This is a genomic window from Aestuariivirga sp., assembly GCF_020252395.1.
Lineage (GTDB): Bacteria > Pseudomonadota > Alphaproteobacteria > Rhizobiales > Aestuariivirgaceae > Aestuariivirga.
In genome coordinates, this window is the sequence record NZ_JADCDB010000015.1 from 1 (window position 1) to 56641 (window position 56641).

46 protein-coding genes, 1 tRNA gene and 1 pseudogene are annotated in these 56641 nt (G+C 64.7%); 23 read left to right on the forward strand and 25 right to left on the reverse strand.

The features are described 5' to 3' along the window. The 5 genes and pseudogenes from IOC82_RS08360 to IOC82_RS08380 form a co-directional block, all read right to left on the reverse strand. Positions 1–147: pseudogene (locus IOC82_RS08360) on the reverse strand (IS5/IS1182 family transposase); the annotation flags it as partial. Next, positions 83–706, reverse strand: coding sequence for a transposase (locus IOC82_RS08365; RefSeq protein WP_290545723.1), 624 nt, complete (start codon positions 704–706; stop codon positions 83–85). The gene IOC82_RS08365 and the pseudogene IOC82_RS08360, both read right to left, overlap by 65 nt. Before the next feature lie 99 nt (positions 707–805). Next, positions 806–1937, reverse strand: a protein-coding gene (gene prfB / locus IOC82_RS08370) for a peptide chain release factor 2 (protein WP_290545724.1) whose coding sequence is annotated in 2 segments (ribosomal slippage) — positions 806–1867 and positions 1869–1937 — 1131 coding nt in all. Because the reading frame shifts where the segments join, the coding sequence is not laid out codon by codon here. Positions 1938–1972: 35 nt separating this feature from the next. Continuing rightward, positions 1973–4474, reverse strand: a complete 2502-nt coding sequence (locus IOC82_RS08375; RefSeq protein WP_290545725.1) for a penicillin-binding protein 1A — start codon at positions 4472–4474, stop codon at positions 1973–1975. A gap of 296 nt (positions 4475–4770) precedes the next feature. Next, entirely contained in the window at positions 4771–6033 is a 1263-nt protein-coding gene (locus IOC82_RS08380; RefSeq protein WP_290545726.1) for an N-acetylmuramoyl-L-alanine amidase, read from the reverse strand. Positions 6034–6550: 517 nt separating this feature from the next. Here IOC82_RS08380 and IOC82_RS08385 point away from each other — a divergent pair. The 7 genes from IOC82_RS08385 (at position 6551) to aat (ending at position 14762) form a co-directional block, all read left to right on the forward strand. Then, positions 6551–9418 carry an Rne/Rng family ribonuclease gene (locus tag IOC82_RS08385; RefSeq protein WP_366935661.1) on the forward strand — a complete coding sequence of 956 codons (2868 nt, stop codon included), beginning with the start codon at positions 6551–6553 and terminating at the stop codon, positions 9416–9418. Positions 9419–9522: 104 nt separating this feature from the next. Further along, entirely contained in the window at positions 9523–10905 is a 1383-nt protein-coding gene (locus tag IOC82_RS08390) for a M48 family metalloprotease (protein WP_290545727.1), read from the forward strand. A 62-nt stretch (positions 10906–10967) separates the two neighbouring features. Further along, positions 10968–11723, forward strand: coding sequence for a DsbA family protein (locus tag IOC82_RS08395; RefSeq protein ID WP_290545728.1), 756 nt, complete (start codon positions 10968–10970; stop codon positions 11721–11723). A gap of 80 nt (positions 11724–11803) precedes the next feature. After that, positions 11804–12253 carry a type II 3-dehydroquinate dehydratase gene (gene aroQ / locus IOC82_RS08400; RefSeq protein ID WP_290545729.1) on the forward strand — a complete coding sequence of 150 codons (450 nt, stop codon included), beginning with the start codon at positions 11804–11806 and terminating at the stop codon, positions 12251–12253. Between the two features lie 3 nt (positions 12254–12256). Next, the gene (gene accB, locus IOC82_RS08405; RefSeq protein WP_290545730.1) at positions 12257–12754 is read left to right on the forward strand and encodes an acetyl-CoA carboxylase biotin carboxyl carrier protein; all 498 of its coding nucleotides are present in this window, start codon (positions 12257–12259) and stop codon (positions 12752–12754) included. A 5-nt stretch (positions 12755–12759) separates the two neighbouring features. After that, entirely contained in the window at positions 12760–14103 is a 1344-nt protein-coding gene (gene accC / locus IOC82_RS08410; RefSeq protein ID WP_290545731.1) for an acetyl-CoA carboxylase biotin carboxylase subunit, read from the forward strand. Beyond that, the gene (gene aat / locus IOC82_RS08415) at positions 14103–14762 is read left to right on the forward strand and encodes a leucyl/phenylalanyl-tRNA--protein transferase (RefSeq protein ID WP_290545732.1); all 660 of its coding nucleotides are present in this window, start codon (positions 14103–14105) and stop codon (positions 14760–14762) included. The genes accC and aat overlap by 1 nt, the downstream gene beginning before the upstream one ends. Here aat and IOC82_RS08420 read toward each other — a convergent pair. From IOC82_RS08420 to IOC82_RS08440, 5 genes are all read right to left on the reverse strand, one after another. After that, positions 14747–15211, reverse strand: a complete 465-nt coding sequence (locus IOC82_RS08420) for a DUF2155 domain-containing protein (protein ID WP_290545733.1) — start codon at positions 15209–15211, stop codon at positions 14747–14749. The genes aat and IOC82_RS08420 overlap by 16 nt on opposite strands. Continuing rightward, positions 15208–15462: a hypothetical protein gene (locus tag IOC82_RS08425; RefSeq protein WP_290545734.1), complete on the reverse strand. Its 255-nt coding sequence runs from the start codon at positions 15460–15462 to the stop codon at positions 15208–15210. Before IOC82_RS08425 ends, IOC82_RS08420 begins: the two co-directional genes overlap by 4 nt. Next, positions 15462–15977 carry an outer membrane lipid asymmetry maintenance protein MlaD gene (gene mlaD / locus IOC82_RS08430; RefSeq protein WP_290545735.1) on the reverse strand — a complete coding sequence of 172 codons (516 nt, stop codon included), beginning with the start codon at positions 15975–15977 and terminating at the stop codon, positions 15462–15464. The genes IOC82_RS08425 and mlaD overlap by 1 nt, the downstream gene beginning before the upstream one ends. A gap of 63 nt (positions 15978–16040) precedes the next feature. Next, complete coding sequence (locus IOC82_RS08435; protein ID WP_290545736.1) at positions 16041–16439, reverse strand: NADH:ubiquinone oxidoreductase subunit NDUFA12; 399 nt, start codon at positions 16437–16439, stop codon at positions 16041–16043. Between the two features lie 131 nt (positions 16440–16570). Continuing rightward, positions 16571–18589 carry a bifunctional DedA family/phosphatase PAP2 family protein gene (locus tag IOC82_RS08440; protein WP_290545737.1) on the reverse strand — a complete coding sequence of 673 codons (2019 nt, stop codon included), beginning with the start codon at positions 18587–18589 and terminating at the stop codon, positions 16571–16573. 421 nt (positions 18590–19010) lie between these two features. On the opposite strand from IOC82_RS08440, the gene IOC82_RS08445 reads away from it, so the two are divergent. Both IOC82_RS08445 and IOC82_RS08450 read left to right on the forward strand, forming a co-directional pair. Further along, positions 19011–20567: a DHA2 family efflux MFS transporter permease subunit gene (locus IOC82_RS08445; RefSeq protein WP_290545738.1), complete on the forward strand. Its 1557-nt coding sequence runs from the start codon at positions 19011–19013 to the stop codon at positions 20565–20567. A 486-nt stretch (positions 20568–21053) separates the two neighbouring features. Then, positions 21054–24698 carry a vitamin B12-dependent ribonucleotide reductase gene (locus IOC82_RS08450; protein WP_290545739.1) on the forward strand — a complete coding sequence of 1215 codons (3645 nt, stop codon included), beginning with the start codon at positions 21054–21056 and terminating at the stop codon, positions 24696–24698. A gap of 155 nt (positions 24699–24853) precedes the next feature. On the opposite strand, the gene IOC82_RS08455 is transcribed toward IOC82_RS08450, so the two are convergent. Then, positions 24854–25120: a hypothetical protein gene (locus IOC82_RS08455; protein WP_290545740.1), complete on the reverse strand. Its 267-nt coding sequence runs from the start codon at positions 25118–25120 to the stop codon at positions 24854–24856. Between the two features lie 374 nt (positions 25121–25494). Next, positions 25495–26313, reverse strand: coding sequence for a L,D-transpeptidase (locus IOC82_RS08460; protein ID WP_290545741.1), 819 nt, complete (start codon positions 26311–26313; stop codon positions 25495–25497). 136 nt (positions 26314–26449) lie between these two features. Here IOC82_RS08460 and IOC82_RS08465 point away from each other — a divergent pair, with 136 nt between their 5' ends. Continuing rightward, a complete protein-coding gene (locus tag IOC82_RS08465; RefSeq protein ID WP_290545742.1) occupies positions 26450–27655 on the forward strand; it encodes a hypothetical protein in 1206 nt (401 codons plus the stop codon). Positions 27656–27729: 74 nt separating this feature from the next. Here IOC82_RS08465 and aspS read toward each other — a convergent pair whose 3' ends face one another. From aspS to IOC82_RS08480, 3 genes are all read right to left on the reverse strand, one after another. Then, entirely contained in the window at positions 27730–29508 is a 1779-nt protein-coding gene (aspS, locus tag IOC82_RS08470; protein WP_290545743.1) for an aspartate--tRNA ligase, read from the reverse strand. Positions 29509–29630: 122 nt separating this feature from the next. Then, on the reverse strand, positions 29631–30062 hold the full coding sequence (locus tag IOC82_RS08475) for a L,D-transpeptidase (RefSeq protein WP_290545765.1): 432 nt from the start codon (positions 30060–30062) through the stop codon (positions 29631–29633). Next, positions 30059–30259: a hypothetical protein gene (locus IOC82_RS08480; protein ID WP_290545767.1), complete on the reverse strand. Its 201-nt coding sequence runs from the start codon at positions 30257–30259 to the stop codon at positions 30059–30061. Before IOC82_RS08480 ends, IOC82_RS08475 begins: the two co-directional genes overlap by 4 nt. A gap of 133 nt (positions 30260–30392) precedes the next feature. On the opposite strand from IOC82_RS08480, the gene rimO reads away from it, so the two are divergent. Next, positions 30393–31718 carry a 30S ribosomal protein S12 methylthiotransferase RimO gene (gene rimO, locus IOC82_RS08485; protein WP_290545744.1) on the forward strand — a complete coding sequence of 442 codons (1326 nt, stop codon included), beginning with the start codon at positions 30393–30395 and terminating at the stop codon, positions 31716–31718. 301 nt (positions 31719–32019) lie between these two features. Here rimO and ilvN read toward each other — a convergent pair whose 3' ends face one another. Beyond that, entirely contained in the window at positions 32020–32580 is a 561-nt protein-coding gene (gene ilvN / locus IOC82_RS08490) for an acetolactate synthase small subunit (RefSeq protein WP_290545745.1), read from the reverse strand. 17 nt (positions 32581–32597) lie between these two features. Further along, a complete protein-coding gene (locus IOC82_RS08495; RefSeq protein WP_290545746.1) occupies positions 32598–34367 on the reverse strand; it encodes an acetolactate synthase 3 large subunit in 1770 nt (589 codons plus the stop codon). 846 nt (positions 34368–35213) lie between these two features. Between IOC82_RS08495 and IOC82_RS08500 the strand changes: the two genes are divergently transcribed. From IOC82_RS08500 to IOC82_RS08520, 5 genes are all read left to right on the forward strand, one after another. Continuing rightward, positions 35214–36110 (forward strand): DMT family transporter, encoded by an 897-nt coding sequence (locus IOC82_RS08500; protein ID WP_290545747.1) that lies wholly within the window; start codon positions 35214–35216, stop codon positions 36108–36110. A 6-nt stretch (positions 36111–36116) separates the two neighbouring features. Beyond that, positions 36117–37943 (forward strand): DMT family transporter, encoded by a 1827-nt coding sequence (locus tag IOC82_RS08505; protein ID WP_290545748.1) that lies wholly within the window; start codon positions 36117–36119, stop codon positions 37941–37943. Beyond that, positions 37940–39178 carry an MFS transporter gene (locus IOC82_RS08510; RefSeq protein ID WP_290545749.1) on the forward strand — a complete coding sequence of 413 codons (1239 nt, stop codon included), beginning with the start codon at positions 37940–37942 and terminating at the stop codon, positions 39176–39178. Before IOC82_RS08505 ends, IOC82_RS08510 begins: the two co-directional genes overlap by 4 nt. Next, complete coding sequence (locus IOC82_RS08515) at positions 39178–39546, forward strand: hypothetical protein (protein WP_290545750.1); 369 nt, start codon at positions 39178–39180, stop codon at positions 39544–39546. The genes IOC82_RS08510 and IOC82_RS08515 overlap by 1 nt, the downstream gene beginning before the upstream one ends. A gap of 128 nt (positions 39547–39674) precedes the next feature. Further along, positions 39675–39944 carry a protein usg gene (locus IOC82_RS08520; RefSeq protein ID WP_290545751.1) on the forward strand — a complete coding sequence of 90 codons (270 nt, stop codon included), beginning with the start codon at positions 39675–39677 and terminating at the stop codon, positions 39942–39944. Positions 39945–39959: 15 nt separating this feature from the next. On the opposite strand, the gene IOC82_RS08525 is transcribed toward IOC82_RS08520, so the two are convergent. The 3 genes from IOC82_RS08525 to rpsD all read right to left on the reverse strand — a co-directional run bounded on the left by IOC82_RS08525 (position 39960) and on the right by rpsD (position 42196). Next, complete coding sequence (locus IOC82_RS08525; protein ID WP_290545752.1) at positions 39960–40706, reverse strand: CDP-alcohol phosphatidyltransferase family protein; 747 nt, start codon at positions 40704–40706, stop codon at positions 39960–39962. A gap of 134 nt (positions 40707–40840) precedes the next feature. Further along, a complete protein-coding gene (locus tag IOC82_RS08530; RefSeq protein WP_290545753.1) occupies positions 40841–41380 on the reverse strand; it encodes a hypothetical protein in 540 nt (179 codons plus the stop codon). Positions 41381–41578: 198 nt separating this feature from the next. Continuing rightward, positions 41579–42196, reverse strand: coding sequence for a 30S ribosomal protein S4 (gene rpsD, locus IOC82_RS08535; RefSeq protein ID WP_290545754.1), 618 nt, complete (start codon positions 42194–42196; stop codon positions 41579–41581). A gap of 357 nt (positions 42197–42553) precedes the next feature. Between rpsD and IOC82_RS08540 the strand changes: the two genes are divergently transcribed. After that, the gene (locus tag IOC82_RS08540) at positions 42554–43387 is read left to right on the forward strand and encodes a carbohydrate ABC transporter permease (RefSeq protein ID WP_290545755.1); all 834 of its coding nucleotides are present in this window, start codon (positions 42554–42556) and stop codon (positions 43385–43387) included. 143 nt (positions 43388–43530) lie between these two features. Here IOC82_RS08540 and murI read toward each other — a convergent pair whose 3' ends face one another. Together murI and IOC82_RS08550 are read right to left on the reverse strand one after the other, a co-directional pair. Beyond that, entirely contained in the window at positions 43531–44352 is an 822-nt protein-coding gene (gene murI, locus IOC82_RS08545; protein ID WP_290545756.1) for a glutamate racemase, read from the reverse strand. Further along, positions 44349–45182: an RNA methyltransferase gene (locus IOC82_RS08550; protein ID WP_290545757.1), complete on the reverse strand. Its 834-nt coding sequence runs from the start codon at positions 45180–45182 to the stop codon at positions 44349–44351. The genes murI and IOC82_RS08550 overlap by 4 nt, the downstream gene beginning before the upstream one ends. A gap of 326 nt (positions 45183–45508) precedes the next feature. Between IOC82_RS08550 and IOC82_RS08555 the strand changes: the two genes are divergently transcribed. Further along, complete coding sequence (locus IOC82_RS08555) at positions 45509–47053, forward strand: DHA2 family efflux MFS transporter permease subunit (protein ID WP_366935662.1); 1545 nt, start codon at positions 45509–45511, stop codon at positions 47051–47053. On the opposite strand, the gene IOC82_RS08560 is transcribed toward IOC82_RS08555, so the two are convergent. Continuing rightward, complete coding sequence (locus IOC82_RS08560) at positions 47050–47772, reverse strand: glycosyltransferase family A protein (protein WP_290545758.1); 723 nt, start codon at positions 47770–47772, stop codon at positions 47050–47052. The genes IOC82_RS08555 and IOC82_RS08560 overlap by 4 nt on opposite strands. Before the next feature lie 303 nt (positions 47773–48075). Between IOC82_RS08560 and IOC82_RS08565 the strand changes: the two genes are divergently transcribed. Then, positions 48076–49287, forward strand: a complete 1212-nt coding sequence (locus IOC82_RS08565) for an NADP-dependent isocitrate dehydrogenase (protein ID WP_290545759.1) — start codon at positions 48076–48078, stop codon at positions 49285–49287. A 556-nt stretch (positions 49288–49843) separates the two neighbouring features. Here IOC82_RS08565 and IOC82_RS08570 read toward each other — a convergent pair. Further along, positions 49844–52303: a heavy metal translocating P-type ATPase gene (locus IOC82_RS08570; RefSeq protein ID WP_290545760.1), complete on the reverse strand. Its 2460-nt coding sequence runs from the start codon at positions 52301–52303 to the stop codon at positions 49844–49846. A gap of 481 nt (positions 52304–52784) precedes the next feature. Here IOC82_RS08570 and IOC82_RS08575 point away from each other — a divergent pair, with 481 nt between their 5' ends. The 4 genes from IOC82_RS08575 (at position 52785) to IOC82_RS08590 (ending at position 55997) form a co-directional block, all read left to right on the forward strand. Continuing rightward, entirely contained in the window at positions 52785–53699 is a 915-nt protein-coding gene (locus tag IOC82_RS08575) for a PhzF family phenazine biosynthesis protein (RefSeq protein WP_290545761.1), read from the forward strand. A 48-nt stretch (positions 53700–53747) separates the two neighbouring features. Continuing rightward, positions 53748–54170 carry a hypothetical protein gene (locus tag IOC82_RS08580; protein ID WP_290545762.1) on the forward strand — a complete coding sequence of 141 codons (423 nt, stop codon included), beginning with the start codon at positions 53748–53750 and terminating at the stop codon, positions 54168–54170. 275 nt (positions 54171–54445) lie between these two features. Further along, a tRNA-Arg gene (locus tag IOC82_RS08585) sits at positions 54446–54519 on the forward strand. A 338-nt stretch (positions 54520–54857) separates the two neighbouring features. Beyond that, on the forward strand, positions 54858–55997 hold the full coding sequence (locus IOC82_RS08590) for a slipin family protein (protein ID WP_290545763.1): 1140 nt from the start codon (positions 54858–54860) through the stop codon (positions 55995–55997). Between the two features lie 47 nt (positions 55998–56044). Here the strand turns inward: IOC82_RS08590 and IOC82_RS08595 are convergent, their stop codons facing one another. Then, a complete protein-coding gene (locus IOC82_RS08595; protein WP_290545764.1) occupies positions 56045–56284 on the reverse strand; it encodes a hypothetical protein in 240 nt (79 codons plus the stop codon). Between the last annotated feature and the right edge of the window lie 357 nt (positions 56285–56641).

A 56641-nucleotide genomic window follows, 5' to 3' on the forward strand; every position in this document is an offset into this window, starting at 1 on the left:
GCGGCGGGTCCGCTTGTGATAAGCCTTACCGGCATAGACCGCCTTCTCGCCGCCCATGATGAGATCGCCGGTCACTTCGCTCTCATAGGTCTTGGCGCCCGTCAGCCGGCGCGCCCGGATCAGGCCCGATCCCTGATCGACCGCGATGTGTGCCTTGTAACCGAAGAACAGCCGCCGTTTGGCGCCTTGCCGTGTCCAGTTTGGCATCAGGGCCGTGGGACGAGCGGCTCCCGGCCGTGCGCGGTGTTGATCCCGGCGCGGGCGTCCGCCCTGAGCTCTGCACCAGCCTGGCATCGATCAGAGTCCCCGTCTTCAGGACATATCCAGCCGCTTCGAGCTGCCGGAGAACCTCCTGAAACAGAACCTCTCCCAGGCCAGCCTGACAAAGCGCGTTGCGGAACCGGCACAGCGCCGTCTCGTCGGGCGTCTCGGCATCCAGCGCGAAGCCGCAGAAGCGCCGGAACGACACCCGGTCCAGCAAGGCCTCCTCGAGACCGGGGCCGGAAAAGCCGTACCACTGCTGCAGAAGCAAGGCCTTGAACATCGCCAGCGCCACGTAGGGCGGACGGCCCGTCTCGCCCGGCCGCACCTTGCGGACCAGGACGGCAAGGCGGTCCCAATCGATCAAACCGGTCATCCGCTCCAGCCGCTCGATGCGCCCGAACCCCGCCGGCAGCAAAGCCTCGATGAAACTGTCCTGCGTCATGCTGATTCACCTCCGCATGAACAGAAGTGAACCGCATCCGAAGCAAGCAGTCACGTTTCGCAGAGGTCCCGCTTGCAGGAGAGGACGTTGGAGAAACGCCTACTCGATATCCTCGATCACCTGGCCGCCGCCGCCCTTCACCTTGTGGGCGAGGGAGGCCTGGATGAAGTCCTCGACTTCGCCGTCGAGCACGTCGCCGGGCGCGGTGGAGGTGTGGCCGGTGCGCAGGTCCTTCACCAGCTGGTAGGGCTGGAGCACGTAGGAGCGGATCTGGTGGCCCCAGCCGATATCGGTCTTCTTGGCATTGGCGGCATCGACTTTTTCCTGCTGCTTCTGCAGCTCCATCTCGTAAAGCCTCGCCTTCAGCATCTTGAGGGCGGTGGCGCGGTTCTTGTGCTGCGAGCGCTCGGCCTGGCAAGCGACGATGATGCCGGTGGGCACGTGGGTGATGCGCACGGCGGAGTCGGTGGTGTTCACGTGCTGGCCACCGGCGCCCGAGGCGCGGTAGGTGTCGACCTTGAGGTCTGACTCGACCACGACGATGTCGATGTTGTCATCGACCACCGGATAGACCCAGACGGAGGAGAAGGAGGTGTGGCGGCGCGCATTCGAGTCATAGGGCGAAATGCGCACAAGGCGATGCACGCCCGACTCGGTCTTGAGCTTGCCATAGGCATTGTGGCCTTTGATCTGGATGGTGCAGGACTTGATGCCCGCCTCTTCGCCCGCATGCTCGTCCAGCACCTCGGCCTTGAAGCCATATTTATTGGCGTAGCGGAGATACATGCGCATCAGCATCGAGGCCCAGTCCTGGCTCTCGGTGCCGCCGGCGCCTGCATTGATCTGGAGGTAGGCGTCATTGGCGTCGGCCTCGCCCGAGAGCAACGTTTCGATCTCGGTCTCGGCCACCCTGGGCTTCAAGGCCTGCAGCGCCTTCTCGGCCTCGCCGACGATGGAGGCATCGCCCTCCATCTCGCCCATCTCGATCAATTCGGTGTTGTCGGCAATCGCCTGCTCCAGATCGCGGATCATGCCGATGCGCTTGTCGAGGTCCTGACGCTCGCGCATCAGCTTCTGCGCCTTCTGGGGATCGTTCCAGATGGACGGGTCTTCGGATTTGGCGTTCAGCTCGGCGAGACGGCGGAGGGCATTGTCCCAGTCAAAGATGCCTCCTCAGCAGCCCGATTGACTGCTTCATGCCGTCGACGAGCGACGAGATTTCAGCGCGCATGATTTCCGTTCATTTTGAAAACAACGTTATGGGCCTCAATAGAGGCCGCTGCCCGGCCCCGTCAATCCGCCAGTGGCGGGAGGCTGTTGGGGCGCGGGCTCGGCGGACAAGGAGCCGCCCGGTTCTCCCTGACCGGGCGGAACCAGCATGACGCCGCCATTGGTGGCGGTTCCTGCGGCCGCAATGGCGTCTTCGCCGATAATCTTGGTCGAATCCGGCGGCTCGTCACCCGGCTTGAAGGCCTCGAGGATCACGCCCGGCTGGCCGAAGATGCCGCGCTTGCCGCTCTTGGCGTCGATGGGGATCAGCTCGATGGCGCGCGGCACGCGGAACGGCGTCGCCGGCTTGTCCTTCAGGGCGAGCTTCATGAAGTCGGCGACGATGGGGGCAACCAGCTCGCCGCCGGTACGGCCCTTGCCCATGGGCTTCGGATTGTCGAAGCCGACATAGCAGCCCACCACCAAGTCTGGCGTGAAGCCGATGAACCACGCATCGCGCTCATCGTTGGAGGTGCCAGTCTTACCGGCCACGGGCTTGCCCACTGCCAGGATCTTCTTGCCGGTGCCGCGCTGCACCACGCCTTCCATCATCGAGGTGATCTGGTAGGCGGTGTAGGGATTCATCACCTGCTCGCTGACGTCCACCAGCTCCGGCTCCGGCAGGTCCGGCGTCCAGGCGGGGGCCTCGCAGTTGGCGCAGTCGCGCTTGTCATGGCGGAAGATGGTCTTGCCGTAGCGGTCCTGGATGCGGTCGATCAGCGTGGGATCGACGCGCCTGCCGCTGTTGTCGATGATGGCATAGGCGGCGACCATTTTCATAAGCGTGGTCTCGCCTGCGCCCAGCGCCATAGCGAGCTGGGCGGGCAGCTTATCATAGACGCCAAGGCGGGTCGCGAGGTCGATGATCTTAGCCATGCCGAGCTCGCTGGCGAGCCTGACCGTCATCACATTGCGCGACTGTTCGATGCCGCGGCGCAGCGTCGAGGGGCCGAAGAACTTGTTCTGGTAGTTCTTGGGCTTCCACATCGAGCCATCCGGCATCTTGAACTCGATGGGCGCATCCATGATGACGGAAGCCGGCGAATAGCCATTGTCGAGGGCCGCGGCATAGACGATGGGTTTGAAGGATGAGCCCGGCTGGCGCAGCGCCTGGACGGCGCGGTTGAACTGGCTCCGACCATAGGAGAAGCCGCCGACGAGGGCTAGCACGCGGCCGGTGTGCGGGTCCATGGCGATCATGGCGCCGTCAACCTCCGGCACCTGCATAAGGTGATACTGGCCGGTGTCCTTGTTGGAAGCAACATAGACGATGTCGCCCGGCTTCAGCACGTCCGATGCCTTCTTGACCTGAGGCCCGAGCGCCGTACCATCGACATAGGCGCGTGCCCAGCTCATGAGCTCCAACGGTATCTTGCCGGTCTCGCGCTCCGGCGCCAGCGTGCCGTCCGGCCGGGCATTGGGCTGCAGCCCGATCGTGGCTTCGCCGTCATTGACATCGAGTACCACGGCGATGCGCCAGGGCGCCATGTCTTCCGGCACCTTCCTGTCCTTGATGAGCAGCGCCCAGTCCGGCGCGACGCCCAGTTCGGCGGCGGCGATGGGGCCGCGGTAGCCGCGCTTGCGGTCGAAGGCGATGAGGCCGCGGGCCAGTGACTGGCGGGCGTAGAGCTGCAACTTGGGATCGAGCGTGGTGCGGACCGAGAGGCCGCCCTTTTCCATCTTGTCCTTGCCGTAGAGATCGATCAGCTCGCGGCGCACTTCCTCGGCGAAGCTTTCAGCGTTGAACAGCTGCGCGCCGAAGGGGCGAGGCGTCACGACCAGGGGTTTGGCCTGCGCCTCTTTCATCTGCTCTTCGGTGATGTAGCCGTTCTCGTGCATCTGCAGCAGCACCCAGTTGCGGCGCTCGATGGCACGTTCCTTCTGGCGGAAGGGATGGTAGTTGTTGGGGCCCTTGGGAAGGGCCGCCAGATAGGCCATCTCCTCCAGCGACAGCTGGTCGAGCGACTTGCCGAAATAATTGAGCGAGGCGGCGGCGACGCCATAGGAATTCATGCCGAGGAAAATCTCGTTCAGGTAGAGTTCGAGGATCTGGTCCTTGGTGAAGGTCTGCTCGATGCGGCGAACGAGGATCGCCTCCTTCATCTTGCGTTCGAGCGAGCGTTCGTTGGTGAGGAGGAAGTTCTTGGCCACCTGCTGGGTGATGGTGGAGGCACCGACGACGGTGCCCTTGCCGGTGAGCTTGAATTGCGCGTAGCGCAAGGCGGCGCTGGCGATTCCCATCCAGTCGAGCCCGCCGTGGGTGAAGAAGGTCTTGTCCTCGGCCGAGGTGAAGGCGTCGATCAAGGGCTTCGGCATCTGGCTGACGGGCACGAAGAGGCGGCGCTCCTCGGCATATTCGGCAAGCATCGAGCCGTCGGCGGCATAGATGCGGGTCATCACCGGCGGGGCATAATTCGCGAGCTGGGTATAGTCCGGCAGGTCCTTCGAGTTGCTCCACAGCACATAGCCCACGCCCGCCGCTCCGGCGATGAAGAGCATGAAACCGACCGCAAATAACCACCCGAGGAAACGAAGCATTCTACGAAACGACACCTGCCTGTTGCAGTCCGCCGGATAACACAGCCGGATGACCCATTTATAATTAATTCGCTAGGAGCCGATTGTGGCCCTTGGGTGGCAGGAACCGGGTCTCTGCGCCGCTCCGCGCGAGACAGGCGAATGCTTCGCCGTGCCGGCGCACACAGTCCGGAACGAGGCGATGACCTTGGGCGTGCAACGCAAGGGGCGTGAGACAGGCAAACCAGCTGCCTATTCGTTGAATCTGATCCTGGCTTTCAGGGCGTCTTGGCGGCGAGCTGGGTGGCGAAATATTTTTCGACGGCCCTGCCCATGGCGGCAGCGACCTTCTGCTGCCACTCGGGCGAGGTGAGCTGGCTTTCATCCTGCTTGCTCGACAGGAAGCCGAGCTCGATGAGCACCGAGGGCACATCCGCCGCCTTCAGCACCATGAAGCCCGCCGAGCGCATCGGCTTGCCGGTGAAGACCGTGACAGGCGCCATCTCCGCCACCGCCTTCTTGGCGAAGACCAGCGAGTGGGTTTTCGATTCGCGCTGGGCAAGGTCGATGAGAATGTCGGTCACTTCCTGGTTCTCGGCTTCGAGGTCGACGCCGGCGATGATGCCGGCGCGGTTTTCCTTGTGTGCCAGGGCCTCCGCCTCGGCGTCGGAGGCCTTTTCGGAAAGGGTGTAAATTGTGGCACCGCGGGCATCCTGGCCGCGGACCGTGTCGGCATGTATGGCGATGAACAGGTCCGCCTCTTTCTCGCGCGCGATCTTTACGCGGTCACGCAGCGTCAGGAATGTGTCGTCGGAGCGGGTCATCACCACATCGATTGCGCCAGTCGCTTCAAGCACCTTCTTCAGCTTAAGGCCGAAGGCCAGGACGACATCCTTCTCGCGCGTCTTGCTGAGGCCGATGGCGCCGGGGTCGATGCCGCCGTGGCCGGGGTCAATGACGACGAGCTTGCGCTCGCGCGGGACGGCGCTGCCAGCGGCGGGCGGTATTTCCCCGGCGGGGGCGGCTTCAGCCGTGGCGCGGGCCGCATCGGCTGCCAGCTGAGCGTCGAAGGCCTGTTTGGTGGTTCTGACGATATCGACGACGATGCGTGCCGGCTGGCCGTCCTCCGGCTTGAGCAGGAAGGCCTTGTCGATGAGTACCGGGCCGTCGGTATCAAGAACGATGCGGGAATGCGCATCGTCCACCGGGCCATAGCGATATTGGGTCACCAGGCCCCGGGTGCTGTCGCCCGCCCCTTCTGGGAGAGAAAACGACACCTGCGGCAGGTCGATCATCACCCGGTAGGGATTGGCCATCACGTAAACGGTGTATCCCACGGGCGCCGTAAGATCCGCCACGAAGCGGGTGCGGGTCCCGTCGCCGGCCACCCGCGCCGCCGTGGCGACGGCAATGGTGGACGTATCGGCGGCATCCGCCTCAGGCAGGCGGTAGCCGGCGGCCATAAACAGTAAGGCCAGAATCAGCCCGGGCAGCAGGCGGGCTGCGGCCCAGCGGCGAAGACTGGCTGTTTCAAGTGTCATGGGTCGGCGGCACTGCGGGTTGGAGACCGTTTCCGCACAAGCTAGGCTGTCCAGGGTTAATCAATGGTTGCCGGGTGGCCCGCCAGGCGCTGCGCAGAGGAAAGCTTGCATTTTGGCAACCTGCCTCATAAGAAGTAAAGCACTCCCGAGGTCAGGGCCGCGACTCTGCAGCAGAATCGATTTCGGGTTGAGAATTTCGCGAAAAGCGGGGGTCCGGAGGCAGTTGCTGCCAGCCCCGCTCGACGCGGCCGAAGAGCGAGATCCTGTGCCGGATCCGCCATTTAGAACCGTTCCGTGATCCGGAACATAAGGAAATCTTGGGCATGTCCCACGCCACGACGAGCGCGCTGAACGAGGACCGGGCAAGACCGGCTCGCGTCGCCTGTTTGCCCGTGTCCGCTGGCTGGACCCACATGCCCCATTCGCGCTGCAGCACCCGCATCTCCAACAGGCGTCTCCTCACCGGAGCGGAGAACCTATGGGCACATTTGCCGGGCTGGCGCAGAGGACGAGACTCATGGGCAGCAAGATGCTCATCGATGCCAGCCACCCCGAAGAAACCCGCGTTGTGGTGCTCAAGGGAAACCGCATCGAGGAATTCGATTTCGAAAGCGCCGCACGCCGGCAGCTGAAGGGCAATATCTACCTCGCCAAGGTGACGCGCGTTGAGCCGTCGCTCCAGGCGGCCTTCGTGGAATACGGCGGCAACCGCCATGGCTTCCTCGCCTTCTCGGAAATCCACCCGGACTACTACCAGATCCCGCTCGCCGACCGCATGGCGCTGCTCGCCGCCGAGGAGGAAGAGCATGCCCGCGAGGCCGCGGACGAAGACGACGAAGGCGAAGGTAATGGCCGCCGGCGCCGTGGCCGCGACCGCGGCCGTGACCGGGGCAGACGCCGCGGAGAAGAGAACACCGAGGGCGGCGTGGAGGAAATCTCCGAGCCGGAATATGCCGAGGACACCGAGGCGGCGGGAGACGACTCTTTCGCCGAGGACCATGGCCCCGAGACCAACGAAGAGGAGAGCCCCGACTCCCGTGTGCTCGACATGTCTGCGTCCAAGGCGATCGAGGGCGAGGCCGTCGAATACCACAACGAGGCGGATGACGACGGCGATGACACGCCGCCGCGCGCTGAGCCAATGTCGGCGAACCACGAGGACCCGTCGGTCTCCGAGCCGGTCGAAAATGGCGGGGAGACCACCGAGGCGGAAGAGACCATCGAGGCCCGCCTGGCCGGACCGTACCCGGACGCCCCGGGCGACGCCGAGGTGGAGGCCGCGGCCCCTGCCCCCTCCATGCAGCACGGCATGCCGGGCGAACTCGGCAATGGCGTCGAGGAAGTGGGCGAGGACCCGGACGCCGTCCGTGTCGAGGAGATCGGCGCCGAGGACGCACTCGAGGAAGTGCCGCAGCGCCGCCGCAAAGTGCAGCGCAAACAGTACAAGATCCAGGAAGTGATCAAGCGCCGCCAGGTGATCCTGGTGCAGGTCGTGAAGGAAGAGCGCGGCAACAAGGGTGCCGCTCTCACCACCTATCTCTCGCTCGCCGGCCGCTATTGCGTGCTGATGCCCAACACCGCGAGGGGCGGCGGCATTTCCCGCAAGATCACCGACTCGGGCGACCGCCGGCGGCTGAAGGAGATGGTGAAGGAGATCGAGGTGCCGCAGGGTATGGGCCTCATCGTCCGCACCGCGGGCGCCCAGCGCACCAAGACCGAGATCAAGCGCGACTATGACTACCTTCTGCGCCTTTGGGAAAGCGTGCGTGACCTGACGCTGAAGAGCCAGGCCCCGGCGCTCGTCTACGAGGAAGGGAGCCTGGTGAAACGTGCGATCCGCGATCTTTACACCAAGGACGTCGACGAGGTGATCGTCGAGGGCGAAGAGGCCTATCGTGAAGTCAAGGACTTCATGAAGATGCTGATGCCGAGCCACGCCAAGAACGTCAAGCCCTACAAGGATTCGCGCCCGCTGTTCTCGCGCTACCAGGCGGAGAGCCAGCTCGACGGGCTCTATTCGCCCACTGTCACGCTGCCTTCGGGCGGCTACATGGTGATCAACCAAACGGAGGCGCTCGTCTCGATCGACATAAACTCCGGAAAGGCGACGCGCGAGCACAACATCGAGGACACAGCCTACAAGACCAACCTTGAAGCCTCCGATGAAATCGCCCGCCAGCTGCGCCTGCGCGACCTGGCCGGCCTTGTCGTCATCGACTTCATCGACATGGAGGAGAAGCGCAACAACCGCAATGTCGAGCGCCGCCTGAAGGACGCGCTGAAGAACGACCGGGCGCGCATCCAGGTCGGCCACATCAGCCATTTCGGCCTGCTCGAAATGTCGCGCCAGCGGCTGCGTCCCGGCCTGCTGGAAGGTTCCTCGCGCACCTGCCCGCATTGCGAGGGCCGCGGCGTGGTGCGTTCGATCTCGTCCTGCGGCCTCTCGGTGCTGCGGGCGGTCGAGGAGCACCTGATTGCGCGCAAGCCCGAGAACATCACCGTCAAATGCACGCGCGAGATCGCCTTCTACATCCTCAACGAGAAGCGCGACAACCTGCTCGCCATCGAGACCACCTACGGCATCTCGGTGTTCATCACGCCGAGCGAGGACCTCAAGGGCTCGCAGGCGCTGATCGAGCGGGCGCCGGAGCGCAACATTCCGCCGCGCCGGGTGATGACGGCTCCGGTGCGTATCGACTCCGCCTTCGATGAGGAAGACGGGGACGCCGAGACCGAGGAGATCGCGGCCGAGGACGAGAATGGCGCCGGGGAGGCCGGCGATGCGTCCGGCGAAGAGCGCCAGTCCGGCAATGACAATGGCGAGCGCGAGGGGGGTGACCGCGAAGGTGGCCGCCGCCGCCGCCGCCGCCGTGGCCGGCGCGGCGGGCGCGGACGCGACGAACAGCAGGCACAGAATGGTGAGGGCGATGACGTGCCCGGTCGTGGCGAACAGCCTGACTTCGGCTCCGAAGACGACCGTGACGCCGAGGAGAGCCAGACCGAGGCTGGCGACGAGAGCGCCGTGGCGGAGGCCGGAGGCGAGGAGCGTTCAGAAGAAGTCGAACGTCCGCGCCGTGGCCGTGACCGCTGGGGCCGCGACCGTGGCGAGCGCCCGCGTCGCGAAGACCGCGGCCGCCGCGACGAGCGCCCGGAGGCCGCCACCGGGGCGGGCGAGGCGCCTGTCGCCAAGAACCCCGCCGCGGACGGGCCAGTGGTGTCTGCCCCCGGTCCGGCTCTGGCCACGGCGCCCGCGCCAGTGACCGCCGCCGATCCGATGGTGGAGGCCCCCGCCCCGGTGGAACCGCCGCGCCGCTGGCAGCCACCGAGCCCCACTGTGACTGCCGCCGCCTCGGAGCGTAAGTCCGGCTGGTGGAACAAGCGCTGATGTTACAAATTGGTCAGCCGCCCGAAGGCCGGCTGACCCTGCCCCGCGGAGCCTCAAACTCGCCTCAATCTCACCCGATTGACGGATCGGGAGGCTGACAACCCATGCTACGAACCGCTTCGTTCTTTTGCGCCACGGCCCGCCTGATGGCGGCGCTCATGGCCTGCATGAGCGTGGCTCTGCCGCAAGCCGAAGCCGCCCAGCGCGGCAAGCCGCTGCCGATCATCCGCGACGCGGAAATCGAGGGGCTCATGCGCCTCTATACCCGGCCGATCTTCAAGGCGGCCGGCATCAACCCCAGGGCGGTGAAGGTCTATATTCTGAACGACCGGTCGATCAACGCCTTCGTGGCCGGCGGACAGCGCATCTTCATCAACACCGGGCTGATCGAGCGGGCGGACACGCCGAACGAAGTGATCGGCGTGCTGGCTCACGAGACGGGCCACATCGCCGGCGGCCACCTGGCGCGCATGGGCGTCGAAATCGATTCGGCCAATTACACGCAGATCGCCGGCATGTTGCTGGGCCTTGCCGCCATCGCCGGCGGCGTAGCCTCCGGCAATGGCGAGATCGCGCAGGCAGGTCAGGGCATCATGGCGGGCACCCAGGGGCTGGCGCAGCGCAACTTCCTCACCTATGCCCGCGGCATGGAAGCCTCCGCCGACCAGGCGGCGCTTAAGTTCCTCAACGAGACCCGCCAGTCGGCGCGCGGCATGGTCACCCTGTTCGAGACCCTGGCGCGCGAGAACATCGCAACACTCGCTGATGTCGATCCCTATGTGATGTCTCACCCCATGCCGATGGACCGCATCCGCAATTTCGAGGTGGAGGCCAAGAAGTCTCCCTACTGGGATGCCAAGGACCCGCCGGCGCTGATGCTGCGCCACCAGCTGGTGCAGGCCAAGCTCGCGGGCTACATCGGCGGCGCCCAAGCGGTGATGCAGAAATACCCGTCCACCGACCAGTCGATGCCGGCGCGCTATGCCCGGGCGATCGCCATGTTCCGGCGGGGCGACATCCAGAATGCCCTGCCGATCATAGACGGCCTCATAAAGGAGCTGCCGGAAAATCCCTATTTCTGGGAGTTGAAGGCCCAGGCGTTGCTCGAGAACGGCCGCGCGGCGGAGGCTGCCGTGCCGGTCCGCAAGGCGCTGGAACTGCTGCCAAGCAACGGGCTGATCCTGATTCTGGCGGCACAGACCTATATCGACACCGGGAAGCCGGACAATGCTGGGGAGGCAATCAAGCTGCTACGCCAGGCGCAGCGCACCGAGGGCGAGACGCCCGAGACCTTCCGCTTACTGGCCCGCGCCTATGCCCTGACCGGGGACGTGCCGCGCGCCGAACTCGCGACCGCCCAAGCCGCCCTGCTGATGGGCGACACCAAACTCGCTCTGGAAAAGGCGCGCTCCGCCCAGGCCGCCTTCAAGACCGGAACACCCGAATGGACGCGCGCCAGCGACGTGATCAGCTTCGCCGGACGCTGACCGACATGGACCGAAGCACCGCTTTGCGGCAAAAAATGACCCAAACCAAAGGATGACGCCTGATGACTTTCCGCCTCCGCTTCGCCGCCGCCGCCGCCCTGCTGGCCCTCGCGCCCGCGGCATTCGCCGACGGCAACTTCAATGACGCCCAGAAGAAGGAAATCGGCGACATCGTCCGGCAATATCTGTTGGAAAACCCCGAAGTGCTGCTCGACGTTTCCAAGTCGCTTGACGCAAGACAGCAGCAGCAGGAAGTCCAACAGCGCGGCGCCGTGCTGCAATCCAGCGCCGATCAGATCTTCCGCTCGCCAGCCGATTATGTGGCCGGCGACCCCGAGGGCGACGTCACCATGGTCGAGTTCTTCGACTATAATTGCGGTTGGTGCAAGAAGGGATTCTCCGAGGTGATGACGCTTCTCGAAAAGGACAAGAACCTGCGCTTCGTGCTAAAGGAGTTTCCGATTTTCGGCGGCGATTCCGATTATGCCGCCATGGCCGCCATCGCCGCCAAGAAGCAGAACAAGTACTGGGAACTGCACAAGGCCCTTTTCGAGCATGAAGGCAAGGTGACCAAGGAGGCGGTGGACGAACTCGCCGCCAAGCAGGGTATCGATGTCGCCAGGATGAAGGAAGACATGAAGGACCCGGCCGTGGCCAAGGAGCTGGCAGACAACCATGCGCTGGCCCAGGCGCTGGCGATCAACGGCACACCCGCCTTCATCGTCGATGACAAGGTCTTGCCCGGCTATGTGCCGGCCGACGGGCTGGCGGAACTTGTAGACCAGGTGCGCAAGGGCGGCGGCTGCAAGCTCTGCTGAGGCCCGCCACCCTGGCCGCTTCCAACTGGCGCCGCGACCGCCTATAAGCAGCGGTCCGCCCTGGGGAATCGTGGGGATCGATGAAACCTGTCTTTGTGCTCAACGGCCCGAACCTGAACCTGCTCGGCCTGCGCGAACCTGCGATCTATGGCTACGCGACGCTAAAGGATGTCGAGAACCGCTGCCGCGACCACGCGGCCGCACTCGGCCTGAGTATTGATTTCCGCCAGAGCAACCACGAGGGCGACCTCATCGACTGGATCCACGAGGCGCGGGACAAGGCGTCCGCCATCGCCATCAACGCCGGTGCCTATACCCACACCTCGGTGGGCCTGCATGATGCGCTGAAAGCCGCCGATACCCCCTCGGTCGAGCTCCATCTTTCCAACATCCACAAACGCGAGGCCTTTCGTAACGTCAGCTTCACCGCTCCGGCGGTGAACGGCGTGATCTGCGGCTTCGGCGTCGACAGCTATCTCCTGGCGATCACCGCGCTTCATTCCCTCATCTCAGCCGCCAAGAAGGGTTGACCAATGCCCCCCTCGAAGAAAGCGTCGTCCAAATCCGCTCTCAACGATCCAGATCTCGAACTGATCGAGAGCCTCGCCGAGATCCTGAACGACACGGGATTGAGCGAGATCGAGCTTGACCGCAAGGGCACCAAGTTCCGTGTGGCGAAGCAGATGACAGCGGTGGCAACCGTCGCCTCCCCAGCGCCCGCCCCGGTCTTGCACGCCCATGCCGCGCCTACGCATGAGGCGCCTGCAGCGCCTGCCCCCAAGTCCGCCGTCGATCATCCCGGGACGGTGAAATCGCCGATGGTGGGCACCGTCTACATGGCGCCCTCGCCCGGTGCGGCGAACTTCATCGAGATCGGCGCGAATGTGAAGGAAGGCCAGACCCTCCTCATCATCGAGGCGATGAAGACCATGAACCAGATCCACGCGCCGCGCGCTGGCAAGGTGACGGCGATCTATGTCGACAACGGCCATCCGGTCGAGTATGGCGAACCTCTCGTGGCGATCGAGTAGGGGCGATGTTCGACAAGGTCCTCATCGCCAACCGGGGTGAAATCGCACTCCGCGTGCTGCGCGCCTGCCGCGAGCTCGGTATCCAGACGGTGGCCGTGCATTCTACCGCCGACGCCGACGCCATGCATGTCAGGCTCGCCGACGAGAGCGTGTGCATCGGCCCGCCGCCGGCACGCGACAGCTATCTTAACATACCCGCCATCGTCGCCGCCTGCGAGATCACCGGTGCGGACGCCGTGCATCCGGGCTACGGCTTCCTGTCGGAGAATGCACGCTTTGCCGACATTCTCACCGAGCATGGCGTGAAATTCATCGGCCCCTCGGCCGAGCACATCCGCATCATGGGCGACAAGATCACCGCGAAGCTGACCGCGCAGGAACTGGGCATTCCCGTGGTCCCCGGTTCGGAAGGCGGCGTCAACGACATCGATGAAGCGAGGCGGGTGGCGAAAGACATCGGCTATCCGGTGATCGTCAAGGCCACCGCCGGCGGCGGCGGGCGCGGCATGAAGGTGGCGCGCAGAGAGACCGACCTCGAGATCGCCATGAGCACCGCACAGTCCGAGGCCAAGGCCGCCTTCGGCAATGGCGATGTCTATATCGAGAAATACCTCGAGAAGCCGCGCCACATCGAGATCCAGGTGCTGGGCGACGGCAAGGGCCGCGCCGTTCACCTCGGCGAGCGCGACTGCTCGCTGCAGCGCCGCCACCAGAAGATCTGGGAGGAGGCGCATTCGCCGGCCCTCAACGCCGCCCAGCGCGGCGAGATCGGAGGCCGCGTGGCCCGCGCCATGGAGAAGCTCGGCTACGAGGGCGCCGGCACCGTCGAGTTCCTTTACGAGAACGGCGAGTTCTATTTCATCGAGATGAACACCCGCCTGCAGGTGGAGCATCCGGTGACCGAGGCGATTACCGGCCTCGACCTCGTGCAGGAGCAGCTGCGCGTCGCCTCCGGCGCCGACCTTGCCTATACGCAGGCGGACATCACTTTCTCCGGCCACGCCATCGAGTGCCGCATCAATGCCGAGAACCCGACGACCTTCGCGCCGTCGCCGGGCCGGGCCGACGCGGTGCATTTCCCCGGTGGCTTGGGCGTGCGCGTCGATTCGGCGCTCTATGCCGGCTACCGCATTCCGCCCTATTACGACAGCCTCATCGGCAAGCTGATCGTCTCCGGCAAGAGCCGCACCGAATGCATGATGCGGCTCAAGCGCGCGCTCAGCGAATTCGTGGTGGAGGGCATCGAGACCACCATCCCGCTGTTCCAGCAGCTCCTGGCCGAACCAGACATTATCGACGGCCACTATGACATCCACTGGCTGGAGCATTATCTCGCCCGCCAGGCGTGATGAGCTCGATCACCCCACAGATCCTGTTGCGCGCCTATGCGGCAGGAATGTTCCCGATGGCCGAGAGTGCGGAGGACAGCGCGCTGCACTGGGTGGAACCCGAAGAGCGCGGTGTCATTCCGCTCGACAGGCTGAAGATTTCGCATTCGCTGAAGAAGACGCTGCGGCGCAAGGCCTTCGAGGTGAGCGTCGACCGCGACTTCTCCGCGGTGATCGCCGCCTGTGCGGAAAAAACCCAGGACCGCCGCTCCACGTGGATCAATGCCCGCATAAAGGCGCTCTATACGCAACTCCACCGCATGGGCTGCTGCCATTCAATCGAGTGCCGCCAGAATGGCGCACTGGTGGGTGGGCTCTATGGCGTGCGCATTGGGGCGGTGTTTTTCGGCGAGAGCATGTTCTCGCGCGCCACCGACGCCTCGAAGGTGGCGCTCGTCCATCTGGTGGCGCGGCTCAATTTCGGCGGTTTCGGGCTGCTCGACGCGCAGTTCGTCAACCCGCATCTCGAGCGGCTGGGCGCCATCGCAGTGCCGCGCGCCGGCTACCACAAGATCATGGAACCGCTGCTCGACAGGAATGCGGATTTCTTTGCGTTCCGGGAGGATGTCGACCCCGGGGCGGTGCTCGCCTGGGCGGCGCCAGCTCAGTCGTCAGGCTGATCGTCCTTCGGTCTCCCGAGCTGGCCGTTGGCGTCGGTGGCGGGTGCGGTTTCAACGGCGGGGGGTGGGGCGTTGGGGTCCCGGCAGCCTGTCAGCCACACATCATACGTGGCGTGTTCCATGGCGTTGAGGCCGGGGCTTTCGGCGAACATCCAGCCGGAGAAGATGGGTTTGCGCGTGTTGTCGGTCTCGACCTGGTCGATCTTGACGAAGCTTGTGGTCTTGGGCTGTTCGGTGACGGGACGCGTATAGCAGACGTTCGGCTTGACGATCACGCTGCCGAAGCGGCGTTCCTCGCCGATGGGAATTTCGAAGGTGGTGGTGACGCCGGTGATCTTGTCCAGCCCTGCGAACATGGCGATCGGATTTGCAATGCGCTCCGCCCAGGCAGCGCTACCCATGGCCGTGACGAAAACGATGGATGCGCTGCCGAGAAAAACGACTCTCATGCCTTCACCGCCTCGACCCGCAGCCGGACGTAATCCGCCGTCCGGTTGCCGCCGGCGCAGCACGGTGCGAGCCGCAGCAGATCGGCTGTGAGCACGCCATCGCCGCAGCCCAGGTCAAGAATGCGTTCGCTGGGCTTGGGAGCCAGCCATTCGACCACGCCGGAGGCAAGGCCGGAGACGAAGCGCGCGTGCGTGGCGTAACGTCCGGCGGACCATTGCTGAGGGCGAAGGGCGGGCCGGGCTTCCGCCATCACGGGGTCTTGGTGTCGGTGGCAGGAACGTCCTGGTCACCGCCGGCAGGCGCCTCGCTCTGCTGGCCCGGACCCTTGTTGGCGAACATCGCCTCGCTGATGAGCGACCAGATGTCGACCGCGCCTTGCGTGTTGGAGATGACGCCGCCGTTGGCAAGAACGGTTTCCGAGCCGCCCTGCTCCAGCGCGATGAACTTCGAGCCAAGCAGGCCCTCGGATGTGACTTTGGCGGTGGCGTCGTCGGTGAGTTTCACCTTGGGATCAAGTTCCATGACCGTGTTGGCCTGGAAGTTCTCGGTGTTGAGCGTGAAGTCGATCACGGAGCCCACCTTGACGCCTGCGATGCGCACGTCAGTACCGACACTCACGCCCTCGGCATTGTCGAATTCGGCGCTGAGTCGATAAGCACCGGAGGCATGGCCCTTGCCGGAGGTCTGATAGGCGAAGAAGAAAAACGCCGCCGCGATGATCACCACCGCGGCGCCGATCAGGGTTTCCACTGCCGAATTCTTCACGCCGCCCCTCCTCTCAGTCGTTGGCCGGGATAGCGATGAACCCTAGCCGAAATATGGCGGGCCTTATTCCGGCCGCCAGGCGGAATAGTCAGCCGCGCTGGGCGCGGGCTTGGCGCCCGAAAGGATCGAGCCCTTGGGCCGGTATGCATTGGGCGTTCCGGTCTGGTTGGGAATAAAGGGCTTCTGCCACTCGCGCGGGGTATAGTTTTCCTCGGTCGGCGGCGCATCGGCGCGGTGGTGCATCCAGCCATGCCAGCCGGGCGGAATGGTGGAGGCTTCGGAATAGCCGTTATAGATCACCCAGCGGCGCTCACTGATCGATCGCGGCACCGCCGATTTGGCGCGGTAATACTTGTTGCCGAACTGGTCTGCGCCGACAAAGTTGCCCTTGCGCCAAGTGTAGAAGCGAGTGTTGAGCGTCTGGCCATTCCACCAGGTGAATAACTGCTTAAGGAGTAACATGTCGACTCGTCCGTTGCGGGCCAGCGCGCCCCAAAAATCGCCGCGGAATATGGCGGAACGCACCAGCCCCGTCCAGTGCCGAATTGGCCTGTGGGCCGGCCTCTGCAGCGGCAGCCGGAAAACCGCGCCCGTCAGGGAATGGCGGTGATCAGGTCCTGCCGGATTCCCCCGCGCTCATGCCCGGACAGGATGGCGATTCCCCCCGCGCGCGACAGCACGCCCCGCAGCTCGGCAATGTCGGCATCCGATGCCGGACGCGGCGAGGGAATGGCGTAGAGGTCGAAGCCATGCGTTCTCACCTCGCGGGTAAGGCTCACGAGATAGATCGGCTTATAGGCCGAGCCTTCCACCGCGGCGAGGCCGGTCTTGTAGACGCGGATCACCTCGCGCCCCTCACCGCCGCCAGGGGCAGCCCGCGTGAGCGTGAGCTTCGCTTTGAGGCCCTCATGCAGGGCCGGCCGCGGCGCGAGGTCCGGCAGCGCCGCATTGGGGTTGAGGTAAGGCAGGCTCTGCCGCCAGGTCCACACCGGCATCGCGCTCCAGCCGCTGGCTTCGAGCTGACCCGCCAGCAGGTCGAGGTTGCCGGCAAACTGCGCGATGAAGCCCTCCTCCGGCTTGCCGGCGAGATCGATGCGGCGGGCGGGCAGCTTCTCCCAATCCTTCTCGACCCATTGCGCGACGGGGACGAGCGTCAGCGGCTCCGCCATGGCGTACATTTCGCTGGCGCGCGTGAAACCGGTGGCGACATGCAGCGCGCCCGCGCCGATGAACACCACGAGTGAGGTGGCGAACAGGCCGAGCGGCTTGATGCGACGCGGCGGAATTGCCTCGATCGCCACTCCGAAGGCCGCCATCATGACGACGCCGAAGGTGAGGCCCGCCAGCACGTCCGACAGCCAGTGCGCCCCGAGATAGAGGCGCGAATAGGCAATGGCGACGACCAGTATGGCGCAGGTGGCATAAACGAGGGCCCTGCCCCAGCGGCCCATGGAGTGGCTCACCAGCACGGCAAGGATACCGAATATCACCGCCGCCATGGTGGCGTGGCCCGACGGAAAGCTGAACAGGCTGGCGCCGGAATAGGAGAGTTCGGTTGGCCGGGCCCGCTGGATGCCGAGCTTCATGGCAAGCTCGAAGGCTTTGGCCGCCACGATGGCGATGCCCGCCGCCCAGGCGGCGCGATAGGCCTTGTGCCAGACGAGCCAGCCCAGTATGGCGAGCGCCAGCGCGGACATCACCATGGTGTCGCCCATCATGGTAATGACCGTCATCAGCTCGTCGGCCGGTGCATTGCGCGACTCGCGCATCAGGGTGGCAAGCGAAACGTCCATGTTGGAAACGGCTTCGCTGGAGGCCGCCCGGATGGCGAGGTCGGCCAGCGCAACGAGGCCGGTGAACACGATGGCGGCGAACAGCACGATCATCACCGAGCGAGGATTGCCGGGGGACACTGCCCTGGCGAACCGCTGCCAGGAGCGGCCGCGCTTGGTCCTGGCCCACGCGGACACCCGCGCCAGCAGGTGGTTGAGAAAGGGCGAGACGCCCGCCGCCGCAAGGCGGATGATGAAGCCCGCCAGCGCCAGCAGCACGAGCAGAACCAGCAGCACCACGAGCAAGCGCCCCGACAGCTCTCCGGCAAAGGCCAGTCCCTGCCCGATCAGCACGCCCGGCACGATATGCGCGAAGGACCAGACGATGCCCGACGTCACGTTGACGAAGACAAAGAACAGCTGGTTCATGCCGAACATGCCGACGATACCGGGCACCACCGACTTTACGCCGGGCACGAAGCGGCCGATGGCGATCGACTTGCCGCCATGCACGCGCACGAAATCCTCGCCCTTTGCAACGAGCTGCGGATACAGGTTCAGGGGCCACATGGTCTTGAGCCGCTGGCCGAACATCCGGCCGGCCCAATAGGAAATCTGGTCGCCCACAATGCAGCCGACGGCGGTTACGATGACGACGGGCCAGAAGCCGAGGTGGCCCGTTCCCACCAGCACGCCCGCCCCCACCAGCACCGCCGTCGAGGGCACGAACAGGCCGATGATCAGCAGCGCCTCGCCCATCGCAATCAGGAAAATGATGACGAGCGCCCACTCCGGATGGGCGGTGAAATAATCGAGATAGGGTTGAATGATGTCGAACACAGCGAAGCGGGTTCCTTGGTCGTCGCGGATTACGAAAGTTGCGGGCGGGTGATAGCAGCCTCAGCGTCCGGCCTCCCGCTCTTCCTCCGGGGCGCGACAATAAGGCCCGGACAATGGACTCTGCTCCCAGGGGTTTGCCGCGCGCTGCCTGGTTTCGCCGGAGCAGGCTTCCGGCGGCGCAAACAGGACGTGAGCATGCAGCACTGCCTCCCGACATATCCCGGCTTGTCCCCCGCCCGCCGTCCGGTCGTCGTGTCCCTTCCGGCTCATCGCCGGGGCGGGGCCGGCGCAGCCTACGGGCAGGCATGTTGGCAGGCGACGCATGGATCTCACTTAAGGAAATCGGTTTGGCAATTACAAGTCTCACAACCGCTTTCCGGGCATTGGATCGGGCAGACGCCTGGTCCATAGTGCCGCTCGAATGACGGAAAGTGCCTTGCCCGCTAACCCTTTAAACCTGACACGCAAGTGGCTTGGCTTTGCGGCGCTTTGTACCGGCATGTTCATGGCGGTGCTGGACATCCAGATCGTCATCACCTCGCTCGGCGTGATCGAGAGGGCTTTAGAGGTCGGCGCCGACCGGATGAGTTGGGTGCAGACGTCCTATCTCATCGCCGAGATCGTGACGATTCCACTGACCGGCCTGCTCATGCGCATCTTTTCCATGCGCAACCTGCTGGCGGTTGCCGTGGTCATGTTCACGCTCGCCTCGGTGGGCTGCGCGATGAGCACGGGCTTCGCCACGCTGGTGGGCTTCCGGGTGCTGCAGGGCATGGCGGCGGGCGTGCTGATGCCGCTGGTCTTCGCCGCCATCTTCCTGCTGTTCAGGCCCGGCGCCGAACAGGGGGTGGCCACGGTGCTTGCGGCGGTGGTGGCGGTCATCGCGCCCACCACCGGCCCGGTCGTCGGCGGCATCATCACCGAAAGCCTGTCCTGGCAATGGCTGTTCCTGATCAACACGGTTCCCGGCGCCATCACCCTTGTGCTCGGATTGCTGTGTCTGCCGCGCGAGAGGATGGAACTCAGCCTGCTGCGCCACCTCGACGCCGTGTCGATTCTGTTCATTGCCGTATCTCTGGCCTGCCTCGAGATCGGGCTCAAGGAAGCCCCTGACATGGGGTGGTTCTCACCGGTGACACTCGCCCTTTTCGCAGGCTTTGCGGTGCTGATGGCGCTGACCGTCATGAGGCCCCGGCCCGCAGTGGATTTCAGCCTGTTCCGCGACCGTTTTCTTGCTTATGGCTGCGCGCTGAGCTTCATTCTCGGCATCGGGCTCTATGGCTCGGTCTATCTGCTGCCAGTTTTTCTGTCGCTGGTGCGCTATATGGGGCCGGTCGAGATTGGGCTGGTGGTGCTGGTGACCGGCGTCGCGCAGCTCGTGTCAGCCCCGCTCTCGGTGCTGCTCGACCGGGTGATGCCGGCCCGCATGCTGAGCATGATCGGCTTTGCGATGTTCGCGGCGGGCCTTGCCATGAGCGGCTTCGAGACCAGGCTCTCAGGCTATGACGAGTTGTTCTGGCCACAGGTAGTGCGCGGCGTGGCGCTGGGCCTCTGCATCGTACCGGTCACCCGCTTTTCCATGGGTTTCCTGCCGCCGGAGAAGGTGAGCGACGCGAGCGGGCTTTACAACCTGTCCCGGGCGCTCGGCGGCATCATCGGCATTGCACTGATCGACACCATTCTGTTCACCCGCTCGGCCGAGCACGCCGACCGCATCAAGGACCTGATGACGGCCGACCCGGAAGCGGCCGCCCGGCTGCTGCACATCGCCCCCGGCGAGCTGCCCGACCCCACTGACCCGATGGGACTGCTCGGCGTCATGGACACAATCCAGGAAGGCGCGGTGACTTTCGCCGTCAACGAGGCCTGGCTGCTGATGGGGGGCTGCACCCTCGCGGCGCTCGCCCTGCTCGTCATGCTGGGTCCGATTCGGGAGCCCAAACCCGGGGTTCTTCTGGGCCAACAGGCGGAATTCTAGAGTCGGCTGGAATTTCAGTCTGTGGATAGCGGTGATGACCGGGCCAATCCGGGTAACCGCCATTCCCTCTCTCCCCTTGACTCGCGCGTCACTGACCATCAGGCGCAGGAGGGCCAGCCTGTGGACAGCGCGCATAAGCCAAGGGAGTCCTTGAGCTTACCTGCAGAATCGTATGAAGCTGCGACAGAGAGTGCTCAGCCGGGTCCTTAGAACACAAGATATGGTGTTAATCTTTCGTTAACACACTATTTGTTGACGCTAAGAGGCTTGAGGTATTAAATTCGTTTTCGAGGCTGAGGGGCGGAGAGGAGAAGGTTGCGGGGGCAGCCGTATCTTCCACGGAACACTCAATAGAAGAGCCTGAACAAACCGGGGACGGCAGTTTCCGGAGACAGGGTGAGTGCGTCTTGCAACTGGGTGGATGAAGCAGCTCGGGCAAATTTCCGTGTGCTCGTGGCAATGATTTTACAGAGGGACCTGAAAAGAATGCGCATTGAACGCCGCTACACTAAGGCAGGGCAGGACGCTTACGCGGATCTCGATTTTCGCCGCGCCACGAGCGAGATCAAGAATCCGGACGGCTCGATTGTCTTCCGCCTCGCGGACATCGACGTCCCTTCCTCCTGGAGCCAGGTGGCGACCGACATTCTAGCGCAGAAGTATTTCCGCAAGGCGGGCGTTCCGGCCGCCCTGAAGCGCGTCGAGGAAGAAACCGTTCCTTCCTGGCTGTGGCGCTCCGTGGCCGACGAGGAAGCCCTGGCCAAGCTGCCCGAGAAGGAGCGCATCGTGGGCGAGCGGTCCTCCACCCAGGTCTTCAACCGTCTAGCAGGCACCTGGACCTATTGGGGCTGGAAGGGCAAGTATTTCAACACCGAGGAGGACGCGCGCGCCTTCTATGACGAGATGCGCTTCATGCTCGCCACGCAGAAGTGCGCCCCCAACTCGCCGCAGTGGTTCAACACTGGCCTGCACTGGGCCTATGGCATCGATGGCCCGGGCCAGGGCCATTATTACGTCGACCCCGAAACCGGCCGCATGACCAAGTCCAAGTCGGCCTATGAACATCCGCAGCCGCATGCCTGCTTCATCCAGTCGGTTGCTGACGACCTCGTCAACGAGGGCGGCATCATGGACCTGTGGGTGCGCGAGGCGCGCCTCTTCAAGTATGGTTCTGGCACGGGCTCAAACTTCTCGGATCTGCGCGGCGAAAACGAGAAGCTGTCGGGCGGCGGCAAATCCTCGGGCCTGATGAGCTTCCTCAAGATCGGCGACCGCGCGGCGGGCGCTATCAAGTCCGGCGGCACCACAAGGCGCGCAGCCAAAATGGTGATCGTCGACGTCGATCATCCGGACGTTGAGGAATTCGTGGACTGGAAGGTCCGCGAGGAACAGAAGGTGGCGGCCCTCGTGACCGGCTCCAAGACGGTCAAGAAGCACCTGCAGGCGGTGATGAAGGCCTGCGTCAACTGCGACGGACCGGATGGCGACTGCTATGAGATCGACAAGAACCCCGCGCTGAAGCGCGCGGTGAAGGACGCCCGCAAGGCGCTGGTCTCCGACAACTATATCAAGCGCGTCATCCAGTTCGCCAAGCAGGGCTATACCGAGCTCGAATTCGACACCTATGACACCGACTGGGACGGCGAGGCCTATCGCACCGTGTCCGGCCAAAACTCCAACAATTCGGTGCGCGTGACGGACGAGTTCCTGCTGGCCGTCGAGCGCGGCCTCGACTGGCAGCTGAAATCGCGCCTCACCTCCAATGTGACCAAGACCGTCAAGGCTGCCGCCCTGTGGGACAAGATCTCCTATGCCGCCTGGGCCTCGGCCGACCCGGGCATCCAGTATCACACCACCATCAACGACTGGCACACCTGCCCGGCCTCCGGCCAGATCCGCGCGTCCAACCCGTGCTCGGAATACATGTTCCTCGACGACACGGCCTGCAACCTCGCCTCGCTGAACCTGATCCAGTTCCGCGATCCGGCAACGGGCAAGTTCGACATCGCCTCCTTCGAGCATGCGGTGCGCCTGTGGACCATGGTGCTCGAAATCTCGGTGATGATGGCGCAGTTCCCGTCGAAGGAGATCGCCAAGCTCTCCTACGAGTTCCGCACGCTGGGCTTAGGCTTTGCCAATATCGGCGGCCTCCTGATGACCGCCGGCATCCCCTATGACAGCCATGAGGGCCGGGCGATCTGCGCTGCCATCTCGGCCATCATGACGGGCGTCTCCTATGCCACCTCCGCCGAAATGGCGAAGGAACTCGGCCCCTTCAATGGCTTCGCCAAGAACCGCGAGCACATGCTGCGCGTCATGCGCAACCATCGCCGCGCGGCCTATGGCGCGGCTGTCGGCTACGAGGACCTGCGCACCATTCCGGTGGCGCTTGACGAGACGGACTTGAAGGACAAGGACCTCGCTGTCGCAGCCCGCCGCGCCTGGGACCTCGCGGTCTCGCTGGGCGAGGAGCATGGCTACCGCAACGCGCAAGCCACCGTCATCGCGCCCACCGGCACGATCGGCCTCGTCATGGATTGCGACACCACCGGCATCGAGCCCGACTTCGCACTGGTGAAGTTCAAGAAGCTGGCGGGCGGCGGCTACTTCAAGATCATCAATCAGGCGGTGCCGGAAGCGCTGCGCACGCTGGGCTACGGGCCAGAGCAGATCGAGAAGATCATTGCCTATGCGGTGGGCCACGGCTCGCTGGCCGATGCCCCGGGCATCAACCACAAGGCGCTGAAGTCCAAGGGCTTCGGCGAGGAGCAGATCGCCAGGATCGAGGGGGGCCTCGCATCTGCCTTCGACATCAAGTTCGTGTTCAACAAGTGGACGCTAGGCGAGGAGTTCTGCCGCTCGGTGCTGGGCATCTCGGACGAGCAGATCAACGACTTCGGCTTCGACATGCTGGCCCATCTCGGCTTCTCCAGGGCCGACATAGACAAGGCCAACATCCATGTCTGCGGCGCGATGACGCTGGAAGGCGCACCCGGTCTCAAGGACGGGGACCTGCCGGTGTTCGACTGCGCCAACCCCTGCGGCCGCCTCGGCAAGCGCTACCTCTCGGTTGAGAGCCACATCCGCATGATGGCGGCAAGCCAGCCCTTCATCTCGGGCGCCATCTCCAAGACCATCAACATGCCGAACGACGCCACTGTGGAGGACTGCGCCAGCGCCTATATGCTGTCGTGGAAGCTGGCCATCAAGGCCAATGCGCTCTACCGCGACGGCTCCAAGCTGTCGCAGCCGCTCTCTTCGCAGCTTCTCGCCGATGACGACGCGGATTCGGACGAGGTGGCAGAGGCGCTGATGACCAAGACGGTCGCGGCGCGGGTCGAAACGGTGGTCGAGAAGATCGTGGAACGCGTGGTGGAGCGCGAGCGTTCGCGCCTCAGGCTCCCCAACCGGCGCAAGGGCTATACCCAGAAGTCGGTGGTGGGCGGCCACAAGGTCTATCTCCGCACCGGCGAATATGACGACGGCAAGCTGGGCGAAATCTTCATCGACATGCACAAGGAGGGCGCTGCACTCCGCGCCATGATGAACAATTTCGCCATCGCGGTGTCGGTTGGCCTCCAATACGGCGTGCCGCTGGAAGAGTTCGTTGACGCCTTCACCTTCACCAAGTTCGAGCCCGCCGGCATGGTGCAGGGCAATGATTCGATCAAGAACGCCACCTCGATCCTCGACTATGTGTTCCGCGAACTGGCGGTCTCCTATCTCGGCCGCAGCGACCTTGCCCATGTCGAACCCTCGGAAATGGGCTTCGACTCGCTCGGCAGGGGCGAAGCCCCGGGCGATGCGCCGCGCGTGCCCGCGTCCCGCGTGCTCTCGTCGGGCTTCGTGCGGAAGCCCAACCTCGCCTCCTCTAATGTCGTGGTGATGTCGGGCGCGCAGCCCGCGCTGGCGCTTGCCGATGCGCCGGCCCAGGTGACGGTGACCCGCCAGGAAATGGCGGTGGCGGTCGAGACCACCACATCGGTGATCGCCGCGAACGACCGCCGCGCCGAAGCGCGCATGAAGGGCTATGAGGGCGAGAGCTGCTCCGAATGCGGCAACTTCACCATGGTGAGGAACGGCACTTGCCTGAAGTGCGACACCTGCGGCTCGACGAGCGGATGCTCGTGATCGCACGGAAGACCATGCGAAACATCGGAGAGGCCGGACATGTTCCGGCCTCTCTGCTTTTGTGAATGAGCATGGGCGATGGATGGGCTCTCCCGCGCGTGTGGGAGCGCGATCCGTGCATCGCAAGAGGCCGTTCAGAGGTCATCTGAAAGGCTTCAAATGCCCATCGACAGCAAGGCCGCAGAAAAATTATCCACACTTTCTTCGCCGCCGCCGCCGGCGGTCTTGACACGGCGCGGCGTGTGGAGAATGCGCCGGAAACGGCATTCGTCCGTAGGCTGATGAAAGCGAAAAAGCCTTGTTTTATTGGGTTTTCGCGCTGAATCGCGGTTTTCGTCCGTGCACGCACGGTTTTGCGGTTTTTCCGAGCGTTTACCGGTTGTTAGAGAGAATCCGTGAGGGTGCGGAACGCGGTTCGGCATATTGCCGAATCACACAAGCGGGTGCAGAAACCATTCCGATGACTGGTCAAGTTGGGATCTCTCATGCCAGCTTACCTGTCTGTGTGAGGCTTACCTGCGTTGTGGGGCACTAACAACTCTAGGAGAGACAGCAATGGCTGCGAAGAAAGCTGCGAAGAAGCCTGCCAAGAAGGCCGCCAAGAAGGCCGCCAAGAAGCCGGCTAAGAAGGCCGCAAAGAAGCCGGCCAAGAAGGCCGCGAAGAAGTAGTTTTCCAGGACTTCAGGACTGGACCCCGGATGGCGCAAGCCTCCGGGGTCAGTTATTTTCGGGGCCAATCCGCCCAAACGAAAAGGGCCGCGGCATGCTGCGGCCCTTCATCTTCGCGGCGGCGGGTTTATTGGTAAACATAGACCTTGGCGCCGATCTTCACCTTGCCATAGAGCTCGATCACGTCGGCGTTCATCATGCGGATGCAGCCCGAGGACGCCGCCGTGCCGATCGAGGAGGGCGCATTGGTGCCGTGGATGCGGTAGATCTTGCCGCCGATATACATGGCGCGCGCGCCAAGCGGGTTCTCGGGGCCGCCCTCCATCTCGGTTGGCAGCATGTGGCCCTTCGCAGCTTCGCGCCTGATCATTTCCGCCGGCGGGCGCCAGGTGGGCCACTCGGCCTTGCTGACGATGGTGGAGGAGCCCGACCACTGGAAGCCCTCGCGGCCGACGCCCACGCTGTAGCGCCGCGCCTGGCCGGGGCCCGTGACGAAGTAAAGGGCGCGCTCCGGTGTGGAGACGACGATCGAACCAATGGCGTATTTGGAGGCGGGCGCCCAGTCGATGTCCTCGCCCGTGGCTTGGTCCGGCACAGACCGGGAGGACACCCGCGCTGAGGCACGCTGCACGCCTGCGCGTGGCTTGTTGCGGTTCTGGAACAGGCATTCGAGGAAGCCGTCACAGGCCCAGCCCGGCTGGTTCGCTTTCCGCTGCGCCGCCGCTTGCCTGCGCGCCTCGGTGGCCTTTCTGGCGGCAGCCGATTTCTTGGCGTCCGCCGCCTTCTTTGCGTCGGCCTTCTTCCTGGACTCGGCGGCCTGCCGCTTCTTCTTCAGCAGAATCTGCTGCTTCTCGCTGGCCGCAGGCGTTGTGGCCGCGGAGGCCACGGCCGTTACCCCGCTCATCGGCAACAGCGCCAGCATGAACACCAAGAGGATTATGCGCATTCACCTCACCCCAGTCTTGCCCGTGCTTCTTAGCAACGGCCACGGCGGCGGCGCAAGCCTGCCATAATGTCGTGACGTTGATGAGGTGTTCGCATATGCTCGGACAAAACGCCCTCGTCCACCTCCAGGAGACTTCATGAGCCTGATCCGTAGATACCTCGCCGCCGCCTGCCTGTCGTCTGCTGCCCTTGTGCCGGGCCTCGCCCAGGCGCAAGACGCGCCTCCGGCAGTCAAAGCCTTCCTCGAAAACCTGCAGCGGCAGACCTCGGTCAAGCCGAGCTATGACAGCCTGAAGGTCGACGGCGGCAACGTCACCATCACCAATCTGGCGCTGAGCAAGCCTGCCAAGGACAATGACCCGGCGCTGAGCGTGAAGACGGCGGAGGTGAGCCTCACCGGCATTTCCGACCAGGGCAATTCGCTGTGGAAGGTGGGCGAGGCGCGCTTCACGAACACCTCCGTCGAGATCACCGACAAGGACGCCAAGCTCTCGATGAGCATTCCCGGCGCCTCGGCCGAGGGCTGGTACATCCGCGCCCTGCCTGCCGCACCGTCGCCCAGGGACGAGATGCTGTCCAACCTCACCTTCGCCAATAAGATGACGAGCGGGCCGATCACCATTACCACCTCCGGGCAGACGTTAAAGATCGACAGCATCGACACCGTCTGGACCGGCGACCCCGCAACCGGCACGGGCCAGTACACGCTGAAAGTCAGCAACCTGGCAATCCCCGGGTCCACGCTCGCCTTCTTCGGCAACGGCGACATGTGGAAGAAGCTGGGCTACGACAGCCTCAACATTGACCTCCGCACCGAGGGCGATCTATCGCCCTCGGGCGACGATCTTGCCTACAGCTTCGGCCTGTCGCTCGGTGCGCGCGATGTCGGATCGCTGAGCTTCAAGGTGGCTGTCGACAAGCTGCCGGTCGCGGCCTATGCCCAGATGCTGAAGGATCAGATGTCCGGCAAGAGCTTCGACTTCGCCGGCCTCTCGCCGCAGCTTCAGGGCGTGACGGTGAAGGGCGCGTCCCTGCGCTTTGACGACGCCTCGATCACCAGGAAGATGCTGCCCCTGATGGCCGCCATGCAAGGCATGGACGAAAAGGTGCTGATCGCCTCAATACCGCCCAACGTGCAGCTGACCTTCGTGCAACTCCAGAACGAGGCGCTGACCAAGCAGGCGGTGGACGCGGTGACCAAATTCCTCGCCGACCCCAAGAGCCTGATGCTGAGCATCAACCCGGCCTCCCCTATGAAGGTCTCCGACATCAGCGCGCTCGACCCCGCGAAGCCTGGTGACGCCGTCACCAAGCTCGGTGTAACGGTGACGGCCAACCAATAGCGCCGAAGCCGCTCCGGCCTGACGAAAAACGCCCGGACATTGTCCGGGCAACTCCCATTCGGGGGCAGCGGCTCTCACGCCTCCGGCAGGTTCAGCCGGATGTGAAGCTCGCGCAGCTGCTTCGCCGTCACCTCGGAAGGCGCCCCCATCAGCAGGTCTTCGGCCTGCTGGTTCATCGGGAACAGCACCACTTCGCGGATGTTCGGCTCGTTGCAGAGCAGCATGACGATGCGGTCCACCCCCGGCGCGATGCCGCCATGGGGCGGTGCGCCATACTGGAAGGCGCGGTACATGCCGCCGAACTTCTCGAGCAGCACGCTCTCGGGGTAGCCCGCGATTTCGAAGGCCTTCTTCATCACCTCGGGGCGATGGTTGCGGATGGCGCCGGAGGAGAGCTCCACGCCATTGCAGACGATATCATACTGGTAGGCGAGGATATCGAGCGGGTCCTTGGTCTCGAGTGCCTCGAGGCCGCCTTGCGGCATGGAGAAGGGGTTGTGCGAGAAGTCGACCTTCTTCTCCTCCTCGTTCCACTCATACATCGGGAAGTCGACGATCCAGCAGAACTCGAAACGGTCCTTGGCGGTGAGGTTCAGTTCCTCGCCCACCTTGTTCCGGGCGTCACCCGCAAACTTGTAGAATTTCTCAGGCCGCCCCGCGACGAAGAAGCAGGCATCGCCCACGCCGAGGCCAAGCTGCGTGCGGATCGCCTCCGCGCGCTCCGGCCCGATGTTCTTGGCGATGGGGCCGGCACCGCCCTCCTCGCCCTCGCGCCAGAAGACATAGCCGAGGCCCGGCTGGCCCTGCTGCTGGGCATAGGAGTTCATGCGATCGCAGAAGGCTCTGCTGCCGCCCTTGGGCGCGGGAATGGCCCAGACCTCGACCTTGGGGTCCGCCGCGATCATGCCGGCGAAGACCTTGAAACCCGAATCCCTGAAGTGCTCGGTGACGGCCTGCATCTTGATCGGGTTGCGCAAGTCCGGCTTGTCGGAGCCGTACCAGCGGATCGAGTCTTTGTACGCGATGTGCGGGAACTTCTGTGTCACCGGCAGGCCGCCGCCGAATTCCTCGAACACGCCGCGCAGCACGGGCTCCACCGCGTTGAACACGTCGTCCTGGGTGACGAAGCTCATCTCGATATCGAGCTGGTAGAACTCGCCGGGCGAACGGTCGGCGCGCGCATCCTCGTCGCGGAAGCAGGCGGCGATCTGGAAGTAGCGGTCGAAGCCCGACATCATGATCAGCTGCTTGAACTGCTGCGGCGCCTGCGGCAGCGCATAGAACTTGCCGGGGTGGATGCGCGACGGCACGAGGAAGTCACGCGCACCTTCGGGCGAGGACGCGGTGAGGATCGGCGTCTGGAACTCGAAGAAGCCCTGCTCCACCATGCGGCGGCGCAGCGAGTTGATGATGGCCCCGCGCTTCATGATATTCTTGTGGATGCGCTCGCGGCGCAGATCGAGAAAGCGGTAGCGCAGCCGGATGTCTTCCGGATACTCCGTATCGCCGAACACGGGCAGCGGCAGCTCGGCCGCCTGGCTCAGCACCTCGATATGGGTGGCGAAGACCTCGATGAGGCCGGTCGGGAGCTCGGTGTTCTCGGTGCCGGGGGGCCGCGGGCGCACCTTGCCGTCAACCCGGATCACCCACTCGGAGCGCACTTTTTCAGCGGTCTTGAAGGCGGGCGAATCCGGGTCCGCCACCACCTGGGTCATGCCGTAATGGTCGCGCAGGTCGATGAACAGCACGCCGCCATGATCACGGACCCGGTGAACCCAGCCGGAAATGCGGATGTCCTGCCCGGCATTCCCGGGGCGGAGCTGGCCACAGGTGTGGCTGCGGTAGGCGTGCATCAAATCCTCGCAAATCAGGCCGTTTCGGGCGCTAGAGCGCATGGAGGGGGCGGTTTGTCAAGGCGGAGGGGTTCCGCGCCGCGGCACAGGGAACGGTGTCCGCTGCCCACAACGGCCTGGTCTCAGTCCAGCCAGTTGAAAAGGGCGTCCGTCTTGCGCTTCATCTCGGAGCCCAGCTCCTCACTGCTGGCGAAGAAGCCGCCCTTGATCACCACGCGGGTGTTGCTGAGGCCCGTCTTCCGCACGAGGGCGAAGAGGATCGCGGCGTTGGCGGGCAGGATGCGCACGCAGCCGTGGGAGGCGCGGCGGCCGAGGCTCTTCACATGATAGCTGCCGTGCAGCGCGTGGCCGTCGCCAGTGAAGAAGATCGAGTGAGGCATGGGCGCATCGTCCCATTCCTTGGAGAAGTGCTCCTTCTCCATGCGGAACGGCCTGAACGTGCCCGAGGGCGTGTCATAGCCTGGCGCTCCGGTCGAGACCGGCCACTTGTAAAGCTGCTCGCCGTCGAGATCGACGGTCAACTTCTGGCTCACCTTGTTGACGGTAATGATCAGGCGCGGCGGTGCCGGGGGGCCTTTTTCTTGACGCCCTGCTTCTTGGCAGCCGGCTTCTTGGCGGCAGCCGGCTTGGCAGGAGCCTTGGTAACGGGCTTGGCCTTTTCCGGCGGCGGCGTGGGGCTGGTGGCGGCCTGCGCCGCGAGGGGGGCCAAAGCGGCCCCAAGCGCCAGGATCAGCTTGCGTCTCGAAATCATCTCGTCTTTCCCACGGCAGCTCGGCTTTGCAACGCGGCCATGCCAATTAACCGGATTATGGCGGAAGGCGAGCCGTTCGTGAAGTGGCGCGGGCAATTTGCGCTTTCCGCCCTCCTCCGCTAAGGACCGCCCCATGAACAAGCATGTCCCCAGGGTCGGATTGGTGTCGCTCGGCTGCCCCAAGGCGCTGGTCGATTCGGAACGCATCATCACCCAGCTCCGCGCCGAAGGCTATGTCATGTCGTCCGGCTATGAGGATGCCGACGTGGTGCTGGTCAACACCTGCGGCTTCCTCGACAGCGCCAAGGCCGAATCATTGGCCGCCATCGGCGAGGCGATGGAGGAGAACGGCCGGGTGATCGTGACGGGGTGCTTAGGCGTCGAGGCCGACACCATCATGAAGGCGCATCCCGGCGTGCTCGCCGTCACCGGCCCGCACCAGTACGAGGCGGTGGTGGGTGCGGTCCACAAGGCGCTGCCGCCGGTGCATGACCCGAAGCTGGATCTCGTGCCGCCGCAGGGCCTGCACCTGACGCCCAGGCACTATGCCTACCTCAAGATTTCCGAAGGCTGCAACAACCGCTGCTCCTTCTGCATTATTCCCTCAATCCGCGGCAACCTGGTTTCGCGCCCCGTGGCCTCGGTGCTCTATGAAGCGGAGCGGCTGGTGAAGGCGGGCGTCAAGGAGCTGCTCGTCATCAGCCAGGACACCTCGGCCTATGGCGTCGACATCAAGTATGCGGCGTCGAAATTCCATGGCCGCGAGGCGCGCGCCAAGTTCTACGACCTCGCCAAGGAACTGGGCGAGCTGGGCGCCTGGGTGCGCCTGCACTATGTCTATCCGTATCCGCATGTCGACGAGGTGATCCCGCTGATGGCGGAGGGCAAGATTCTGCCCTATCTCGACATCCCCTTCCAGCACGCGGCCCCCAATGTGCTGAAGGCGATGAAGCGCCCGGCGAACCAGGAGAAGGTGCTGGACCGCTTGGCCTCCTGGCGCGCGGTCTGCCCGGACATCGCCATCCGCTCCACCTTCATCGTCGGCTTCCCCGGCGAGACGGAGGCGGATTTCGACTACCTTCTGCAGTGGATGAAGGAAGCCCGCATCGAGCGTGCCGGCTGCTTCAAGTATGAGCCGGTCTCCGGCGCCAGGGCCAATGATCTGGGCCTCGCGCAGGTGCCGGACGCGGTGAAGCAGGAACGCTGGGAGCGCTTCATGAAGGCCCAGCAGGAGATTTCCGCCCAGATCCTCGCGGGCAAGGTCGGCCGCGAGATCGACGTATTGGTCGATGAGATCGACGAGGAAAACGAAGAAGCCATCGCCCGCTCCCCCTGGGACGCGCCGGAAATCGACGGCAACGTATTCCTGCCGGGCGAGACGGAACTGAAGCCCGGCGAGATGGTCCGTGTACGGATTATCGGGGCGGAGGAGTATGATTTGGTGGGCGAGAAAGTCTAAATCCTTTTTCTCTCAGCCAAGACGCCGTAGACCGTAGCCGTCAAAGAGGCGACAACGAGAATGGAGATCGCAAAAGCTGCTAACTTCGCTAACAGCAATACAGTCCGAATGCTGAAGCTGTTCCACCCCAGCGGCCCATACCTGAAAATCTGAAGTTGGACCGCAAACAGAGCAGCTGAAACCACGATCTCCAAGAATGTCAGTGCCACGGCATGATCTTTGGTGTCGGCTGAGTATTCCGCGCATCCGAAGATGCCAAACTACCAGGACGGGGCTTGATTGTGGGTTTTTCAACAGCCTGCTAGACCTTCATCCCATCGGCCCCGCGGGTGATGCCGGCGACGCCGGTGCGGGCGACTTCGACGAGGCCCAGCGGCACCATGAGCGAGATGAATTGCTCCACCTTGTCGGTCTTGCCCGTGATCTCGAAGATGAAGCTCGATGTGCCGGCATCGATGACGCGGGCGCGGAAGGCATCCGCCAGGCGCAGGGCCTCGACGCGCTTCTCGCCCGTACCCGAAACCTTGACCATCGCAAGCTCGCGGGTGAGCGCGTTGCCCTGCACAGTCAAGTCCGCAACGGAGTGCACAGGCACCATGCGGCCGAGCTGGTTCTTGATCTGCTCGATCACCGCGGGCGTGCCGCTGGTGACGATGGTGATGCGCGAGACGTGCTTCTCGTGCTGCGTCTCCGACACGGTGAGTGACTCGATATTGTAGCCTCTCCCTGAGAACAGGCCGATGACGCGGGCAAGCACGCCCGGCTCGTTGTCGACGATCACGGCGAGCGCGTGGGTTTCGGCCACCGGCTTGACGGTGTCGAGGAAATAGGCCGAGCCCGAGGGCTGAAGATGTGCGTTCATGTGTCTTGTCTCCTCCCTTAGACCAGCATCTTGCCCTTGGCGTCGATCACCGTGCCGACATCCTCGTCTGCCACGTCCTCGCCCAGGATCATCTCGTTATGCGCCTTGCCCGAGGGGATCATCGGGAAGCAGTTGGCGAGGGCCGCCACGCGGCAGTCGAAGATCACCGGGCGCTTGACCTTGATCATTTCCCTGATCGCATCGTCGAGCTCCAGGGGCTTGGTGGCGCGCATTCCCACACAGCCATAGGCCTCCGCCAGCTTGACGAAATCCGGCAGCGCTTCCGTATAGGAGTGCGACAGACGGTTGCCGTGCAGCAGCTGCTGCCACTGGCGCACCATGCCCATGTACTGGTTGTTGAGGATGAAGATCTTGATCGGCAACTCATACTGAATGGCAGTCGACATTTCCTGCATGGTCATCAGAACCGAGGCGTCACCCGCGATATCGATGACGAGGGCATCGGGGTGCGCCTGCTGCACGCCCACCGCGGCGGGCAGGCCATAACCCATGGTGCCGAGGCCGCCCGACGTCATCCAGCGGTTCGGTTCCTCGAAGCGGTAGAACTGCGCAGCCCACATCTGGTGCTGGCCCACTTCCGTGGTGATGTAGGTGTTCTCGTTCTTGGTCAGCTCATAGAGCCGCTCGACGGCATATTGCGGCATGATGACGTCGTCATTCTTCTTGTAGCGGAGGCAGTCCTTGGCGCGCCAGCCGTCGATCTGCTTCCACCAGGTGTCGAGGGCCTTCTTGTCGAGGGTCACGGACTTCGCCTTCCAGACGCGGATCATGTCTTCCAGCGCATGCGCCACGTCGGCGACGACCGGCACGTCGACGCGCACCGTTTTGTTGATGGACGACGGGTCGATGTCGATGTGGATCTTCTTCGAATTTGGCGAGAAGGCGTTGAGGCGGCCGGTGATGCGGTCATCGAAGCGGGCGCCGGCGCAAATCATCACGTCGCAGTCATGCATGGCCATGTTGGCCTCGTACATGCCGTGCATGCCGAGCATGCCGAGCCAGTTCTTGCCCGATGCCGGATAGGCGCCGAGTCCCATCAGCGTGGAGGTGATGGGGATGCCGGTCATCTCCACGAAGTCGCGCAACAGCTTGGATGCCGTGGGTCCCGAGTTGATCACACCGCCGCCGGTGTAAAGGATCGGGCGCTTCGCGGTGGCGATCAGCTCCACCGCGGCGCGGATGGCGTTCTGGTCGGCCTTGACCTGCGGGCGGTAGGTCTTGTGCTCGATGTTCTTGGGGCCGACATAGCGGCCCTTGGCGAACTGCACGTCTTTCGGGATGTCGACGACGACCGGGCCGGGGCGGCCGTGGGTGGCGACATAGAAGGCCTCATGCAGGATGCGCGCGAGGTCGTTCACGTCCTTCACCAGATAATTGTGCTTGGTGCAGGGGCGCGTGATGCCGACAGTGTCGCATTCCTGGAAGGCGTCAGAGCCGATCAGGTGGGTTGGCACCTGGCCGGTGATGCAGACCATGGGGATCGAGTCCAACAGCGCATCGGTCAGGCCCGTCACCGCATTGGTGGCGCCGGGGCCGGAGGTGACAAGCACCACGCCGCACTTCCCAGTGGAGCGGGCATAGCCTTCCGCGGCATGGGTGGCGCCCTGCTCATGGCGGACGAGGATGTGCTCCACCTTCTCCTGCTGGAAGATCTCGTCATAGATCGGCAGCACCGCACCGCCCGGATAGCCGAACACGGTGTCGACCCCTTGGTCCTGCAGCGCCTTCAGCACCATTTCGGCGCCGGTCATCTCGTTGGTGGCCATCTCACTCACCTCTTCAAATTGAGCGTTCGTCAAACACATGTTGGGTGATCCAGGCAACAAAAAAGGCCCCCAAGGGAGCCTCATTTCCGCGCAGCGCCACCTGATCCTGGAGGCTTTAAACCTCCCCGGCGCTGCGCGGACCTACTACAAGAATGGTGTTCATCGGCTAACTCATTAGGGGGCGGGAGGGGCGGCGTCAAGAGTGCTTGGCGCCGGCGGCAGCTACGGTGAGCCTGGCGCCCCCTCGCAGGGGTCTTTCCCAGGCCGGTCAACAGGCTGCAGCTTCGCTTGGAGTTCGTGGAACGCAAGCAGCCGTTCGAGATGGCGGGGCATGTCGTTGGTGATGAAAAACGCCGCGTCAAAGGCCGGGTTGCCGACATTAATCTCTGAGGCGATGCCGGGCGCCTTGGGTCAGCGGTGGCACCACGTCTCGCGGCGGATCACGAAGGAGGTCCCGTCCCGCTGGATCAGGCCAAGATGCTTGCCCGTGGGTCCACCGAACCGCGCCAGGACCGTATACTGGAGCGTTTCACTGCCCGAAGCCCCCTGCCGGAGATGACGGCCGAACAGGAACTGCCCCCCGCACCAACGCGTAGACGGCAAAGATTCAGAGCGGAAACAAATAGCCATGTCGCTTTTCCCTGCAACCACGTAGGCGCGGGCTCCATCGGGTACAAGAGTTCGTGCACGGGCCGGGAGGAATCATTCGACGGAAGCGCTTTGCAAGGATGAGGGCTTGCTCCGGCGGGTCATGGTCCCGATGGCCAGTCAGTCTCCCCCCTCATGCCTCAGCGATTGACCGCTGCCCGAACATCGGGCACGCATGGTTTTCCACTCGGATTCCGGATGAACAGCACCAAGACCCGCGCCATTCTCGCCCTGATCCTCGCCATGCTGTTCTGGGGCTGCGCTGCCGTTTTCATGCGCACGCTGGCGCTGGCGCTGAGCGCCGGGAACTCCATCGCGCTGCGCTATGTGGTGCTCAGCATCATCAGCCTTGGCGGTCTGCTTTGGCTTGGCACATGGCGCATCCCGCGGGCGGACTGGCCGCGTTTCCTCATCGCCGGGCTTGCCGGCATGGCGGGCTACAACTGGTTCGTGAACGCCGGCTTCGAGCTGGTGCCCGCCGGCGTGGGCACGCTGGTCACCATGATCGAGCCGCTGATGATCGCCATGCTCGCGGCCCTGACGCTGGGCGAGAAGCTGACGCGCTATGTGCTGCTCGGCGTGGCGCTGGCGATTGCGGGCTCCATCGTTCTGTTCTGGCCGGACCTCACCACCGAAACGCAACACCCGGTTTCGGTCCGCGGCCTTGTCTACCTGCTCCTGTGCTGCATCGGCTGGGCGATCTATACGATCGCGACGAAGCCCCTGCTCAACCGCCATGACAGCTTCACCGTCACCGCCGTCACCATGCTGATTGCAGCCCCCATCATGATCGGCGCGGCCAGTGAGCCGCTGCCGCAGCTTGCCGCAAGGCTCGACGCCCGCCAGTGGTTCGAGGCTGCCTATCTCGTGCTCGCCTCAGGCCTCGGCGGCACCATGCTGTGGAACTACGGAGCCAAGCACCTCTCCAGCACCGCGGCAGGAACCTTCCTCTACCTGATCCCGGTTATCGCGGTGGCGGCAGGCGCACTGGTGCTGGGCGAGCAGGTGACGGCCTATGTGGTGGCGGGCGGGCTTCTTATGCTGGCCGGTGTCGCCGCCGCGCAATTCGGCCCCACCCTCATGAGCCGAAGGTAGGCCGTCATGGAGCTCCGCGCCTTCGCGGCCATGATGTTCACCATCGTCATATGGGGCATCGGACCCGTGTTCCTGCGCTCGCTCTCGGTCGAACTCGGTCCCGCCGACCACCTTGTTATCCGCTATACCATCGTCACCGTCATTTATGCGTTCAGCCTGGCGATCTTCGGCGGCTGGCGCATCGAGCGGAAGGACTGGCCGCGCCTGCTCGTTATCTCGCTCATCGGCATGATGGGCTACAATCTCGGCTCCGCCTTCGGCTTCGCGCATGTGACCGCCGGCATCGGCAGCCTCATCATCGGCACACAGCCGCTGCTCATCGCGCTGATGGGCACGCTCATCGCCAAGGAGCGGCTCACGCTCGCCGCCATCGCGGGCCTTATCATCGGATTCCTCGGCATCGTGCTGCTGGTCTGGCACGACCTCGGCAGCAGCACCGACGGCTGGGGTTTCCTCGCCGGCTGCACCCTGATCTTCCTGTCGGGCGCGGCCTGGGCGGTCTATGTTATCGTCAGCAAGCCGCTGATCCGGAAATACGGCGCCTTCAGCATCTCGGCCATGTCGCTCTCATTGTGCTCATTGGCGATGGTGCCCATGCTGGCCCGGCCATCGACCCTCACGACGCTGACCAATATGACGGCCCGCAGCTGGCTGGAGCTCGGCTACATCGCCATCATCTCCACCATGCTGTGCTCTGTCACCTGGAACTATGCCGCCTCGCGCATGCGCGCCGCGGCCTCCGGCGCCTTCCTCTATCTGATACCGATCATCGGCGTCGCCGCAGGCGCCGTGATACTGAGCGAGCACGTCACCTCGGGCATGGTGATGGGTGGCGCCCTGATTCTCATCGGCGTCGCCATCGCCCAGTTCGGGGGCAGGCTCAGGCTCGGTGGCAGCCTTGCGGCGCTGGCCGCCGTGCTCTTCGCCGTCACCATGTGGGGGCTGATCCCGGTGGCCATGCGCTATCTCATCACCGAGCTCAGCCCGCAGACGGCCATGGTGCTGAGGCTTTATCCGGCGGGTGTCCTCGCCATTATCGTCTGCATTTTCACCGGCGTGCGTCCGATCGCCTGGCGCGACTGGGGCCGCATCGCGATTGCGGCGCTGGCAGGAAATCTCGGTTACCAGATCCTCGCCGCCTTCGGCATGCAGTCGGTGCCGGCAAGCTGGACCGGCCTCCTCTTCGGCCTCGAACCCGTGTTCATCGCGCTCTTCGCTGTGGTGCTGGCGGGGGACCGTCTCACGGCCTGGCTCATCGGCGGCATCTTCGTCTCGATGCTGGGCACCGCAGCGCTGATGCTGGGCAGCACGCTGTCGCCGTCCGGCGATGTCTCGCTGTTTGGCCTTGTGCTGGTGACGCTCTCGACCATGGGCTGGGGCATCTACACGGTGGTGATCCGCCCGGCGACGCTGAAGTACGGTGCACTTCCGGTGTCCTGTCTTGCCATGGCCATCACCGCGCTCCCAATGCCGTTTTTCGTGAGCCCCGGCCTGCCGCTCACGCTCGCTTCCATGACCGGCGCCTCGTGGCTGGCCGTCGGCTTCGTCGTGGTGTTCGGCACCTTCCTCGCCACCGCGGCATGGAACTATGCGCTGGGGGCAATGGACAGCTCGATTGCCGGCGTCTTCCTGTATGTGCAGCCGGTGGTGGCGGCAATCGGCGGCATCCTGCTCCTGGGCGAGCGCCTTACCTGGCCATTGCTGCTGGGCGGCGCGCTGATCGTCCTGGGCGTCGCCATCGCCCAGTTCGGGCCACTCATCACCAGGCGCGTTGCAGCCATCGGCAATTCGCGTTTGAGGGGCGCGCGCGAGCCCGTTATGGAAACACCATGAGCACCGACATCCGCCAAGCCGATGACCTCCCCTGGTACCACACCATCACCGCGATGATCGTCGCGGGCTGCCTCGTGGCCATCGTCAATTTCGGCGTCAGGTCTACCTTCGGCTTCTTCACCGTGCCGGTGTCGGAGGCCCATGGCTGGGGCCGCGAGGTCTTCTCCTTCGCCATGGCGATGCAGAACCTGATCTGGGGCCTCGCCACGCCGCTCGCCGGCATGCTGGCGGACCGCTATGGCTCGGCCCGGGTGCTGATGACGGGTGCGGCCATCTACTGCATCGGCATGCTGATGATGGCCTATACCTCGTCTGCCCCGATGTTCAATCTGGGTGGCGGCGTGCTGGTGGGCATCGGCATCGCCTTCTCCTCCTTCTCGATCGTCATGGCCGCCCTGGGCCGCATCGTGCCGCCAGAGCGGCGCAGCTGGGCCTTCGGCATTGCCACGGCCTCGGGCTCTTTGGGCCAGTTCATCTTCGCGCCCTTGGGCGCCATGCTGGTCTCGGCCTATGGCTGGCAGCAGGCGCTGGTGATCCTCGCCAGCCTGTCCCTTCTCATCATCCTCTTTGCGGCACCGCTGATGAAGCAGAACACCTCCGGCAGCCGCCCCACGCCGGGCGAGGCGGACCTCACCATGAAGGCGGCGATCGGGCTTGCCTTCGGCCACCGCTCCTACATCCTGCTCGTCTCGGGCTTCTTCGTCTGTGGCTTCCAGCTCGCCTTCATCACCGTGCACATGCCGGCCTATCTGGCCGAGCACGGCATCTCGAAGGAGTTCGCCGGCATCGCCATGGGGCTGATCGGGCTCTTCAACGTGGCCGGCTCCTATGTCTCCGGCATCATCGGCGGGCGCGGCGAGAAGCGCGTACCGCTGGCCTTCATCTATTTGATCCGCGCGGGCCTCACCGCCGCCTTCGTGCTGCTGCCGGTCACGCCGGTGACGACGCTGCTCTTCACCTGCTCCATGGGCCTGTTGTGGCTCTCCACCGTGCCGCTCACCATGGGGCTCGTGACCGTGATGTTCGGCACCCGCTACATGGCAACGCTCTATGGCTTCGTCTTCGTCAGCCACCAGATCGGCTCCTTCCTCGGCGTGTGGCTGGCCGGAAGGCTTTATGACCAGTTCGGCTCCTATGACATCGTGTGGTGGCTGAGCGTGGCGCTGGGCGTCTTCGCTTTCCTCGTCAACCTGCCGATCCGCGAGCAGCGCGCGCAGCGCTTCGCCACGGCCTGATGAAACGCTCCGGGCACCGGCTGGCGCTGGCGCTGTTCGCGGGCGTCATCGCCATCTGGCTCATGGGCATGGCGGTGGTGATGCGCCACGCAGCGCTCCCGGCGGAGGCGAGCGGCACAATGCTGGCCGTCTTCGAGCCCGGCACGCCGGAGGGCGATGTCTTCGCCGCCCTCACCCGTGCAGATGCGCGCATCGTGAAGCCCTCGGGCCTCGGCTTCATCTGGGTCGTCGCCAGTGACGAACCGGGCCTCGCTGGCCGTCTCCACCGCGAAGGGGCGCTTGGCGCCTATCGCGAACTCCCCATCAGCCCGGTGATCGCCGGCTGCTTCGCCTTCGCCGATGCCAAGGTGGCAAGTTTCTCGCAATAAGTCTGGCAGCACTCTCGAAGAAAAGCTGCTAAGATATTGAATTTATTTGCAATCGCGAAGTTACACTCTTGACGCGAACGATCGCCTTTTGGCAGCATTGTCGAGTCTCAACAGCCAGGAGGGAAAACATGGGCGACCGGGACTTCGAATGTCAGCTGCAGGGCTGGAGCCTCACCACAGCCGAAATAATGTACCGCATGCCGGATTTCAGGAACGTTCTCCAAACCTACATCTGGCAGGACTACGACCTCGCTCCGAAATTCCCCCGCCTCATAAAATTCCTCGATTTCTGGTCGCACAACCTCGAAGGTCCGCTGGCCCAGGTGCGCGTGGCGCATGCGGGGATCGTCCGCCCCGTCGAACTCCACCACGTCGGGGCGGAATGGAGGCTGCACTGAGCCGCAAGGCTGCCTTCAGCCCGTCCCGCCCGCGTCAATCCGCTGTGCCTTGCGGTAATTGCCGATCACTTCCACCGCCGCATCGCCCAGCGTGTAGAGCAGGAACCAGATCATCGCGGCCCACAGCAGCCCCGCCGTCCAGGCGAGGAAGGCCAGCAGCGGCAACAGCGTGTCGAGCCCGGAGAGCACGCTGAACACGGTGTCGAAAGCCTTGTGCTTGCCCGGCGCGCCCGGCGGTTGCTGCGGTTCCAGCACCTCCGCCCACAACCCGCCGGCATAGATGCGGTTCAACCGCGCATAGGTCGCCAGGAAGCCGCAGCACAGCCCAACCGCCAGCCATGGGAAAGCCGCCCCCGGCCAGATGTGGTCGGCAATCAGCCCGAGGCTGGCATAGGCGGTGGTGCGATAGGCGATGTCGGTTGCAAAATCGAGGTAGCGCCCGCTGAGCGAACTGGTCCCGGTGGCGCGGGCCAGTTGGCCGTCGGCGCAGTCCAGAACGTTGAACATCAGCGCCAGCGCCACAACCACGGCCATGGCCGTGGCAGGCTGCAGAAACCAAGCCGACAGCGCAATCAGCGGCACCATCAGAGCGCCCGCGGCCGTCAGTTGTGTCGGCGTAATTCCCAGCGTCGCGGCCGCCCAGGCGAGGGTGGACGCCGGCAGGCGGTAGAACACCACCGACCCCCAGTCACCCACCAATTCATCCCTCAGCTTGTTTGCCCGGTAATCCGCCACGATGGAGGCCAAAGACACCGTCTTCATCTTACCCATGACTCCTGATATGCGCAGCGCACCAATACCTCATCACGGCTGAAACAAAAGGGCGTTCGACATGGCAGTTTCAACTGCGGTGATTCTCGCCGCGGGCCGCGTCATGCGCCAGCGGACGGAGGTGATCAGCGCGGCTCCCGGCTGCGGGTCTCGGGCTGCATGATGATGTCCCACAGCACGTCCTTGCCCAGCACGTAGGACATCTCTCGGAAGGCCGTGAGCGGCAGCAGCATCACATAGAGCAGCCCGGCATAGACCAGCACGCCATACCAGCTCCCGCCGCCGAGATGCAGCACGCGCTCCACCACCGGCTGGCCTTTGATCAGCGCCCCGATCGCCTCCTCGGCGACGTGGAAGCCCATCAGCAGCGCGGTGAACAGCAGTGTGCGCCCCAGCACCACCAGCACGAAGGCGCGCTTGCGCAAACCCGCACCCAGATCGAGGATCTCGCCCAGCAGCAGCACCTTGGCGAAGATCAAGGCATTGACGATGACATAGCCCTGCGTCCACGGGTTGATGCCATTCTCCTTCAGCAGCAGCGTGCGGTACATGCCGAGAAGGAAGAACAGCACCCACAGATAGGCGGTGAGAGCCGCGAATTTCTTCACTTCATCCAGGGCCTTCGCCTTGAAGTTCCGCGCCTCCGGTTGTTTGTGAACGGTCATGCCGGCGTCTCCTCTTTGACAGGTGAACGGAAAAGGGCCCTGCCATCGGCAGAGCCCCCGTATTCGTCCGCTGAAGGCCTGAGCCCTTATAGCATCGTGCGAGCAAGTGGAATCGCTTGCGAAGCGAAAGATGCTCAAGTGTCAAAGCTGGCGCAACTTTACGCCCTCAAGTGCGGATGCACTTGAGGGCCGGTTGCGCTAGCGCGAGTAGTATTCCACCACCAGGTTCGGCTGCATCTGGACGGGATAAGGCACGTCCGACAGAGCCGGGATGCGCACCAGGCGGGCGGTCATGCCCTTGTGGTCGGCTTCGATGTAGTCCGGCGTGTCACGCTCGGCCAGCTGCACGGCTTCGAGCACGGTGGCAAGGCCCTTGGCCTTGTCAGTGAGCTCGATGGTGTCGCCCGCCTTGAGGCGGATCGAGGCGATGGTGACCCGCTGGCCGTTCACCTTCACGTGGCCGTGCGAAACGAACTGGCGGGCGGCGAAGACGGTCGGCACGAACTTGGCGCGGTAGACCACCATGTCGAGGCGGCGCTCGAGCAGGCCGATGAGGTTTTCAGACGAGTCGCCCGTCAGGCGTATCGCTTCGTCATAGGTCTTGCGGAACTGGCGCTCCGACAGGTTGGCGTAATAGCCCTTGAGCTTCTGCTTGGCCTTCAGCTGGGTGCCGAAGTCCGACATCTTGCCCTTGCGGCGCTGGCCGTGCTGGCCGGGGCCATATTCACGCTTGTTGACGGGGCTCTTCGGGCGGCCCCAGATGTTCTCGCCCATGCGGCGGTCGATCTTGTATTTCGCGTTTGCGCGCTTCGTCATTTACGGTCTCCAAGTGACGCTGTGTGAGAACCCACCCTCCTGGCGCCGGTTTCCCGGCCGACAGCCCCCAAAGGGGCGCGGGCAAGCATTGACAGAGCCCGGAAGCTCCATGCCGCCGCGCGTATAGGGGAAGCGGGGGGCGGTGTCAAATGAGCCAAACCCGCCAGTTCCGTCACCCTACCCCTGAAGCCCCCTTCCATCCCCAGTGTTTCCGTCACCCACCCCTCAATCACGTCAACGCAGCGAAAGCTGGGGCCCAGCTTTGGCCGTCTGCCATGCGGAAAGCTGCATCCAGGCCCGCGCCGGGATGACGCCGCGGTTGGGGCGACATATCCCGTCTGATAACCTCCCCCACCCATGCCGCACTCGCCCCTCCTCCGCCACCTCCGGGACCTCGCCGCCGTCGCCACGGTGGTCCTCTTCATGTTCCCGCTCTTCTGGTGGGGGCTGAACTCCATCAAGCCCGCCCATGCCATCTTCGCGAATTTCAGCGTCACCTGGTTCGACTTCACCCCCACGCTCGACAATTACCGGGTCACCCTTGCCGGCGAGGGACCCGCCTTCTTCGCCTCCCGCCAGGCCATCCTCGACACGATCCTGGTGGCCACTGGCGCCACCTTGCTCACCCTTCTCGCCGCCCTGCCCGCCGCCTTCGCCCTCTCCCTCCTTTCCTTCGCCCGCAAGCGCGCGGTCTTCCTCTGGCTGCTGTTCCACCGCATCCTGCCGCCCATTGCCGTGCTGGTGCCCCTCGTTTTCGCCTTCACACTCGCAGGGCTGCGTGACACGCGGACTGGCGTCATCCTCGCCCACGCCGCCGTCAACCTCCCCTTCGCCGCGCTGCTGCTCAAGTCCTTTCTCGACGAGGTGCCGCGCGAGGTGGGCGAAGCCGCGCTCATCGACGGCGCCACCCGTCTGCAGAGCTTCACCCGCATTTACGCGCCCCTCGTCAAAGGCGGCATCGCCGCCACTGCCGTTTTGTGCTTCATCTTCTCCTGGACGGAATTCCTCATGGCGCTGTTCCTCACCAGCACCATCCGCCTGCTTCCCGTCCAGTTGAGCCTTGTCGTCACCCAGACCTGGGGCTTCACCGCAGCCCTCTCCACCGCCTCGATCCTCCCCGCCTTCCTCTTCGTCCTCCTCGTCCAGCGCCACCTGGTGCGAGGTCTCACGATGGGACTGGCGAAGGGGTAGCCGCCACACCCCTGGCGCCATCGCCCCGCCTGCGTGCCGTCACCCCCCGTTTTCGCTGGGCTGACGGCCGGAAGGGAAAACCCAATTTCGGAGAATGCGCCTTCTTAGCAAAACGAGCGCGCGCTGTCAAGGACTATTTTCCCTCACTGGACTTTCAGATCCAGAAACTCCGGCAGGTGGAAACTCATCTTCGCATAGGCCGGCAGCGCATCCTCCGCCGCGGACCGCGTGGACGTCAGCAGCACGGAATTATGGGGCGGCACTGGCTTCGAGGGTTCCTTTGGCGCCACGTCCTTCAGCACATCCGCCACCCGCCGGGCGATAGCCGGCGCCGGGTCGATGTAGCGCACCACCCAGGGCTCCACCTTCGCCATCTCGTCGGCAAGCAGCGGGTAATGGGTGCAGCCCAGCACCACGACGTCGGTGCGCCTTCCGCCCTCCTCCACGAACACCGGCGCAATCTCAGCCTTCAGCTCCGCAAGGTCGGCAGGAACGCCCTTCAGCTTGCGCTCCGCGATCTCCGCCAGTTTTGGCGCGCCATGCAGGCTCACATGGCAGTGCGAGGCGAAGTCGTGGATCAGCGCATGCGTATATTCGCGCCTGACGGTTCCCGGCGTCGCCAGCACCCCGATGATATGCGACTTCGATTGCGCCGCGGCGGGCTTGATCGCCGGTACTGTCCCCACGAAGGGCACATCGAACTTTTCCCGCAACTGGGCGAGCGCGATGGTGGAGGCGGTGTTGCAGGCAATGACCACGATGCCGGGCTCCACCCGCTCGATCAGCTTGCCCATTACGGACAGGATGCGCTGGACGAGCGCCCGCTCCTCCCACGCGCCATAGGGGAAGGCCGCATTGTCGGCCGAATAGACGAGATGCGCGAAGGGCAGTTCGTGGCGCACCGAGCGCGCCACGGTGAGCCCGCCCATGCCACTGTCGAACAGCAGAATGCGCGGCTGGCTCATCCTTCGCCCCGCTCCCTCCCGCGCTGTTCCTTCCGCTTCTCATGCGCGCGGGTGAGCGAGGAGACGATGCCGCGCAGCGAGCGCACCTCCTGTTCGGTGAGTTCTGCCCGGCCGAAGAGGTTGCGGATATTCCGCATCATGCCCGGCTTCTTGTCCTCCGTCTTGAAGAAGCCCGCGATGTCGAGCTCGCGTTCGAGGTGACCGAAGAAGCCGTAGAGCTCCTCCTTGGTGGCGGGGCGGGTGCCGGGCATCACGAGGCCAGGGCCTTCCAGCGCCGGCAGCTCCGGAGTATTTTCGCCCAGCGTGGTGGCCAGGCCCTTGTACCACTCGTACCCCATCAGCAGCACTGCCTGCGCGATGTTGATCGAGGCGAAGGCGGGGTTGACGGGCGCGGTGACGATCACGTCCGCCATCGAGATCTCGTCATTGGAAAGCCCGGTGCGCTCGCGGCCGAAGAGGATCGCCACCGTCTCGCCACGCGCCACGCGGACGCGCATGTCCTCCCCCGCCTGCTCGGGCGTGATCACTTCCTTCACCATGCCGCGCGGCCTGGCCGTCGTGGCATAGACGTAGGTTACGTCGGCCAGCGTTTCCTCCAGCGTCCAATGCACCGTGGCACGGTCGAGAATCCAGTGCGCGCCGGACGAGGTGGCGAGCGCCTTCTCGTTAGGCCAGGCGTCGCGCGGGTCGAACAGCCGCATCTCGTGGAGGCCGAAATTCGCCATGGCGCGCGCCGCCGTGCCGATGTTCTCGCCCAGTTGCGGGTTCACCAGCACCGCGATGGGTGCGGGCCCCAGCACCTGCTTCTTCGTCTTGTCGGTTCCTGCCATGGTGGCGCTGCAATAGCGGCCTCAGCCCCGCCCGTCCAGCCACCGCGCGGTGCGCAGTTCCGGGAACCAGCGCGACCAGAAGAAGGCCACCCCCATGGTGCCCACACCCCCGAGCGCCACGGGCCCTCGATGATCGTTCCGCGCAATCAATCGCAAAGCGCAGGCAGTGCCCGCGGCGGGGCCTGCCGCCCGCGGCTGAAGCGCCTGAAATGTCATGAAGTTCGCTTGCCACCGCGCGGCAAAGCCACCTAACATCGCAATCCGATGCGCCAGATTCTCAGCCCCCGCACCTGCCAAGCCGCTTGCCCGGCGCGGGCCGCTTGGCCGTGCGCCCGGCCGAGATGAGGGCCGGGGCCCCGCCCGCCGGCGCCGCACCGTTGCGCGTCTGGCTCGGCTTTGCCGCCATGTCGCTCGGCATGTTCATGGCGGTGCTCGATATCCAGATTGTCGTCACATCGCTGCCCGCCATCCAGCAGGCGCTGGGCATAGATGCCGACCTGATGAGCTGGGTGCAGACCTCCTATCTCATCGCCGAGGTCATCGCCATTCCGCTGACTGGCATCCTCACCCGCATCTTCTCGCTCAAATACGTCTTCGCGCTGGCCATCGGGGGCTTCACGCTGGCATCGATCGGCTGCGCGCTGAGCGGCGGCTTCGCCTCGCTCATCTTCATGCGCGTGCTGCAGGGCTTCTGCGGCGGCTTGCTCATCCCGCTGGTCTTCTCCGCCGTCTTCACCTTGTTCAAGCCGGGCCTCGAACAGGCGATCGCAACCTCGGTGGCCGGCGTGCTGGCGATCCTCGCCCCGGCCTTCGGCCCGATCGGCGGCGGCTACATCACCCATCACCTCTCCTGGCACTGGTTGTTCCTGGTCAACGTGCTGCCGGGCATCGCCAGCCTCGGCGCAGGGCTCCTCACCCTGCCCGCGGCGGAGCGCCAGATGGGGTTGCTGCGGCGGCTCGACTGGCTGTCGCTGGCGGCGATCGGCGGCGGCCTCGCCGCCCTCGAGATCGGCCTCAAGAACGCGCCGGACAATGGCTGGCTGTCAGTCAAGGTTCTGGCGCTGCTCGCCGCCGCGGCGGTGCTGATCGGAGCGGCCACGCGGCGCCGCAATCCGGTGGTCGAGTTCCGGCTGCTGCGCGACCGCACTCTGGCCTATGGCTGCGCGGCGAGCTTCCTGCTCGGCGCCAGCCTTTATGGCGCGGGCTACATCATGCCGGTCTTCCTCGCCTTTGTGCGCAGGCATGACCCGCTTGAGATCGGCGGCATCGTGCTCGTCACAGGCCTCACCCAGCTCTTGACTGCGCCCATCGCTGTGCTGCTCGACCGGTATCTGCCGCCGCGGCCGCTCGCGGCGATCGGCTTTGCCGGCCTCGCGGTGGGCGTTGCCATGAGCGCCTTCCAGGACGTCAACACAGACTATGACCAGATGTTCTGGCCGCAGGTTGTCCGCGGCTGCTTCATGGCGCTGTGCATGCTGCCGCTCACGAGGCTGTCGCTTGGGCCAATACCGCTCGGCCAGGTGAGCGACGCCAGCGGCCTTTACAACCTCTCGCGCAATCTGGGCGGAGCCATCGGCATTGCGCTTGCCGATACGGTGATCTTCGGCCGCGCGGCAGACTATGCCGACAAGATCGCCGATCTGGTGCGCAGCGGCGCGCCGGAGGCCGCGCAACTCCTCGGCATGCTGCCTGACGACGTGCCTGCGCCTGATGATGCCGTGGGCATGATGTCGATCATGGATGCGATCCAGGATGCCGGCGTGACGCTCGCCATCAACGATGCATGGCTGATGTTCTCTGTCATCACGGCGGCGGCCATCCCACTGCTGTGGATGATGGGTCCGGTGCGGAAGAACCCGCACCGGAATTAGCGGATGTCGCGGTAGTCCGTGGTGGCCGGGCGCTTGAGCACGGCCTCGGAGACGAAGTTCAGCGTGTAGACTGCGGCGGTGCGCGCCAGCCCTTCCGCCTTGAGGCGGCGCGCCGAGGTCTGCATCACCAGCTTCAACATGAAGCGCACCCGCCCGGCGGCGGAGAGCCGCCGCGCGATGTCCGTGTCCTCGCCGTAGAAGGCGATGCTGCGGTCGAAGCCGCCGATCTTGACCAGCGCCTCCCGGCGCGCCGCGAAGTTGCCGCCCACGGCCATGTAGCCCGTCAGCGCCGCCACCGGCACCGCGAGCCACCAGAAGACCCGCACCAGCGCCTTCGAAACCCGCCCGAGATCGTAATAGACATAGGGACCGCTGACACAGACCGTGGCAGGGTCGGCCGCGAAGCTGTCGATCACCTGCCGGCACCAGCCCCGCGGCATGCGGGTGTCGGCATCGGCATAACCGACGATCTCGCCCCGCGCCTCTTCGAGGCCGCGCTGCCGCGCCTTGGTGAGACCCTTGTCAGGTTCATGCGCCACCCGCACGCCCGCGAAGGAGCCGGCGATTTCGGCTGTCCTGTCGGTGCTGGCATTGTCGATGACCAGCACCTCGATCGCCTCCCGCCCGGCGGTCTGCGCCACCTCGTCCAGCACATGGTGCAGGCAGTCTCCGAGATAGGCTTCCTCGTTATAGGCTGGGATCACGATGGTGAGTTTCACGATGGCGGGGATTCCGGAACGGGACGTGCGGGTGGGATTGTGACGGACAAATCACAACCATGCGGCTACTGCAGAGCACAGCCCCGCACAAGGATTTTCGCGGAGGGCGTCTGCCCAAACGTCAGGCTTGCCGCATTCGGCGATGACCGCCGGGACAGGATTCCGCCCCGCAGCCGGTGCGATTTCAAGCCCTTGAACCGAGAGGGGGCAAGGCGCCTCCGCCTACAGTCTGATTTGCCGCTCACCCCTCTGGCTGCTATAGGCGGTGCACCAATTTCCGCAGCGCAACAGAAGGCTTTCCCCATGGCGAAGATCAAGGTCCAGAACCCGGTTGTCGAGTTGGACGGCGACGAGATGACCCGCATCATCTGGGACCTCATCAAGAAGAAGCTGATCCTGCCCTACCTCGACGTCGACCTGCACTATTACGATCTCTCGGTCGAGAACCGCGACCGCACCGATGACCAGGTGACGGTCGACAGCGCCAACGCCATCAAGAAATACGGCGTCGGCGTCAAATGCGCCACCATCACGCCGGACGAGGCCCGCGTGAAGGAGTTCCACCTCAAGCAGATGTGGAAGTCGCCCAACGGCACGATCCGCAACATTCTGGGCGGCGTGATCTTCCGTGAACCGATCATCTGCAGGAACGTGCCGCGCCTCGTTCCCGGCTGGACGCAGCCCATCGTCATCGGCCGCCACGCCTTCGGCGACCAGTACCGCGCCACCGACTTCACCTTCCCCGGCAAGGGCACGCTCACGGTGAAGTTCGTGGGCGAGGACGGCGCGGTAATCGAGAAGGAAGTGTTCAAGGCGCCCGGTGCGGGCGTTGCCATGGCCATGTATAACTTGGACGAGTCGATCAAGGACTTCGCCCGCGCCTCGTTCAACTATGGCCTGATGCGCAATTACCCGGTCTATCTCTCGACCAAGAACACCATCCTCAAGGCCTATGACGGCCGCTTCAAGGATATCTTCCAGGACATCTACGACGCCGAGTTCAAGGCGGCGTTCGAGACGCGCAAGCTGTTCTACGAGCACCGCCTGATCGACGACATGGTGGCCTCGGCGCTGAAGTGGACTGGCGGCTATGTCTGGGCCTGCAAGAACTATGATGGCGACGTGCAGTCCGACATCGTGGCCCAGGGCTTCGGCTCGCTCGGCCTCATGACCTCCGTCCTGATGACGCCGGACGGCAAGACGGTCGAAGCCGAAGCCGCGCACGGCACGGTGACCCGCCACTACCGCCTGCACCAGGAGGGCAAGCAGACCTCCACCAACTCGGCAGCCTCGATCTATGCCTGGACCGGCGGCCTCAAGCACCGTGCCAAGCTGGACAGCAACGACAAGCTGGGCCGCTTCGCCGGCGCGCTCGAGAAGGTCGTCGTCCAGACGATCGAGGACGGCAAGATGACCAAGGACCTCGCCGTCCTCATCGGGCCCGACCAGAACTGGCTCACCACCGAGGGCTTCCTCGACGCGGTCGACGCCAATTTGCAGACGGCGATGGGATAAGGAAGCGGCGCGGGGGCCGCCAGCCTCACCCACGGCCGCGCGCTGCGCTACGGCCGGGGCTCCGCGCGCGGCCTCCTGCAACACGTCCCGGGACACTGCCCCGCATCCATATCCCCTAGTGAAAAGTTTCAGAAAGTTCGCACTGGCGTGGTGAGGAACCGCATACCTTGCCGCGGTTCCCGCGGGACTCGTTGCCGGATGTTGCTACAATCGTTCTCTGAAACCGATTGGAGACAGGCATGCCCAGCATCGACCATGAAACACGCAATGCGTTTAATGAGTTGCTTGTGATGGACGGTCTGTCCCAGCTTCCGGTGGGTGCAATTTTGCGGGTGTTGCAAACGTTACCGGTGCCTGTGCTGGCGGTGGCGGTCAGCGGAGCTTTGCAAAGCCCTTGCCGGGATGGCGGGGCGTCTCACGCGGCGAGCCCCCCGCCAGGCTCCCGATGATCGGGCAACAGGGACTGCCGTTAGCGTGACAGTTGGCATCCAAGTAATTCAATATATTGGCTATTTCAAATATCCCGCAGGGCTAGGCTGGCGGCCTCGCGGCGTGTTCAGGGACTTACCTGCTTCGGACGGTAGCTCCTAAGCCGCAGGGCATTGCTGACCACGAAGACACTGGAGAGCGCCATGGCCCCCGCCCCGATCATGGGCGACAAGAGCGTGCCGTTGACCGGGTAGAGCACGCCGGCCGCGACGGGGATCAGCAGCACATTGTAGGCGAAGGCCCAGAACAGGTTCTCCTTGATGTTGCGGATAACGGCCTGGGAGAGGCCGATGGCTGTGGGCACGCCCCGCAAGTCGCCGGACATGAGCACCACGCCGGCGCTCTCGATGGCAATGTCCGTGCCGGTGCCGATGGCGATGCCGACATCGGCGGCGGCCAGTGCGGGCGCATCGTTGATGCCGTCGCCGACGAAGGCAACGCGGCCTCGCCTTTTCAGGCGCGCGACGGCCTCCACCTTGCCGTTGGGCAGAACCTCGGCGATCACCTCATCGATGCCCAGCGTCTTCGCGATGGCCTCCGCGGTGCGGCGGTTGTCGCCGGTGATCATCGCGACCTTCAGGCCCATGGCATGCAGCGCTGCAAGTGCCGGAGGCGTTGCCGGCTTCAGCGGATCGGCCACCGCGATGATGGCGGCGAGCTTGCTGTCGATGGCGGCATAGAGCGGCGTCTTGCCCTGCTCACCCAGACGCTCCGCGCTTGCGGCGAAGGACGAGACGTCGAGGCCGAGCTTCACCATGTAGCGGTCCGCACCCACGGCCACCGCACGGCCCGCAACAAGCCCGTGCGCGCCGAAACCGGGGACGGCTTCAAAGCCGCCAACGGCGGGAATGGCGAGGCCCTTCGCCTTGGCGGCAGAGACGATGGCGGCGGCGATGGGATGCTCCGACAGGCTCTCGACCGCCGCGATGAGGGCCAGCGCCGCATCGGGCGCAAGACCGTGGACCTCGAAGTCGGTGAGTTCCGGGCGGCCTTCGGTGAGCGTGCCGGTCTTGTCCAGCGCCACCACCGCGACGTCACGCAGGCTCTGCAGCGCTTCGCCCTTGCGGAACAGCACGCCCAGCTCTGCCGCGCGGCCGGTGCCGACCATAATGGAAGTGGGTGTCGCAAGCCCCATGGCGCAGGGGCACGCGATGATCAGCACGGCCACCGCATTGACGAGTCCGAAGGTGAACGCCGGTTCCGGCCCGCAGACCAGCCAGACGAAGAAGGTCAAAGCCGCCACCGCCATCACAGCGGGCACGAACCACGCCGTGATGCGGTCCACCAGCGCCTGGATCGGCAGCTTGGCGCCTTGCGCCTGCTCCACCATGCGGATGATCTGGGCGAGCAGCGTGTCCGCCCCCACCTTGGTGGCGCGATAGGTGAAGCTTCCCGTCTTGTTGATGGTGCCGCCGGTGACATTCGCGCCTTCAGCCTTGGCGACGGGAACGGGCTCGCCGGTGATCATCGCCTCATCGACGAAGGAGGAGCCTGCGACGACGATGCCGTCGACCGGCAGCCGGTCGCCCGGGCGCACTTGCACGATGTCGCCCACCACCACCTGGTCGAGAGGAACGTCGAGGATTGCGCCATCGCGCGCGACACGCGCCGATTTGGCTTGCAGGCCCACGAGCTTCGCCACCGCCGCACTGGTGCGCCCCTTGGCGCGGGCTTCCAGCAGCCGGCCGAGCAGGATCAGCGTCACAATGACGGCGGAGGCCTCATAATAAACATTGGCCGTGCCCGCGGGCAGCAGCGCGGGCCAGAAGGTGGCCACCGCCGAATAGCCCCAGGCGGCGGTGGAGCCCAGCACCACCAACGAGTTCATATCGGGCGTGAGCTTCAAGAGGTTGGGAACGCCCTTCTGGTAGAACCGCAGGCCGGGGCCGAACTGCACGATGCTGGCGAGTAGGAAATAAACCACATAGAGCTTGAAGCGGCCGGACCCATGCAGCCAGTGGCCCACGGCGGGAATGAGGTGCGCGCCCATCTCCATCACGAAGAGCGGCAGCGTGAAGACGGCGGCGATGAGAAAGTCGCGCCTGAGTTTCGCATAGTCCGCGTCCTTCGCAGCCTGATGCGCATTGGTATCGAGCGCATCGAGACGCCGCGGCTCATAACCCGCCTGGCGGATGGCGGTCTCGATGGAGGAGAACGGTGTGCCGGCCACCAGCTTCACGGTCGCGCGCTCCGTGGCAAGGTTGACGGCGGCGGAGACGACGCCGGGCACAGCGTCGATGGCCTTTTCGACACGCCGCACGCAGGAGGCGCAGGTCATGCCCTCGATGCCAAGATCGATGGTCTGGCTCGCCACGTCATAGCCCGCACCTTTGATGGCGGCGATGACGGCCTCCGCCGTTGCGGGTTCGGCAAGGCGCACATCGACGCGCTCGGTGGCGAGGTTGACGGACGCACTCTCGATGCCGGGCACGGCGGCAATGGCGGTCTCCACCCGGCGCACGCAGGAGGCGCAGGTCATGCCCTCCACGGGAAAGCTCTGAAGCCGCGCGGGTGCGATCTGGTTCATGAGATATGGACCTTACCATGATGGAAGGGTCAAGGGGGGAATTCAAGCGGGTGCTTGACGTGGCGGCCTCCGCCTCTGCCTCACGGCGCCTTTCGCCTTCCGCTTTGCCGGGGTGATGGATCCGTGACGGAGTCACCGGGCCGGGGCACGGTTTTCTAAGATAGTCTGCTGCGCTACCGGTCGCATGGACCGAGGTGGAGCATGGACGGAAAGAACGGGTTGGAACCGCGTGTGACGGAGGCCATGGCCGTGCCGCCGCTGCGGTTTTCGGCGAAGGGGACGCTGGCGGCCGTGCAGCGCTTGCCGCGGGGCGAGGAGATCGGGCGCCTCAAAGCCAAGGCGGACGAGATCGCCATGGGCGCAAGCCGCCCAATCAGATCAGGGCCGGACAGAAGGCCCTTGCATCCGAAGCCGCCACGGAGTTCAAGTCGGCGGCATAGCCAGCGCAGTACGCTGTCTCATAACCGTGCCCCGGAACAGAATGACGATGAAGTTGCCGTTCACCACCTATGACGTTTTCACCAGCCGCAAATTTGCCGGCAACCCGCTCGCCATCGTGGAGGAGGCCGATGGCCTCACGACCGGGCAGATGCAGACCATCGCGCGCGAGTTCAATCTGTCGGAGACGATCTTCGTTAGGACTCCGGCGGATGGCGCCAACACGGCCAGCGTGCGCATCTTCTTCCCCACGGCGGAAATCCCCTTCGCCGGACACCCCACCATCGGCTGCGCCATTCACCTGGCGGCCAAGAAATACAAGGATGGCTGCTCCTTCGAGACGGTCATCCGGCTTGAGGAGGTGGCGGGCCTCGTGCCGGTGAAGGTAAGCCGCATCGGCGGCGTGCCGCGCGCCCAGTTCACCGCACCGGTGACGCCCTTCGCCGTTGAACAGCCCTTGCCCTCTCCGGAAGAAGCAGCGCGGGCCCTGTCGCTCGACCCCTCCGAGATCGGTTTTGCCGGGCACGGCCTTGGCTATTTCCAGGGCGGCCCGCGCTTTCTCTACATCCCCCTGAAGAGCCGCGATGCGCTGTCGCGGGCGAGGCCTCTTGAGCCCTATTGGACGGGTATGCTGAAGCCCATCGGCTGCCAGATGGGTTATGTCTATGTGCAGGGTGGCGACGATCCCACGACGGCCTATCGCGGACGCATGTTCGCGCCCGATACGGGCACCTTCGAAGACCCCGCCACCGGCTCGGCCACGGCGATCTTCGCCGCGCAGCTTCTTGCGGCGGAAAAACTGGCGGACGGAACCCACCGCTGGAAGCTCGAGCAGGGCTATGAAATGGGCCGCCCCTCCGACCTTTGGCTCGAGGCCGATGTTGCAGGTGCGAAACTCAGTGCCGTGCGGGTGGCAGGTCAGGCGGTGCAAATCAGTTCGGGCGTGCTAGACATCTGACGGGGAACAAGCACAGCGGACACCGGCCGGGGGAGGGCCGCACGCCACATGAAGACTATTCTGCTCATCGCCCACCTGATTGCGATTGCCACGGGCACGGGCATGAGCATTGCCAACTACATCAACATCAGGATCGCTTCGGGCGAGACGGGCGACCGGCGGGCCGCGCTGGCCTTCCTCCGCCGAATTCTGGCGCGCATCGGGGATATCGTGATCCTCGCCATCTGGATCACCGGCATCGGCCTGTGGCTGAACCTGCCGCCGCAGGACGGGCCGAACAGCTGGTTCATCGTCAAGATGGGTTTCGTGGTGCTGCTGACACTCTGCCATGGGCTTGCCCGCATGACGGCGGGCAAGATGATGCGCAGCGGCGACCAGTCGCTCTATCCGCGCATGGAGCTGCTGGTGTCGGGCGTGTGGATCTCGGCGCTCGCCGCCATCATCCTGGCGGTGCTGGCCTTCGAGACCTGACGGGCTGTGGCCTTCGCGCCACAGGCCGCGATCAAAGTAAACAGTAAGTAATAAACACGGTTGTATCCGGGCGCGAAGGCTGTTATCCGCAGCGCCGTTCCGGATGACACCGTCCGAGCCCATACGGCGCAGCGTTTCCGCTGGCCGCCGCGCCTCTCTCTGAGAACGCGCGTAGCAGGGCCGGAACAGGACTGACGGAAAGAGGAAGGTGAAACTCCAGGTGGAGGCACGCCACACGGCGTGACTGGGTTCGACTCCCATCATCGTTCCACAACTTGCGAATAGCTCATCTGGTTAGAGCAACAGACTACGAATCTGTGGGTAGAGGGTTCGAATCCCTCTTCGCGGCAGGCCTTACCCTGTCTCGTTCTGTCCAACTGAGCCTTCCGGGGCGGCCGGTGACGCTTCAACGCCACTGCGCGAGCAAGGGCGGAGGAGATGCTTGCCGCCGGCCGGCAGCCCGTGCCGCGGCGGTTGCCCGTGCGGCGCCCTGGGGCCGTCCTTCATCCTGCGGGAGGAAGGATCGCTTCTTTGGGCCCTGCACTGGCCATGCCGCAGCCCGCTGCTGGCTGGTCAAAGGCCCCCCGGAAGGTGTTCGCAACAACCGCAACCCCTAACCCAACCAACCAAGAAGGACCACCCGCCTCATGCGATGACGCTGACGCGCTTGATGAAGGAGACACTGAGATGATCGAGACCAAGACCAGATTTATCAGAACACGGATCACCGTGACGGAAGGCGAACGCGCCATTCTGTTGATCGATGGCGTGCTGGCGGGAATTCTGCGGCCGGGCCGCCATGGCTTCTGGTCGTTCCGCCGGAAGATCGCCTGCGAGGGCCATGCCTTCAAGGAGCCGGTGTTCCGCAGTGTCTATGAGCAGGCGATCCGTCTCCGTCCGAATCTGATGGCGGAACACTTCACCGAGGTGCGTACCAGTGCGGCCGAAGTCGCGGTGCTGTACCGCGACGGGAAGCTCTACAGCGTGCTGGGGCCGGATGGCCGCTTGCTGCTGTGGACGGACGCCGGTCCGTGGCGGGTCGAGATCATCGCCGTGCCGGACACGCTGGAGGTGGAGGACGCGCTGAGCCGCCGCCTCCTCGCCGCGAGCTCGGTCGACCGCGTCAAGCGCTTCGTAGTGGAGCAGGGCCAGACCGGCCTTCTGTTCATCGACGGCGCTTTCATCCGCGCGCTGGAGCCGGGGCTGCACAGCTTCTGGAACACCGGCCGAACGGTGAATGTGAAGATCGTCGACACGCGTGAGCACGCGATGGAGGTGACCGGCCAGGAGGTGCTGACGCGCGACAAGGTGTCGATCCGCGTCAACCTCGTGGCGCGCTACAGCGTGACCGATCCGGTACGCGCGGTGAGCGCCGTGAAGGACTATGCCGACGCGCTCTACCGGTCGCTGCAGCATGCCTTCCGCCAGTCGCTCGCCACGCGGACGCTGGACGACATCCTGTCGCGCAAGGGCGAGACCGATGCCGAGGCGGCGGCCGCGGTGCGCTACGAGATGCTGGCGATCGGCATCGAGGTGGCGGGGATCGCCATCAAGGACGTGGTGCTGCCGGGCGACATGCGGGACCTCCTGAACAAGGTCGTGGCGGCCGAGAAGGACGCCGAGGCCCAGGTGATCCGCCGGCGGGAGGAGACCAACGCCACGCGCTCGCTGCTCAACACGGCGCGCGTCATGGCGGAAAACCCGGCGATGCTGCGGCTGAAGGAACTGGAGGCGCTCGAGCAGATCGCCTCCAAGGTGCAGTCGCTCACCATCCACAACGGCACCCGCGGGCTGCTGGAGGACATCGCCTCCCTCAGCGCCCGGTGACGACAACGCTCCTCTCCGCCACTGGCGGGGAGGAGCCTGCCCGCGCCTTACCGCGCCAGCATCGCGGTGGCGTCCGCGATGACGTCGGCCGCCTCGTCCTCGTTTCCTGCGGCACAGAGCTTTTCGGCCTGGGCTACCATGTCCTGAACCTGGGACGTGACGTCCGCCTGGGCGCTGCTCTGCGACAGCTGTGACTTGAGGGCGGGAAGGTCGGTGTCGCAAGTACCGGCGAGGACCGGCGTTGCGAAAACGGCACACAGGCCGGGGACGAGCAGGGCGGATTTCATGGAGGCAACCTCTTTCGTCAGTGCCCGCACCTATAGCCCAGGGCGGCAGCCGCGCCAATCCTACCTGTGGTGAAATGTCGGTAGCACACGATATGTGCAGTCGTTTGGGCCCCTTGGGGAGGTCTGAAAGGGCCCTTGTCCCCGGGCGTGGTGTAGGTTCTGGGGGTTAAGCCGCTCGCGAAGCGGGCCCTTGGGGACTGTCGTGACTCTTGTGCACGGGGCCATCGTGATGGAGAGGAGAACCACCTATGGCAATCGACAAGGAACTGCTGGACAGACTTCTCGCGGGGCGTGATCCCAGGGACCTGTTTTCAAAGGATGGCCTGCTCGACGATCTGAAGAAGGCGCTGTCCGAGC

Coding starts and splice junctions, on each gene's coding strand:
- IOC82_RS08365 (WP_290545723.1), bottom strand. CDS start 706: ATGACGCAGGACAGTTTCATCGAGGCTTTGCTGCCGGCGGGGTTCGGG.
- IOC82_RS08375 (WP_290545725.1), bottom strand. CDS start 4,474: ATGCTCTTCATCGCCGGAGCGGCGGGCGTGGGCTATGTGCTGTGGAGC.
- IOC82_RS08380 (WP_290545726.1), bottom strand. CDS start 6,033: ATGACACTTGAAACAGCCAGTCTTCGCCGCTGGGCCGCAGCCCGCCTG.
- IOC82_RS08385 (WP_366935661.1), top strand. CDS start 6,551: ATGGGCAGCAAGATGCTCATCGATGCCAGCCACCCCGAAGAAACCCGC.
- IOC82_RS08390 (WP_290545727.1), top strand. CDS start 9,523: ATGCTACGAACCGCTTCGTTCTTTTGCGCCACGGCCCGCCTGATGGCG.
- IOC82_RS08395 (WP_290545728.1), top strand. CDS start 10,968: ATGACTTTCCGCCTCCGCTTCGCCGCCGCCGCCGCCCTGCTGGCCCTC.
- aroQ (WP_290545729.1), top strand. CDS start 11,804: ATGAAACCTGTCTTTGTGCTCAACGGCCCGAACCTGAACCTGCTCGGC.
- accB (WP_290545730.1), top strand. CDS start 12,257: ATGCCCCCCTCGAAGAAAGCGTCGTCCAAATCCGCTCTCAACGATCCA.
- accC (WP_290545731.1), top strand. CDS start 12,760: ATGTTCGACAAGGTCCTCATCGCCAACCGGGGTGAAATCGCACTCCGC.
- aat (WP_290545732.1), top strand. CDS start 14,103: ATGAGCTCGATCACCCCACAGATCCTGTTGCGCGCCTATGCGGCAGGA.
- IOC82_RS08420 (WP_290545733.1), bottom strand. CDS start 15,211: ATGAGAGTCGTTTTTCTCGGCAGCGCATCCATCGTTTTCGTCACGGCC.
- IOC82_RS08425 (WP_290545734.1), bottom strand. CDS start 15,462: ATGGCGGAAGCCCGGCCCGCCCTTCGCCCTCAGCAATGGTCCGCCGGA.
- IOC82_RS08435 (WP_290545736.1), bottom strand. CDS start 16,439: ATGTTACTCCTTAAGCAGTTATTCACCTGGTGGAATGGCCAGACGCTC.
- IOC82_RS08445 (WP_290545738.1), top strand. CDS start 19,011: ATGACGGAAAGTGCCTTGCCCGCTAACCCTTTAAACCTGACACGCAAG.
- IOC82_RS08450 (WP_290545739.1), top strand. CDS start 21,054: ATGCGCATTGAACGCCGCTACACTAAGGCAGGGCAGGACGCTTACGCG.
- IOC82_RS08455 (WP_290545740.1), bottom strand. CDS start 25,120: ATGCCGAACCGCGTTCCGCACCCTCACGGATTCTCTCTAACAACCGGT.
- IOC82_RS08460 (WP_290545741.1), bottom strand. CDS start 26,313: ATGCGCATAATCCTCTTGGTGTTCATGCTGGCGCTGTTGCCGATGAGC.
- IOC82_RS08465 (WP_290545742.1), top strand. CDS start 26,450: ATGAGCCTGATCCGTAGATACCTCGCCGCCGCCTGCCTGTCGTCTGCT.
- aspS (WP_290545743.1), bottom strand. CDS start 29,508: ATGCACGCCTACCGCAGCCACACCTGTGGCCAGCTCCGCCCCGGGAAT.
- IOC82_RS08480 (WP_290545767.1), bottom strand. CDS start 30,259: ATGATTTCGAGACGCAAGCTGATCCTGGCGCTTGGGGCCGCTTTGGCC.
- rimO (WP_290545744.1), top strand. CDS start 30,393: ATGAACAAGCATGTCCCCAGGGTCGGATTGGTGTCGCTCGGCTGCCCC.
- ilvN (WP_290545745.1), bottom strand. CDS start 32,580: ATGAACGCACATCTTCAGCCCTCGGGCTCGGCCTATTTCCTCGACACC.
- IOC82_RS08495 (WP_290545746.1), bottom strand. CDS start 34,367: ATGGCCACCAACGAGATGACCGGCGCCGAAATGGTGCTGAAGGCGCTG.
- IOC82_RS08500 (WP_290545747.1), top strand. CDS start 35,214: ATGAACAGCACCAAGACCCGCGCCATTCTCGCCCTGATCCTCGCCATG.
- IOC82_RS08505 (WP_290545748.1), top strand. CDS start 36,117: ATGGAGCTCCGCGCCTTCGCGGCCATGATGTTCACCATCGTCATATGG.
- IOC82_RS08510 (WP_290545749.1), top strand. CDS start 37,940: ATGAGCACCGACATCCGCCAAGCCGATGACCTCCCCTGGTACCACACC.
- IOC82_RS08515 (WP_290545750.1), top strand. CDS start 39,178: ATGAAACGCTCCGGGCACCGGCTGGCGCTGGCGCTGTTCGCGGGCGTC.
- IOC82_RS08520 (WP_290545751.1), top strand. CDS start 39,675: ATGGGCGACCGGGACTTCGAATGTCAGCTGCAGGGCTGGAGCCTCACC.
- IOC82_RS08525 (WP_290545752.1), bottom strand. CDS start 40,706: ATGAAGACGGTGTCTTTGGCCTCCATCGTGGCGGATTACCGGGCAAAC.
- IOC82_RS08530 (WP_290545753.1), bottom strand. CDS start 41,380: ATGACCGTTCACAAACAACCGGAGGCGCGGAACTTCAAGGCGAAGGCC.
- rpsD (WP_290545754.1), bottom strand. CDS start 42,196: ATGACGAAGCGCGCAAACGCGAAATACAAGATCGACCGCCGCATGGGC.
- IOC82_RS08540 (WP_290545755.1), top strand. CDS start 42,554: ATGCCGCACTCGCCCCTCCTCCGCCACCTCCGGGACCTCGCCGCCGTC.
- murI (WP_290545756.1), bottom strand. CDS start 44,352: ATGAGCCAGCCGCGCATTCTGCTGTTCGACAGTGGCATGGGCGGGCTC.
- IOC82_RS08550 (WP_290545757.1), bottom strand. CDS start 45,182: ATGGCAGGAACCGACAAGACGAAGAAGCAGGTGCTGGGGCCCGCACCC.
- IOC82_RS08565 (WP_290545759.1), top strand. CDS start 48,076: ATGGCGAAGATCAAGGTCCAGAACCCGGTTGTCGAGTTGGACGGCGAC.
- IOC82_RS08570 (WP_290545760.1), bottom strand. CDS start 52,303: ATGAACCAGATCGCACCCGCGCGGCTTCAGAGCTTTCCCGTGGAGGGC.
- IOC82_RS08575 (WP_290545761.1), top strand. CDS start 52,785: ATGACGATGAAGTTGCCGTTCACCACCTATGACGTTTTCACCAGCCGC.
- IOC82_RS08580 (WP_290545762.1), top strand. CDS start 53,748: ATGAAGACTATTCTGCTCATCGCCCACCTGATTGCGATTGCCACGGGC.
- IOC82_RS08590 (WP_290545763.1), top strand. CDS start 54,858: ATGATCGAGACCAAGACCAGATTTATCAGAACACGGATCACCGTGACG.
- IOC82_RS08595 (WP_290545764.1), bottom strand. CDS start 56,284: ATGAAATCCGCCCTGCTCGTCCCCGGCCTGTGTGCCGTTTTCGCAACG.